This is a genomic window from Xanthomonas vasicola (assembly GCF_000772705.2).
Classification (GTDB): Bacteria; Pseudomonadota; Gammaproteobacteria; order Xanthomonadales; family Xanthomonadaceae; genus Xanthomonas; species Xanthomonas vasicola.
In genome coordinates this window covers 1-57,334 of the sequence record NZ_JSBW02000052.1, presented here as the reverse complement: position 1 = coordinate 57,334, position 57,334 = coordinate 1, and the positions used below count along the sequence as shown (strand labels likewise).

At 64.1% G+C, this 57,334-nt stretch carries 51 protein-coding genes, 2 other RNA genes and 1 pseudogene (1 of these 54 cut by a window edge); 32 read left to right on the top strand and 22 right to left on the bottom strand.

What is annotated here, in order from left to right; translation table 11 throughout:
• Positions 1-218: the end of an alpha-L-fucosidase gene (locus NX05_RS15040; RefSeq protein ID WP_039435628.1), read on the top strand. The gene continues 1,714 nt to the left of window position 1, outside the view; only the last 218 of its 1,932 coding nucleotides appear in the window; its start codon lies off the left edge, out of view; the stop codon is at positions 216-218.
• A 165-nt stretch (positions 219-383) separates the two neighbouring features.
• Complete coding sequence (locus tag NX05_RS15035) at positions 384-737, top strand: hypothetical protein (protein WP_017113029.1); 354 nt, start codon at positions 384-386, stop codon at positions 735-737.
• Between the two features lie 245 nt (positions 738-982).
• Here NX05_RS15035 and galA read toward each other — a convergent pair whose 3' ends face one another.
• The 4 genes from galA to NX05_RS15015 all read right to left on the bottom strand — a co-directional run bounded on the left by galA (position 983) and on the right by NX05_RS15015 (position 9,382).
• A complete protein-coding gene (galA, locus tag NX05_RS15030; RefSeq protein ID WP_039435626.1) occupies positions 983-3,550 on the bottom strand; it encodes a beta-galactosidase GalA in 2,568 nt (855 codons plus the stop codon).
• On the bottom strand, positions 3,547-4,755 hold the full coding sequence (locus NX05_RS15025; protein ID WP_039435624.1) for a glycoside hydrolase family 53 protein: 1,209 nt from the start codon (positions 4,753-4,755) through the stop codon (positions 3,547-3,549). The genes galA and NX05_RS15025 overlap by 4 nt, the downstream gene beginning before the upstream one ends.
• Positions 4,756-4,945: 190 nt before the next feature.
• Positions 4,946-7,639: a TonB-dependent receptor gene (locus NX05_RS15020; RefSeq protein ID WP_039435623.1), complete on the bottom strand. Its 2,694-nt coding sequence runs from the start codon at positions 7,637-7,639 to the stop codon at positions 4,946-4,948.
• Between the two features lie 357 nt (positions 7,640-7,996).
• Complete coding sequence (locus NX05_RS15015; protein ID WP_039435621.1) at positions 7,997-9,382, bottom strand: helix-turn-helix domain-containing protein; 1,386 nt, start codon at positions 9,380-9,382, stop codon at positions 7,997-7,999.
• Positions 9,383-9,520: 138 nt separating this feature from the next.
• On the opposite strand from NX05_RS15015, the gene NX05_RS15010 reads away from it, so the two are divergent.
• From NX05_RS15010 to NX05_RS14980, 6 genes are all read left to right on the top strand, one after another.
• The gene (locus NX05_RS15010) at positions 9,521-11,026 is read left to right on the top strand and encodes a CoA-acylating methylmalonate-semialdehyde dehydrogenase (RefSeq protein WP_039435619.1); all 1,506 of its coding nucleotides are present in this window, start codon (positions 9,521-9,523) and stop codon (positions 11,024-11,026) included.
• Positions 11,027-11,036: 10 nt separating this feature from the next.
• A complete protein-coding gene (locus tag NX05_RS15005) occupies positions 11,037-12,218 on the top strand; it encodes an acyl-CoA dehydrogenase family protein (protein WP_017121671.1) in 1,182 nt (393 codons plus the stop codon).
• Positions 12,215-13,012: an enoyl-CoA hydratase gene (locus NX05_RS15000; protein ID WP_039435616.1), complete on the top strand. Its 798-nt coding sequence runs from the start codon at positions 12,215-12,217 to the stop codon at positions 13,010-13,012. The genes NX05_RS15005 and NX05_RS15000 overlap by 4 nt, the downstream gene beginning before the upstream one ends.
• Complete coding sequence (locus NX05_RS14995; protein WP_039435613.1) at positions 13,012-14,187, top strand: enoyl-CoA hydratase/isomerase family protein; 1,176 nt, start codon at positions 13,012-13,014, stop codon at positions 14,185-14,187. The genes NX05_RS15000 and NX05_RS14995 overlap by 1 nt, the downstream gene beginning before the upstream one ends.
• Positions 14,188-14,352: 165 nt before the next feature.
• Positions 14,353-15,255, top strand: a complete 903-nt coding sequence (gene mmsB, locus NX05_RS14990; protein WP_080762900.1) for a 3-hydroxyisobutyrate dehydrogenase — start codon at positions 14,353-14,355, stop codon at positions 15,253-15,255.
• A 493-nt stretch (positions 15,256-15,748) separates the two neighbouring features.
• A complete protein-coding gene (locus tag NX05_RS14980; protein WP_039435612.1) occupies positions 15,749-16,714 on the top strand; it encodes a cation diffusion facilitator family transporter in 966 nt (321 codons plus the stop codon).
• A gap of 217 nt (positions 16,715-16,931) precedes the next feature.
• On the opposite strand, the gene NX05_RS14975 is transcribed toward NX05_RS14980, so the two are convergent.
• Positions 16,932-19,013 carry a 3-hydroxyacyl-CoA dehydrogenase NAD-binding domain-containing protein gene (locus NX05_RS14975; RefSeq protein WP_039435610.1) on the bottom strand — a complete coding sequence of 694 codons (2,082 nt, stop codon included), beginning with the start codon at positions 19,011-19,013 and terminating at the stop codon, positions 16,932-16,934.
• Positions 19,014-19,248: 235 nt separating this feature from the next.
• Between NX05_RS14975 and rpoE the strand changes: the two genes are divergently transcribed.
• The 9 genes from rpoE to recO all read left to right on the top strand — a co-directional run bounded on the left by rpoE (position 19,249) and on the right by recO (position 28,277).
• Entirely contained in the window at positions 19,249-19,869 is a 621-nt protein-coding gene (gene rpoE, locus NX05_RS14970) for an RNA polymerase sigma factor RpoE (protein ID WP_007962205.1), read from the top strand.
• Positions 19,866-20,777 (top strand): sigma-E factor negative regulatory protein, encoded by a 912-nt coding sequence (locus NX05_RS14965; RefSeq protein WP_039435608.1) that lies wholly within the window; start codon positions 19,866-19,868, stop codon positions 20,775-20,777. Before rpoE ends, NX05_RS14965 begins: the two co-directional genes overlap by 4 nt.
• A 109-nt stretch (positions 20,778-20,886) precedes the next feature.
• Entirely contained in the window at positions 20,887-22,473 is a 1,587-nt protein-coding gene (locus NX05_RS14960) for a DegQ family serine endoprotease (RefSeq protein ID WP_039435605.1), read from the top strand.
• A gap of 187 nt (positions 22,474-22,660) precedes the next feature.
• A complete protein-coding gene (lepA, locus tag NX05_RS14955; RefSeq protein ID WP_039435602.1) occupies positions 22,661-24,451 on the top strand; it encodes a translation elongation factor 4 in 1,791 nt (596 codons plus the stop codon).
• Between the two features lie 105 nt (positions 24,452-24,556).
• Positions 24,557-25,357, top strand: a complete 801-nt coding sequence (gene lepB / locus NX05_RS14950) for a signal peptidase I (RefSeq protein WP_010365965.1) — start codon at positions 24,557-24,559, stop codon at positions 25,355-25,357.
• The gene (locus NX05_RS14945) at positions 25,358-25,765 is read left to right on the top strand and encodes a DUF4845 domain-containing protein (RefSeq protein WP_026112285.1); all 408 of its coding nucleotides are present in this window, start codon (positions 25,358-25,360) and stop codon (positions 25,763-25,765) included.
• Positions 25,755-26,435 (top strand): ribonuclease III, encoded by a 681-nt coding sequence (rnc, locus tag NX05_RS14940; protein ID WP_039435599.1) that lies wholly within the window; start codon positions 25,755-25,757, stop codon positions 26,433-26,435. Before NX05_RS14945 ends, rnc begins: the two co-directional genes overlap by 11 nt.
• On the top strand, positions 26,432-27,331 hold the full coding sequence (gene era / locus NX05_RS14935; RefSeq protein ID WP_039435595.1) for a GTPase Era: 900 nt from the start codon (positions 26,432-26,434) through the stop codon (positions 27,329-27,331). The genes rnc and era overlap by 4 nt, the downstream gene beginning before the upstream one ends.
• Before the next feature lie 223 nt (positions 27,332-27,554).
• Entirely contained in the window at positions 27,555-28,277 is a 723-nt protein-coding gene (gene recO, locus NX05_RS14930) for a DNA repair protein RecO (RefSeq protein ID WP_039435593.1), read from the top strand.
• 137 nt (positions 28,278-28,414) lie between these two features.
• Here recO and NX05_RS14925 read toward each other — a convergent pair whose 3' ends face one another.
• Positions 28,415-29,137, bottom strand: a complete 723-nt coding sequence (locus tag NX05_RS14925) for a response regulator (protein WP_039435590.1) — start codon at positions 29,135-29,137, stop codon at positions 28,415-28,417.
• 155 nt (positions 29,138-29,292) lie between these two features.
• Here NX05_RS14925 and rlmD point away from each other — a divergent pair, with 155 nt between their 5' ends.
• The 11 genes from rlmD to NX05_RS22795 all read left to right on the top strand — a co-directional run bounded on the left by rlmD (position 29,293) and on the right by NX05_RS22795 (position 39,321).
• A complete protein-coding gene (gene rlmD, locus NX05_RS14920; protein ID WP_039435587.1) occupies positions 29,293-30,627 on the top strand; it encodes a 23S rRNA (uracil(1939)-C(5))-methyltransferase RlmD in 1,335 nt (444 codons plus the stop codon).
• 181 nt (positions 30,628-30,808) lie between these two features.
• Positions 30,809-31,306 (top strand): CYTH domain-containing protein, encoded by a 498-nt coding sequence (locus NX05_RS14915; protein ID WP_039435585.1) that lies wholly within the window; start codon positions 30,809-30,811, stop codon positions 31,304-31,306.
• Positions 31,307-31,527: 221 nt separating this feature from the next.
• A complete protein-coding gene (locus NX05_RS14910) occupies positions 31,528-32,211 on the top strand; it encodes a DsbA family oxidoreductase (RefSeq protein WP_039435738.1) in 684 nt (227 codons plus the stop codon).
• Between the two features lie 16 nt (positions 32,212-32,227).
• Positions 32,228-33,262, top strand: a complete 1,035-nt coding sequence (locus tag NX05_RS14905) for an NAD(P)/FAD-dependent oxidoreductase (protein WP_039435582.1) — start codon at positions 32,228-32,230, stop codon at positions 33,260-33,262.
• Between the two features lie 178 nt (positions 33,263-33,440).
• Positions 33,441-35,018 (top strand): cryptochrome/photolyase family protein, encoded by a 1,578-nt coding sequence (locus NX05_RS14900; protein WP_039435736.1) that lies wholly within the window; start codon positions 33,441-33,443, stop codon positions 35,016-35,018.
• A 117-nt stretch (positions 35,019-35,135) separates the two neighbouring features.
• On the top strand, positions 35,136-36,140 hold the full coding sequence (gene nagZ / locus NX05_RS14895; protein WP_039435580.1) for a beta-N-acetylhexosaminidase: 1,005 nt from the start codon (positions 35,136-35,138) through the stop codon (positions 36,138-36,140).
• Complete coding sequence (locus NX05_RS14890; RefSeq protein WP_039435576.1) at positions 36,140-36,694, top strand: hypoxanthine-guanine phosphoribosyltransferase; 555 nt, start codon at positions 36,140-36,142, stop codon at positions 36,692-36,694. The genes nagZ and NX05_RS14890 overlap by 1 nt, the downstream gene beginning before the upstream one ends.
• A gap of 87 nt (positions 36,695-36,781) precedes the next feature.
• Positions 36,782-37,534 (top strand): S-methyl-5'-thioinosine phosphorylase, encoded by a 753-nt coding sequence (locus NX05_RS14885; RefSeq protein WP_039435573.1) that lies wholly within the window; start codon positions 36,782-36,784, stop codon positions 37,532-37,534.
• Positions 37,535-37,621: 87 nt separating this feature from the next.
• A complete protein-coding gene (gene cspE, locus NX05_RS14880) occupies positions 37,622-37,828 on the top strand; it encodes a transcription antiterminator/RNA stability regulator CspE (RefSeq protein WP_003488188.1) in 207 nt (68 codons plus the stop codon).
• A gap of 94 nt (positions 37,829-37,922) precedes the next feature.
• The gene (locus NX05_RS14875; protein ID WP_039435570.1) at positions 37,923-39,188 is read left to right on the top strand and encodes an FAD-dependent oxidoreductase; all 1,266 of its coding nucleotides are present in this window, start codon (positions 37,923-37,925) and stop codon (positions 39,186-39,188) included.
• A 59-nt stretch (positions 39,189-39,247) separates the two neighbouring features.
• Positions 39,248-39,321, top strand: a non-coding RNA gene (locus NX05_RS22795) — sX9 sRNA.
• 41 nt (positions 39,322-39,362) lie between these two features.
• On the opposite strand, the gene pdeM is transcribed toward NX05_RS22795, so the two are convergent.
• From pdeM to NX05_RS14830, 9 genes and pseudogenes are all read right to left on the bottom strand, one after another.
• The gene (gene pdeM / locus NX05_RS14870) at positions 39,363-40,007 is read right to left on the bottom strand and encodes a ligase-associated DNA damage response endonuclease PdeM (RefSeq protein WP_039435567.1); all 645 of its coding nucleotides are present in this window, start codon (positions 40,005-40,007) and stop codon (positions 39,363-39,365) included.
• Positions 39,997-42,498, bottom strand: a complete 2,502-nt coding sequence (locus NX05_RS14865; RefSeq protein ID WP_039435565.1) for a ligase-associated DNA damage response DEXH box helicase — start codon at positions 42,496-42,498, stop codon at positions 39,997-39,999. Before NX05_RS14865 ends, pdeM begins: the two co-directional genes overlap by 11 nt.
• Complete coding sequence (locus tag NX05_RS14860; RefSeq protein WP_039435562.1) at positions 42,495-44,099, bottom strand: ATP-dependent DNA ligase; 1,605 nt, start codon at positions 44,097-44,099, stop codon at positions 42,495-42,497. Before NX05_RS14860 ends, NX05_RS14865 begins: the two co-directional genes overlap by 4 nt.
• On the bottom strand, positions 44,096-44,317 hold the full coding sequence (locus NX05_RS14855; protein WP_039435559.1) for a hypothetical protein: 222 nt from the start codon (positions 44,315-44,317) through the stop codon (positions 44,096-44,098). The genes NX05_RS14860 and NX05_RS14855 overlap by 4 nt, the downstream gene beginning before the upstream one ends.
• Positions 44,314-45,336, bottom strand: a complete 1,023-nt coding sequence (locus NX05_RS14850; RefSeq protein ID WP_010366003.1) for a ligase-associated DNA damage response exonuclease — start codon at positions 45,334-45,336, stop codon at positions 44,314-44,316. Before NX05_RS14850 ends, NX05_RS14855 begins: the two co-directional genes overlap by 4 nt.
• A 95-nt stretch (positions 45,337-45,431) precedes the next feature.
• Positions 45,432-45,797 carry a hypothetical protein gene (locus NX05_RS14845; RefSeq protein ID WP_039435557.1) on the bottom strand — a complete coding sequence of 122 codons (366 nt, stop codon included), beginning with the start codon at positions 45,795-45,797 and terminating at the stop codon, positions 45,432-45,434.
• Positions 45,794-46,354 carry a bactofilin family protein gene (locus tag NX05_RS14840; protein WP_039435554.1) on the bottom strand — a complete coding sequence of 187 codons (561 nt, stop codon included), beginning with the start codon at positions 46,352-46,354 and terminating at the stop codon, positions 45,794-45,796. The genes NX05_RS14845 and NX05_RS14840 overlap by 4 nt, the downstream gene beginning before the upstream one ends.
• Before the next feature lie 187 nt (positions 46,355-46,541).
• Positions 46,542-47,059: pseudogene (locus NX05_RS14835) on the bottom strand (CHASE3 domain-containing protein); the annotation flags it as partial.
• 110 nt (positions 47,060-47,169) lie between these two features.
• Positions 47,170-47,496 (bottom strand): XAC1346 family secretion chaperone, encoded by a 327-nt coding sequence (locus NX05_RS14830; protein ID WP_010366009.1) that lies wholly within the window; start codon positions 47,494-47,496, stop codon positions 47,170-47,172.
• Between NX05_RS14830 and NX05_RS24475 the strand changes: the two genes are divergently transcribed.
• Entirely contained in the window at positions 47,480-47,656 is a 177-nt protein-coding gene (locus NX05_RS24475; protein WP_164722225.1) for a hypothetical protein, read from the top strand. The genes NX05_RS14830 and NX05_RS24475 overlap by 17 nt on opposite strands.
• A gap of 69 nt (positions 47,657-47,725) precedes the next feature.
• Here NX05_RS24475 and NX05_RS14825 read toward each other — a convergent pair whose 3' ends face one another.
• Positions 47,726-48,067, bottom strand: a complete 342-nt coding sequence (locus tag NX05_RS14825) for a hypothetical protein (RefSeq protein ID WP_010366013.1) — start codon at positions 48,065-48,067, stop codon at positions 47,726-47,728.
• A gap of 122 nt (positions 48,068-48,189) precedes the next feature.
• Positions 48,190-49,365 (bottom strand): thiolase family protein, encoded by a 1,176-nt coding sequence (locus NX05_RS14820; RefSeq protein ID WP_039435551.1) that lies wholly within the window; start codon positions 49,363-49,365, stop codon positions 48,190-48,192.
• Positions 49,366-49,520: 155 nt separating this feature from the next.
• Between NX05_RS14820 and NX05_RS14815 the strand changes: the two genes are divergently transcribed.
• Complete coding sequence (locus tag NX05_RS14815) at positions 49,521-52,358, top strand: S8 family serine peptidase (RefSeq protein WP_039435540.1); 2,838 nt, start codon at positions 49,521-49,523, stop codon at positions 52,356-52,358.
• A gap of 60 nt (positions 52,359-52,418) precedes the next feature.
• Here NX05_RS14815 and NX05_RS14810 read toward each other — a convergent pair whose 3' ends face one another.
• The 4 genes from NX05_RS14810 to NX05_RS22790 form a co-directional block, all read right to left on the bottom strand.
• On the bottom strand, positions 52,419-53,519 hold the full coding sequence (locus NX05_RS14810; protein ID WP_010380487.1) for a Glu/Leu/Phe/Val dehydrogenase dimerization domain-containing protein: 1,101 nt from the start codon (positions 53,517-53,519) through the stop codon (positions 52,419-52,421).
• 156 nt (positions 53,520-53,675) lie between these two features.
• A complete protein-coding gene (locus tag NX05_RS14805; RefSeq protein WP_039435538.1) occupies positions 53,676-54,932 on the bottom strand; it encodes a 2OG-Fe(II) oxygenase in 1,257 nt (418 codons plus the stop codon).
• A gap of 35 nt (positions 54,933-54,967) precedes the next feature.
• Positions 54,968-55,495, bottom strand: a complete 528-nt coding sequence (locus NX05_RS14800; RefSeq protein WP_039435733.1) for a M48 family metallopeptidase — start codon at positions 55,493-55,495, stop codon at positions 54,968-54,970.
• A 57-nt stretch (positions 55,496-55,552) separates the two neighbouring features.
• Positions 55,553-55,627, bottom strand: a non-coding RNA gene (locus tag NX05_RS22790) — sX9 sRNA.
• A gap of 411 nt (positions 55,628-56,038) precedes the next feature.
• On the opposite strand from NX05_RS22790, the gene NX05_RS22785 reads away from it, so the two are divergent.
• A complete protein-coding gene (locus NX05_RS22785) occupies positions 56,039-56,212 on the top strand; it encodes a DUF1328 domain-containing protein (protein WP_010366023.1) in 174 nt (57 codons plus the stop codon).
• A gap of 158 nt (positions 56,213-56,370) precedes the next feature.
• On the opposite strand, the gene NX05_RS14795 is transcribed toward NX05_RS22785, so the two are convergent.
• Positions 56,371-56,625, bottom strand: a complete 255-nt coding sequence (locus tag NX05_RS14795; RefSeq protein ID WP_039435536.1) for a DUF2789 domain-containing protein — start codon at positions 56,623-56,625, stop codon at positions 56,371-56,373.
• A gap of 174 nt (positions 56,626-56,799) precedes the next feature.
• Between NX05_RS14795 and NX05_RS14790 the strand changes: the two genes are divergently transcribed.
• Entirely contained in the window at positions 56,800-57,066 is a 267-nt protein-coding gene (locus NX05_RS14790; protein WP_010366027.1) for a DksA/TraR family C4-type zinc finger protein, read from the top strand.
• The last annotated feature ends 268 nt before the right edge of the window (positions 57,067-57,334 follow it).

The following is a 57,334-nucleotide window of genomic DNA, read 5'->3' as shown; positions in this document are numbered from 1 at the left end:
CGAAGGGCTATCGCGCCGAAACCAGCGCAGATGGCCAGCACTGGCAGCCGGCCGGTGCCGGCGAGCTGTCCAACATCGCCTATGCGCTCTCGACCCAGCGCGTGAATTTCCATGACGTCCGCCAGATCCGCTATCTGCGGCTGTCGTTTGCTGAAACAGCGGTGCCCGCCGAGCGGCTGGCAATCGCCGGTATCGGTGCGTTCTCGCGCTTGCGATGAGAGCTTGCCCTCCCGCGCGGCCATGCGCCGCGTGGGAGGGGATCGCTGGGTGGATGTAGTTGCGCGCGCTGAGGTGCGCCTAGCGAGGCGATGAGAGGGAGGTCGCCACGCTCGCATCAGGTGGTGAATCCGAATCTTCAACTCCCTTGCACGCCGCCGTTCCAGATGAGGCGTTATGGTGCGCGGCGCATTACGCAGGCGACTTGGTTCGATATGGAACAGAAACAACACGAGTGGATGCAGGCCGTGACCGAGGCGCTCAGCGATCTGCTGGCCGCGCGCGTGGCACAGGCCACGCTGCTGGAGGCGATGATGGTTTCGCATCCGGATCCGGTGATGCTCAGAAAGGCGTGGGATGAACTGTCATCCCAGCGCATCGCCTATGTGGCGCAGAAGAAGGCGTTGGCCGACGACCCGCGCCCGATGGATGCCCATACGTTGGAGCAATTCCGTGCATGGGAAGAAAAGCTCAACCGCTATTTTCCGCGTGATCCCGCTGCGGGAAATAACCAGACGTAAGGCTGCCCATCACGCCAGCGGCGGGAGTTGTTGGTCTGCATGAAGATATGTAGACCATGTCCTAGCTGCAGCTGAAGCGCTGCCGGCGATCGTCCAGTGGGAATGACCTGCTGGGCGATACGGGTTTTGCCAAACATGCCGACGGATGGCCTTCGACTGACGTTTGCCATCTCTGCGCTACCACGGCCAATAACGGCCCCGGCAGTGTCGTCGTGCATATCGCATCGCGCAGCGACCATTGCTTATCAAACCACCGCCGCACGCAATTTCGTGGCGCCTGCGTGCAAGCGCAGCGTGGCCGAGGTCAGTCCGGGCGCGGTCGCCTGCATCACGATATCGCCGCTGTTGCGCGTGGTCTGCAATAGCGCCGCACACAGGCCGTTGAATGCCTTGCGCTGCGGTGCCTTGTCATCTTCGTGGCTGCTGGGGTCGCCATTGCCGACGCCAATCAGCCGGGCAGGGCCGCGCAGCGCGAACTGCACATGATTGTCTGCGGTTGGCACCAGACGGCCTTGTGCGTCGACGATTTCCACCTTCACCACGGCCACATCTTCGGCGTCCGCGTGCAGATTGCTGCGATCGCAGTTCAGGCGGATCGCCGCTGGCTTGCCGACGGTTTCGCGGCGTTCGGTGAGCACCATCTTGCCGCCCCGATAGCCGCGCGCTTCGATCACGCCGGGCGCATAGACCACGCGCCATTCGACATGCCCGTAGGCCGGTACCTGCTGCAGGCCCTGGCTGACGCCGTTGACCAGCAGCTCCACCGCTTCGAGATTGCTGTGGCACCAGACTTCGATCCGGCCATGGTCGTCGGGCTGCAGCAGGCCGTCCCAGTTCCAGTGCGGAAACAGATGCAGCACCGGTTCGCTGGTCCATTGCGCGCGGTAGTACCAGTAGTTGTCCTTCGGGAAGCCGCAGCTATCGAGCACGCCGAATTGCGAGGCCACATTCGGCCAGCGGTTGTAGGGCGTGGGTTCGCCGCGGTAGTCGAAGCCGGTCCAGATGAAGCCGCCGGCGATATACGGGCGCTGCGCGACATAGCTCCACCAGGCTTCGGCGGTGCTGGCCCACCAGGGGTGGTCCAGATCATAGGCGCGGGTATAGCCGCGTTTGTCATCGCGTTGATAGTTGCCGCGCACCGACACGGTGCTGCCGGTTTCGCTGCCGTAGATCGGGATGTTGGGGTACTGCGCGTGGAAGCCGTCCATCTGGCTGGTGCGGTAGTTGAAGCCGACCACATCCACCACTTGGCCCACGCCCTCGCCGAAGCCCTTGTCCATCGCGAAGGTGGTGGGGCGGGTGGGGTCGAGTTGGCGCACGCGTTGCTGCATGCGGGCAACGATGCGCGCGCCGCGTTCGGTGACCTGCTGCGGCTCTTCGTTGCCGAGCGACCACAGGATGACGCTGGGATGATTGCGGCCGCGCCGCACCATGGTTTCCAGTTCGCCCATCGCTTCTGGGTCGGTGGACATGCGGCGGGTTTCTTCGATCACGAACATGCCGAGGCGGTCGCACAGCGCAAGCAATTCCGGCGTGGCCGGGTTGTGCGAGCTGCGGTAGGCGTTGCAGCTCATCGACTTGAGCTGGCGTAGTCGCCATTCGTGCAATGCATCTGGAATGGCGGTGCCGACCCCTGCATGATCCTGGTGATTGTTGGTCCCGTGTAGCTTGAGCGGTGTGCCATTCAACAAGAAACCGCGTTGCGCATCGAAGGCGATGCTGCGCACGCCGAACGGCGTGACCAGCGCATCGACCGCCGCGCCGTCGCTGTGCACGCTGGTGGTCAGGCTGTAGAGCTGCGGGGTGTCGATCGACCACAGCGCGGCCTGCCCGAGCGGCAGGGCCTGTTCGACTATCTGCACCTGGCCAGGCGCGACTGTGACGGCTGCGCTGGCCGCCTGCGCCACGGTGCGTCCATCCGGTGCGGTGATGCGCGCCTGCACCATGCACTGGCGTGGCGCGGTGCCGTCGTTGCGCACTTCGGTGGAAAGCTGTGCAGTGGCATTGCCATCCTGCACGCTGCTGCGCACGAATACGCCATCTTGCGGGAGATGCAGCGGGTTGGTCTTCTGCAGCCACAGATGCCGATAGATGCCGGCGCCTTCATAAAACCAGCCTTCGCCCAGCGTGGCATCCACGCGGATGGCGATGATGTTGGGCTTGCCGTAGTCGAGCACTTCGCTGAGGTCGACTTCGAAGCCGCAATAGCCGCTCGCGTTACGGCCGACGATGTGGCCGTTGCAGAACACAATGCACTCGCGGAACACGCCATCGAACACCAGGCTGATGCGCTTGCCCAGATCGCTTGCCGGAATCTGCAAGGTGCGCCGATACCAGCCCACGCTGTTCTCCGGGAAACTTGTGCCCAACGGCTTGTAACCGTGTGCAGCGGCCGGGTCTTCCTCGGCCATGGAGGCCGAGATTGGCTCCTGCCGAAACGGCAGGCTGACAGCCCAGTCGTGCGGCAAGTCCACCTGCTGCCAGGCACTGTCGTCGAACCCCGGTTGCGCGGCGGTTGCGGTGTCCTTGCCTGCCTTGGCGAAGGTACGCTGGAAGGTGCCGAATTCGAAATCGCGCGCTGCATCGCTGGCATGGCCCAGGTAGAAGCGCCACCCGAAATCGAACAGCAGTCGCTCACGCGGTGCCAGCGCTGCATCGCCTAATGCTGTGGTCGTTGCGCTGTTTTTCGCCGCAGAAGGTGCGGCAGCTGCGCCCGCCGAGACCAATGCGCCGGCTGCGCCCGCCGGTAATGCGGCGCTCACCCCACTGGCCAGCATGCCGCGCAGCAATTCGCGCCGATTGATGCCGCTCATGGCTGCGTCCTTTTGCCGGTCTCTGCCGAACTGTCTGGTGTGCTCGTGCCGCGCTTGCTTGCGTCAGGTTTGCTCGCAGGCACACCGGTATACGGGTGGCGCATGAAGTCGATTGCCGGCAACACCTCGTTGCCGTGCTTGAAGTCGAAGAAGCTGGCGTTTTCCCACGACGAGCCGGTGCCCCAGCGCGTCTTGCAACTGCTGCTGGTCCATGCCGGCTCCCAATACACCACCCCGGCACCGCCTGTATCGATCACCAGTTGAGTAAGGTCCACCATGTAGCGCGCCTGGCCTTGCGGCGTGGCCGGGTAGCCGGGAATCAGCGAGTCTTCGCCGAGCAGATTGTGCGAGGTATCGCCGGAGTCCAGCGTCCACGGATACGCGGTTTCCACCACCACCACATCGGCAGCGTAGCGGGCGCGCAGGCGTTTGATGGTCTTGCCCAGCTCGGCCATCGATTGCGTGGACCACTTGCGGTAGTAGCTGATGCCGATCAGATCGAAATCGGTGACGCCGGCCTTGGTGGCATCAGCAAACCACGGCTCCACATTTTCCGGCTGGGCGATATGCAACATCACCCGCGGCTTGATCGCCGAACGTGCGCTGATATCGCGCACCGCCTTGATGCCGGCGTTGAATAGCTTGGCGTTGCGCTGCCAGTTGATGGGGCGCTTTTTGTCCCAGGGCGTGCTGTCCATCAGGTCGGAATTACTTTCGTTCCCAACTTGCACCAGCTCGGGCATCAAGCCGGCGCGGTCGAGTGCGCTCAGCGTGTCGTACGTGAAGCCATACAGCGTGCGTGCCAACTCGTCGGTGTCGGTGATGCTGGCCCAGGTCTTGGGAATCAGTTGTTTTTCGCCATCGGCCCAATCGTCGGAGTAGTGCAGATCCAGCAGCACCTGCATGCCGTGCGCGCGTGCACGTGCAATGGTTTTTTTGACATCGGACAGGTCGCTGTACTTGGTCCAGCGCGCATCGTTCCACAAGCGCACGCGTACCAGATTGGCGCCGTGTGCGTGGAAGAGTTCGAACGGATCGGTGACCACTCCGTTCTCGCGGTATTGCACGCCGCATTCCTCCATCTCGTTGACGTAGGACAGGTCCGCGCCGAGATACAACGTAGCGGGGGCCGGGGCGGCGTGTGCGCAGGTGGAAATGGCCAACGCCAGTAGCGCGGGCGTCCAGAGACGGCGTGGTGAGCGCATGCAATTCCTCGACAGAGACTAACGTGGAGCGGGTGACAGCATGCCGCAGGCGGCCGTGCTGCTGCGCGGCCGCTGCGCAAAATCCAATCGTGGGTTGCAGATTGAATTGCACACAGCGGCTGCGGTGTTATGCAGGTATGCAAAGACCGGATCGGCTGCGCAGAAGCATGGGCAGCCGATCGAGCAATGCTCAGAATTTGTAAGTGGCTTCCAGCTGGTAACGACGACCGAACACCTGGTAGCCGCCATCGTCCTGATTGGCCAGACGGTTGGGCTTGTTGTCGGTGTAGGCGCGCAGCGGCTCGTTGGTGAGATTGCTGGCCTGGAAGCGGAAGCCGAGCTGCTTGCTGTACTGCCAGTTCAAGCTCAGATCCACCGTGCCTTCGCTCTGCAGGCGCGCCAACCGTGCAGCATTCCAGCCGTACACCACCGTGTAGGGGCTGTGGTACTTGTAGCCCACGCGCGCTTCGAAGGTGCCGGTGCTGTACCACAGGTCGAATGTGCCGGTCTTGCGTGCCAGCCCGCTCAACGGCAGCGGGTTGTCTTCCGGCGAGAATTCCTTGAGGTTGGAATCCACCAGCGAATAGTTCGAGTAGACGCCGAAGTTTTCCATGTGCGGGATGAAATAGAACGGTGTCTGGAAGGTGAGTTCAACGCCATTGATGTAACCGCCACCGCCATTGAACGGCGCGCTGACCAGGTAATCCAGGCCGTTGATCACTTCGCGGTCGGTGCGGTAGCCGATGCTCGAATCCACTTCCTTGCGATACACGGCCAGGGCGGCGAGCGCTTCGGTGTGGAAGTACCACTCGTAGGAGACATCGACCTGCGTGGCCTTGAACGGATCCAGCTGCGGGTTGCCACCGCTGCCGGTGAGCTGGCCAACGGTGACGCTGGGGTCGTCCAGACGGCGGCCAGTGCGTAGTTCGTCCAGGGGCGGACGCGCAATGACCTTGGCCACCGCAAAGCGCAAGATGCGTTGGTCGTCGATCAGGAAATTCAGCGTGGCGCTGGGCAGCGCATCGGTGTATTCCTTGCTACCGGTGCTGGGCTGGATGGTGCTGCCGACCGAATCAAACCCATCACTGGTGGTCTTGGTGTTGACCAGGCGCACGCCGACATTACCGGTGACATCGGTGCCGAACAGCTGCGAGCTGAAGACCGCTTCGGCGAAGGCTTCGCGCACGTCTTCCTTGACGTTCCAATGGTCAAGCAGTTGTTCGTCGAGCGTGCTCGGATCGAAACCGCCGAAGCCGATGCGCGCGATCTCGGCCATGTTGCCGCCGGTCAGCGTGGGCACGTTCAAGTCCGGCATGGTCACCGGGTAGATCAGGTCTTGGTACGCCGAGATCGGCTGATCGTAGCCGGACTGGTTGCTGAGGAAGCGACGGTTCTCTTTTTCGCGCCGTGCAACGCGCGCGCCAAATTCCAGCGACGTGAACGGGCCGGCATCCACTGCACGGCTGGCATTGAGGGCCAGTGCGGCGATCTTGTCGCGCAGTGCCTGCGGCTCGGTCTGCCCGGCAATGCCATATTCGGGCGTGTCCGAGCTGGTGCTGATGGTGGGGGTGACGCTGCGGCGGAAATCGAACGACACCGTGTCCGGGTTGCTGCCGAAACGCACCGCCTGCCAGGTGTTGTCGCGCTTGGCCTGCGAGAACGACAGGTCGCTGCCCAGGGTCCACACATCGCCGCTCCACTTGGCGTTCAAACCGCCGGCGGTGAGTGTCTTGACCTCGTTGTAGTGGCTGACCACATGGTCGACCTGCAGGTTCGAATTGCCCAGCGTGCCGGCCACCACATCGCCATCGACGATGGTGTAGGACGAGCCCGGCGTGGTGTATGGATTGGTGTTGCCGGAGAAGGTGCTGAACGCCAGCCCGTTGAACCAGTTCTGCAACTGGTCTTCGTCGATTTCGATGCGCGAATACAGGCCGTCGAACTTCAATTCGAAATTGCCCGAGCGCCATTGCACGGTGCCCATCGCGCCGCTGCGGGTCTGGTCGATCAGCTTGAGCTGGTCGGCCGCGCCCCACGGGGTCGGGTCCACGGTGCCGTCGCCATCCACATCGCGCGAGGTGGTGGCATCGGTATAGCCCCAGCTGCCGATCGAGGAGCTGGCGTTCTTCTGCTTCTGATAGGTGGCGCCCAGCGCGACCGCCAGGTTGTCGTTGATTTTGTGCACCCAACTGGCGCCGAAGCGGCTGCCCCACGGCGAGTAGCCGTCCACATCCTTGGCGTGGTCGTAGAACACCGGGCCGGCGGTGCCGACGAATCCCGGCCCGGTGTAGTCGAGCGGGCTGATGGTGGAGATGTCCACGGTGGCGGCAAGACCGCCGGCGACCAGATCGGCCGACTGCGTCTTATAGACCTTGACGGTGGAGACGATCTCGGTGGGAAACACTTCCCAGCGCACCGCACGATTGGGTTCGGAGGAGGCGATTTCCCGCCCGTTGACGGTGCCCATGGTCATGCGCGGGCCCAGGCCGCGCACGGTGGCCAGGCTCTCGTTGCCGCGGTCGCGGGTGCCGTTGACGCCGGGCAGGCGCACGAGTGCCTCGGCCACGGTGACATTGGGCATCTGACCCATGTTGTCTGCAGAGATCACTTCCATGACGTGATCGGACATCTGCTTAGCTTGCACGGCCTGATTCAGGCTGGCGCGCTGGCCGATCACGGTGATGTTGTCGAGCATCACCGGCGCCTGCCCATTGCTGGCGGCGGTGTTGGTGTCGCTGGCCGGCGGCGTGGCGGGCGCGGTTTCCTGCGCGTGCGCGCTGAACGCGGTAGCCAGCACGCAGGCAATGGTGGTGCAGAGGATGTCGCGGACAGGCGTGCGGCGCAGGCGCCGGCTGGCCGGACGGCCGGTATGGTGAACAGGCATCGGTTGATCCCTCCCAGGACAAAGTGACCCAATAAGGTGGTGGCTGCTGGTGCGGCCAGCCGCATGGGGCGGGTCTGGCGCGTCCACGCGGGCGTAGCGAGTGGTGCAGTGCTGCGTGATGGGCGTTGTGCGGTCGTTTGCGTGGCGCGGCAAGCGCGATGCGTCGCGCTGGCGTCCCCCTGTCTTGCATGTGTCCGCTTCAGGGTAGAAGCGCAAGTCATTCCATTCCAATGAAGCATTTTGCGGCAGCTATCTCGGCTTGGAATGCTGCGCTGCGGTAATGGTGTTCGCTTGCTCGAAGGAAGTCGGTGTAGCAATTGCGATTCCAACTCTCCATTCCCAATGTCCAGCACGACGCTAACGCGCCCTTGCCGGCAAACGCGGCAGCGCAGGAAACGCGCGCTGCACGCAGTCGCTGCGCTCGCAGGTCAGGCAGCCCGGGCCAATCGGTACCGCATCGTCTACTGCGTTTAAATCCCAGCCGCGTGCATAGACGAGTTGATCGGCGTGGCGCAGGTCGCAGCCCATCGCCAGGGCAAACGTCTTGCGCGGCCGGCCATAGCCGGGTGGGCCGCTGCTGACCTGGCGGGCCAGCCAGAAATAGCGCCGGCCATCGGGCATGCGCGCGATCTGGGTGAGGATGCGGTCGGGCTGGTTGAAGGCTTCGTACACGATCCATAGCGGGCAGGCGCCACCGACATGCGAGAAGTGGAAGTCAGTGGCCGAGTGACGCTTGGAGACGTTACCGGCGCGGTCTACCCGCATGAAAAAGATCGGCAAACCGGCTGCCCCACGCCGCTGCAAGGTGCTGAGCCGGTGGCACACTGCTTCGAAGCCTACGTCGAAGCGGTGGGCCAACCATTCGATGTCGTAGCGCGAGGTTTGTGCGCTGTGCAGGAACGCCCTGTACGGCATCACCAGCGCGCCGGCGAAATAGTTCGACAGGCCAATCCGCGAGAGCGCGATGCGTTCGGCGTCTTCGAAACCGGCATCGGCAATGCGCGCGTCCAGCAGGGGCGCGCATTCCAGCAATGCCAGTTGCGCGGCCATCTGGAACGCCTGCTGGCCCGGCCGTAGGTGGCCCGGTAGCCACAGCACGCGTGCCTGCGCATCCATGCTGCGTTTGTCGCTGCGCAGGTCGGCGGCGTCCTGCACCAGCAGGCCATGACGATCGGCGAGCCGTTGGCGCAGCCGCAGCGGCAGATTTTCCGGGGTCAATCTAAGTTCGGCGTAGAGCGCTTCGGCGCGCTCGTCCAGTTCGGGCAGATAGTTGTGCGCGCGGTTGAAGTAGTCGCGCACCTGCTCGCCAGGCGACAGCGATGGCATCGCCGCGTGCTCGACGCCGATCTGCAATTCCAGCGCGGCGTTGCGTTCGAGCAGATGCTGATGCGCGCGATGCAGGTCCAGCAGCGCCTGCGCTACTTGCGGCAGGTTGCCGGTGAGCGTGCGTAGTTCGGCGGGTAGCAGGGGGTGGCCCAGGCTGCGCAACGATTCGTCCAGCGGCTCGACCAATGCGGCCGGGTCGTCCAGGTCCAGTAGGCCGTCCAGGTCGCCCAGCGTGGCTTTGAGTCGCTGCTGGATCGCCAGCGTGAGCGGGCGCTGGTTACGTTCGATCTGGTTGAGATAGCTCGGCGACAGGCCAAGCCGGCGCGCCAACTCGGCCTGGGTTAAACCATGGCGTTGGCGTAGCCGCTGCAGGCGCAGGCCGAGCTGGTGGCGGAGTTGGGAGTGGGCGTGAGGCATTCGCAAGATTCGCAAAATTGTGTCGCGAGCTTAACGCGATTAAGCAGTCGCAAGCTGGGAATGCCAGGTAGCGATGCGAACAATGCGAATCGATGGCCGGCAACGGCCCGGAGTCCTTCTTAACTAGCGAGCCCTGCAATGAGCGAATCCGTCCCGCGCGTGTCCTTGTTGATCGATGGCGAGTTGGTGGTGTCCGCCAGTACGCACTGGCAGGACGTGGTCAACCCGGCCGATCAATCGGTGCTTGCCCAGGTCCCCTTCGCCACCACCGCCGAAGTGGACGCCGCAGTGGTCGCTGCCAGCCGCGCCTTCGTCAGCTGGCAAAAGACGCCGATTGGCACGCGCGCACGTATCTTCCTCAAGTACCAGCAGCTCATCCGCGAACACATGCCTGAACTGGCTGCGCTGCTCAGCGCCGAGCAGGGCAAGACCCTGGCCGATGCCGAAGGCGATGTGTTCCGTGGTCTGGAAGTGGTGGAGCACGCTGCGGCAATCGGCAATCTGCAGCTGGGCGAACTGGCCAACAACGTCGCCAACGGCGTGGACACCTACAGCTTGCTACAGCCGCTGGGCGTGTGCGCTGGCATTACCCCGTTCAACTTCCCGGCGATGATTCCGCTGTGGATGTTCCCGATGGCGATCGCCACCGGCAACACCTTCGTGCTAAAGCCCTCCGAGCAAGATCCGATGGTGACCATGCGCTTGGTGGAGCTTGCGTTGGAAGCCGGCATTCCCAAGGGCGTGCTCAACGTCGTGCACGGCGGCGAAGAGGTGGTCAATGCGCTATGCGATCACCGCGACATCAAGGCGCTGTCGTTCGTCGGCTCCACCAAGGTGGGCACGCACGTGTATCAACGCGCCTCGCTGGCCGGCAAGCGCGTGCAATGCATGATGGGTGCCAAGAACCACGCCGTGGTGCTGCCGGATGCCAACCGCGAGCAGACTCTCAATGCGATGGTTGGCGCTGCATTCGGTGCCGCCGGGCAGCGCTGCATGGCCGCCTCCACGCTGGTGCTGGTGGGTGAAGCACGCACGTGGATTCCGGAGTTGGTAGCCAAGGCCAAGAGCCTGAAAATCGGCGCCGGCAATGCGCCGGGCACCGAAGTTGGCCCGCTGATTTCCCGCGCCGCACGCGAGCGTGTGGAAGGCTTGATCGCCTCCGGCGTGGAGCAGGGCGCCACCCTGGAACTGGATGGCCGCGCGCCGCAGGTGCCGGGGTTCGAGCAAGGCAACTTTGTTGGGCCGACCATCTTTTCCGGCGTCAAACCCGGCATGCGCATCTACGACGAAGAAATCTTTGGGCCGGTGCTGGTGATTCTGGAAGCCGCCACGCTGGACGAGGCCATTGCCTTGGTCAACGCCAATCCCAATGGCAACGGCACGGCGTTGTTCACCCAATCCGGCGCGGCTGCGCGGCGTTTCCAGGAGGACATCGATGTGGGTCAGGTGGGCATCAACGTGCCGATTCCGGTGCCGGTGCCGCTGTTTTCCTTCACCGGTTCGCGTGCCTCCAAGCTCGGCGACCTGGGCCCGTACGGCAAGCAGGTGGTGATGTTCTACACCCAGACCAAGACCGTGACCGCGCGCTGGTTCGACGACGAGACGCTGTGCCATGGCGTCAACACCACCATCTCTCTCAAGTGACCCGATTGCCATGAACGCAGCCATCCAGCTATATCCCAACGCGGCCGATTTGAACGACGAGCAGGAAGCCTTCCGCGCCGTCGCCCGCGATTTCGCCGACAAGGAGCTTGCCCCGCACGCAGCACAGTGGGACGCAGAAGGTCACTTCCCGCGCGAAGCCATTGCCAAGGCGGCCGAACTCGGTTTTTGCGGGCTGTACACCGATGAAGGCGTGGGCGGCCTGGGCATGCGCCGGCTCGATGCGGCGGTGGTGTTCGAAGAACTTGCCACAGTGGACCCGTCCACCTCGGCCTTCATCAGCATCCACAACATGGCCACCTGGTTTATCGCCAGCTACGGCACCGATGCGGTGCGTGCGCAGTGGGGCGAGGCGATGACCAGCGGCGCCAAACTGGGCTCGTACTGTCTGACCGAACCGGGCAGCGGCTCGGATGCGGCATCGCTGAAATCCCGTGCGCAGCGCGATGGCGACAGCTATGTACTCAATGGCAGCAAAGCCTTCATCTCCGGCGCTGGCGCGACCGATGTGCTGGTGGTGATGGCACGCACCGGCGAAGACGGCGCACGTGGCATCAGCGCCTTTGTGGTGCCGGCCGATGCGCCTGGCATCACTTATGGCCGCAAGGAAGAAAAGATGGGCTGGAACAGCCAGCCCACGCGCGGTGTCACCTTCGAAAACGTGCGTATTCCGGCCGAGAATCTGCTTGGCAAGGAAGGCGAAGGCTTCAAGATGGCGATGAAGGCGCTGGATGGCGGCCGCATCAACATTGCCGCATGTTCCTTGGGCGCCGCGCAAGGCGCACTGGATGCCGCGCGTCGCTACATGGGCGAGCGCCGCCAGTTCGGCAAGAAACTGGCCGATTTCCAGGCGTTGCAATTCAAGTTGGCCGACATGGCCACGCAGTTGGTGGCCGCGCGGCAGATGGTGCACACCGCTGCACGCAAGCTCGATGCCGGCAGCCACGATGCCACCGTGTGGTGTGCGATGGCCAAGCGCTTCGCCACCGATGCCGGCTTTGCGATCTGCGACGATGCCTTGCAGATCCACGGCGGCTACGGCTACATCCGCGAGTATCCGATCGAGCGTTTGCTGCGCGACAGCCGCGTGCACCGCATTCTGGAGGGCACCAACGAGGTAATGCGCATGATCGTGGCGCGTCATCTGCTCAATGGCGAGGAGGAACTGCGATGAGCGATTGGGAACAGGGCGTCCATCCCGGTCTTCAGGTCGAGCGCGATGGTCACCTGGCCATCGTGACCTTGAGCAACCCACCGGCCAACACCTGGACCGTGCACAGCCTGGCGGCCTTGCGCGATCTGGTGCGCGCACTGGATGCAGACCGCAGCATCTACGCGCTGGTGATCACTGGCGAAGGCGAGAAGTTCTTCAGCGCCGGCGCCGATCTCAAACAGTTTGCCGATGGTGACAAGGCCAATGCACGCGAGGCGGCGCGCCGGTTTGGCGAAGCATTCGAAGCCTTGACTGCGTTCCGTGGCGTGGCGATCGCTGCGATCAACGGCTATGCGATGGGCGGCGGGCTGGAGTGCGCACTGGCCTGCGATCTGCGCATCGCCGAGCAGCAAGCACATCTCGCCTTGCCCGAAGCCAGCGTTGGTCTGCTGCCATGCGCAGGCGGTACCCAGAACCTGCCGCGCTTGGTCGGCGAAGGCTGGGCCAAGCGCATGATCCTGCTCGGTGAGCGTGTTGACGCTGCCACGGCGCAGCGCATCGGTTTGGTGGAAGAGGTGGTTGGGAAGGGCGAGTCACGCGCGTTGGCGATTGCCTGGGCGCAACGTGCCGGCAAGCAGAGCCCGGTCAGTGTGGCGGCGTGCAAGCAGTTGGTGCAGTCCACGCGCCATGGCACGCACGCGGCCGCGCTGATTGCCGAGCGCGAGGCGTTCGTCGATCTGTTCGAACACGCAGATCAGGCCGAAGGCGTGGCCGCATTTCTGGACAAGCGCGCACCGCAGTGGAGTAACCACTGATGGCGGAGGTCAGCGCAACCGACGACGCACCTGTGCTGTTTGAGCAGCGCACCTGTGCCGATGGACATCGCATCGGTATCGCTACCTTGAATGCCCCCAAGACGCTCAATGGTTTGTCATTACAGATGACGCGGCTGCTGGATACGCAGTTGCGCGCCTGGGCCGACGATGCGCAGATCGCATGTGTGGTGTTGCGTGGCGCCGGTGAAAAAGCGTTCTGTGCCGGCGGCGATCTGCATGGCCTGTACCAGAGCATGCGTGCGCATCGCGATGCAGTGCCCGACAGTGCAGCGCGACGCGCAGCGCCGCAGGCCAACGCGCATGCCGCCGCGTTCTTCGAAGAGGAATACCGGCTCGACCACCGCATCCACACCTACCCGAAGCCGCTGCTGTGCTGGGGCCACGGCATCGTGATGGGCGGTGGCATTGGCCTGATGGCCGGTGCCAGCCATCGCGTGGTCACCGAACGCTCGCGCCTGGCCATGCCGGAAATCAGCGTCGGCTTGTTTCCCGATGTGGGCGGTAGCCGGTTGCTGCGCCGTGTTCCGCAGGGCGCCGGCCTGTTTCTCGCACTCACCGGCGCTTCGCTGGATGCCAGCGATGCGATTTATGCAGGGCTCGCCGACGTGCGCCTGGAGCATGCGCAATACGCAGCGGTGCTGGATGCGCTGAGTGCGCACGCCTGGACGGGCAATGCCGACGACGACCGCACGCAACTCAGTGCATTCCTGCATGGCATCGCGCAACCGACCGAGCCGGGCCCGCTTCAGCTCCATGCACAGCTGATCGAACAGTTGGTGGCCGGCGAATCGCTTGAACACGTCGTGGCTGCAATCCTGGCGCTGCAGAGCGGAGACAGCTGGCTGCAGGCTGCACGCGCCACGTTGGCGGCAGGCGCTCCGGGTTCGGCGCGCCTGGCCTGGGAGCTGCATCGTCATCCGGGTACCACGACGCTGGCCGACACCTTCCGTACCGAATACATGGTCGCATTGCACGTGGCGGCACATGGCGATTTTGCCGAAGGCATCCGCGCGCTGTTGATCGACAAGGATCGTCAACCGCACTGGCAGCCAGCATCGCTGGAAGCAGCCGATGCGCAGTGGGCTGCCGACTTCTTCGTTGCGCCCTGGTCGGCTGCACAGCATCCGCTTGCCGAATTGGGAGCGGCGACCTAGGTCTGCACCGAGTGGCTGGCAACTCGCGAAGCGTGTTTGCTTACGCCGGATTGCATCGCGATTGCCGCCTCTCATCGTGTGTCATCGCAGCTGAAAACTGGTAGTTGCTCCGTGCTTATCAGTCATCCGCGATGACATCGGCAATGTAGTGAAGACCGTCCTAATTTGGAAACCGACACCATGAGCAAGATCGCTTTTATTGGCCTGGGCAATATGGGCGGGCCAATGGCCGCCAATCTGATCAAGGCCGGGCATCAGCTGCGGGTGTTCGATCTCGCACCGGCTGCCCTGGACGCTGCAGCAGCGTCCGGCGCGCATGCAGCCAGCTCTGCACAGGACACGCTGGCCGATGCCGAGATCGTGATCTCGATGCTGCCTGCGAGCCGCCACGTCGAAGGCCTGTATCTGGGCGACTCCGGCATCCTGGCGCAGATTCCGCCCGGCGCGCTGGTCATCGACTGCAGCACCATCGCACCAGTCTCAGCACGCAAGGTGGCTGATGCGGCCAAGGCGCGTGGCCTGACAATGTTGGACGCCCCGGTCTCCGGTGGCACCGCCGGTGCCGCAGCCGGCACGCTGACCTTCATCGTCGGCGGCGCTGTCGAGGTGCTGGAGCGCGCACGCCCGGTGCTGCAAGCCATGGGCAAGAACATTTTCCATGTCGGCGATAATGGGGCAGGGCAGGTCGCCAAGCTCTGCAACAACATGGCCTTGGGCGTGATCATGGCGGCCACCGGCGAAGCGTTGGCGCTCGGCGTGGCGCAGGGCCTGGATCCGGCAGTGTTGTCGCAGATGATGGCAGTCAGCACCGGGCGCAGCTGGGCCACCGAAGTGTGCAATCCCTGGCCCGGCGTGCTGCCCAATGCCCCTGCATCGCGCGGCTACAGCGGTGGCTTCGGCAACGACCTGATGCTCAAGGATCTGGGTCTAGTCGCCGAATCGGCCGTGCAGGCCGGCGTCTCGATTCCGCTCGGTGAGCTGGCGCGCAACCTGTATGCAATGAACAGCCAGGCTGGTAATGGGGCGCTGGATTTCTCCAGTGTGGTCAAGCTGGTCGCCAAGGTCTGAAGAGTCCGGCCCGTGCTGCTCATTGATGGGGCGGTGCGGAGCGTGGAGGGGCGCCTGGACCAGGTGTCAATTCGCCTTCAGCGGCAGTGGAGACGACTGCTGTCACAGGTCATCAATGTGTTGTCGGCAAGCGGCGCACGCGACCACCTCGGACTGCATGCGCGAGCGTGCGCCCTGTTCAAAAGGCTCGTCAGCATCTGGGACTTCGAGCGCGTGCGCCGCGTGGTCCTGGGGCACGTCGCCGGTGTTCGAGAGCACGCTGCGACTGCGGACACACACAAAGGTGACACCAAAGCATTCCTGCGTGATCGCCAGTGCTGGTGCCTTCCATCCAGGTCGTGACTGCACCCATCACGCTCTGCATTAGCGCAACCACTGCGCTTTGCCGGCCATCCGCATGGCTCGCGTGATGTGATGTCATCACATGTAGGTGTAATAGTCTCCGTCATCGCGTGCGCCTAAGGTGCGCGCATCGCACGAGACCACGACCTCCATGGGACACGACCACAACCACGCACCCAGCGAAATTCGCCACGAAACACCCTTGTGGTGGGCGCTGGGCCTGACCGCTACCTTCCTGGTGGCAGAGATCATTGGCGCGTTCGTGACCAACAGCCTGGCGCTGTTGTCCGACGCCGCCCATATGGCCACCGACACCGTCGGCCTGATGATCGCGCTGGTCGCAGTGCGCTTGAGCCGTCGCCCGGCCGATGCCCGGCGCACCTATGGCTATGTGCGGCTCGAAGCGCTCGGCGCATTGGCCAATGGCGCGCTGCTGTTCGCAGTGGGCGGCTACATCCTGTGGGAAGCCGGGCAACGCTTTCGCGCCCCGCAGGACATCGCCTACAGCGGCATGCTGCTGATCGCCGGCTTCGGCCTGGTGATCAATCTGATCGCGATGAAGCTGCTGCATGCCGGCAGCGGCGAAAGCCTCAACGTCAAGGGCGCCTACCTGGAGGTCTGGAGCGACATGCTCGGCTCGGTGGCGGTGATCATCGGCGCCTTGCTGATCCACTGGACCGGCTGGCAGTGGATCGACCCGGTACTGGCCGTGCTGATCGGCCTGTGGGTGCTCCCGCGCACCTGGGTGCTGCTGCGCGAGGCGATCAACGTGTTGCTCGAAGGCGTTCCCAAGGGCATCGACCTGGCCCAGGTGCAGCAGGCACTCGCCAGCCATCCCGATGTCGAAGACGTGCACGACCTGCATGTGTGGGCGCTGGCCTCCAGCACGCCTGCGCTTACCGTGCACATCGTCGTCAACGAGGCAACCGACCGCGACGGTCTGCGCGACGCGCTCGGCACCTTGCTGCGCGACCGCTTCGACATCGCCCACGTCACCCTGCAGGTGGAAAGCGGCGACTGCGGCACCGAACCGTGCGGCACGCCAAAGCCCGCTGCAGACGCTGGCCATGACGTGCATCATGGGCACAGTCATGCGCATGGGCACTCCCATCATTAAGGTCTTGTAACAGCAGGTCGGCAGGTCATCGAATTAGCGCGTTTTGATCTGCACAATCAACAGGAAGGGTTCGGCTCTAGCGCAACATATCTACATAGATGTCGACTGCGAAGGAATAGGTGCCAACCTCTGCAAGCTGCTGTCCTGACGCACGAAAAGAAGGCCGCCAACGGCAGCCTTCTCGCAAATCAAATGCTCTCGATAGATAGCGGCTGGCTTACACCACCGCCTCCCGCAACAACGGCGAGTCCCAACCCGGGCGCGGTGCGAAACGTTCGCCATAACGTGCGTGCAGCGCCTGCAGACGCTCCAGCAGCGCGTCTGCGCCGACGCTGCGGATGTGTTGGATCGGGCCGCCGCGGAAGGGTGCGAAGCCGGTGCCGAAGATGACGCCGGCATCGAGCAGGTCTGCGTCGGCCACCACGCCGTCGTGCAGGCATGCCACTGCTTCGTTGAGTAGCGGCAGGATCAAACGATCTTCCAGATCCGCAGGCGCGCTATAGCCGCTAGCAACTTCGGGTTTGACCGCGCGCCCGTTCTCCCACTTGTGCAGGCCCTGGCCGTCCTTCTTGCCGCGCTTGCCGGCTTCCACCGTGGCCAGCGCTGCCGGAATCGGCAAGTGTAGGAATGGCGCCAACTCCGCACCCACGCCGGCGGCCACGTCCAGGCCAACGGTGTCGATCAATTCGATCGGCCCCATCGGCATGCCGAACTTCACCGCGGTCTTGTCCAGTACCGGGCCGGGAATGCCTTCCGCATATGCTGTGGCCGCTTCGAGTAGGTAGGGGAACAACACCCGATTGACCAGGAAGCCCGGCGTGCCGGCCACCGGCACCGGGAACTTGTCCAATGCCTTGCAGAACGCAGCCAAGCGCGCCACGTTGGCCGGATCCAGGCCATCGTGCTGCACGATTTCCACCAGCGGCATCATCGCCACCGGGTTGAAGTAATGCAGGCCGGCGAACTGCGCCGGGCGCTGGATGTGGCCACGCAACTCGGTCAGCGGAATCGAAGACGTATTGGTGGTCAGCAATGCATCCGGCTTGAGCTGCGGCTCGATCGATTGATACAGCTCGCGCTTGGCCTGCGGGTTTTCGATGATCGCCTCGATCACCAGATCCGCCTGCGTCACGCCCGCACCGGCCAGGTCACCGCGCAGACGCGCCACCACGGCCGGCCGCTTGGCGTCGTCCTTGACGCGCTTGGCGAATAGTTCGCCACCGCGCGTCAGCGCCGTATCGATAAAACGCTGCTCGCGGTCCTGCAACGTGACTTCGAAGCCCTTGTAGGCCGCCCACGCCGCGATATCGCCGCCCATCACACCAGCGCCGATCACATGCACGTGGCGAATCGGCGCCGCTGCCGCACCGGCTGCATCCTTGCCACCCAGCGCTTTCAAGCGCTCGGTCAGGAAGAAGATGCGGATCAGGTTACGTGCGGTCGGTGTGCTGGCGAGTTTGACCACCGCCTTGCGCTCGGCCGCCAGCCGCACCTGGATGCCGCTACCGCCAACTCGCTCCCACACATTGATCAACGCATACGGCGCCGGGTAATGCTCTTTGCGTGCCTTGCGCGCAACTTGTTTGCGCATCTGCGGTGCCAGTATTTTGCGCGCCAGCAAAGTATTGGTGACCCATGCAGTGGCGCGCTGCTTGAACGGACGCGTCGTACCTGCGAGCGCCAGTGCAACAGCCACATCGACCAACACGGCGGGGGCAGCGACTTTGTCGACCAGGCCCATCGCGCGCGCTGCCTTGGCCGACACCGTGCGCCCAGTGAGCATCAGGTCCATCGCCGCCGGCGCACCGATCAGCCGCGGCAAGCGGGCGCTGCCGCCCCAGCCAGGGAAGATGCCGAGCTTGGTTTCCGGCAACCCGACGCGGGTACTGCCATCGTCGGAGGCCACGCGGTAGCGGCATGCCAGCGCGATTTCGGTGCCGCCTCCCATGCAGAAGCCGTGGATCGCCGCGACCGTGGGGCAGGGCAGTTCGGCCAGCTTCTGGAACACCTGCTGACCGCGATGGATCGCATCGTTGACGGTGCCCTTGCGGTCGAATTGCTGGAATTCCTTCAGATCTGCGCCGGCGATGAAGCCATTGGCCTTGCCCGAGCGCAGCACCACGCCCTTGGGCGGATCCAGTGCCAGGCGTTCAACCAAGGCGCCCAACTCCAGCAGCACCTCCTGCGAAAATGCGTTGACCGGTGCGCCCTGGCGATCGAGGCTGAGCACGACCACGCCGTCCTCGCGCAGGTCGGTCTGCCAATGGCTGAATCGGAGCCCGTCGAAACCTGGAAGCATGCGTCTGGCCGTCCGGCAATAGAATGAAAGGTCGTTATCATCCAGAGGTTGTTTCCTTCACGTCAAATACCCATACCTGTCGACAGGGCAGATGCGCGCTCCGGCGCGGCGTCGCCAGCGGTGCATCGGGACCGCTACCCTGATGCGTGACGGTCGTACGGTTCGGTATGAACTTTTCTTTTCAATGGCGGTCTCATTGCCCGACTTCGGTGGGCTGACAGGAGTGCGGCCCGACATGGCCGAAGTCGATACACCTCAGGAGCTGGACCTGGAACTGGTCCGGCGTGTGCAGCGCGGCGAAAGTGCGGCGTTCGATGTGCTGGTGCGCAAATACCAGCATCGGATCGTTGCGTTGATCGGGCGCTACATCGCCGACTGGAGCGAATGCCAGGACGTTGCCCAGGACACGTTTGTGCGCGCGTACCGCGCAATCAACAGTTTTCGTGGCGACGCCCAGTTCTATACGTGGCTGCACCGCATTGCCGTCAACACTGCCAAGAACCATCTGGTTGCGCACAACCGCCGCCCGCCCACCGACGACATCGAGATCAGCGATGCCGAGCAATTCGATGGTGCGACCCGATTGCGCGACACCGACACCCCGGAGCGCGAATTGATGCGACAGGAGCTGGAACAAACAGTGATGCGCGCGGTCCAAGCTCTGCCGGAAGAACTTCGGTCGGCCATCACCCTGCGCGAGGTGGAAGGGCTGAGCTATGAGGACATCGCGCGAAAGATGGATTGCCCGATCGGAACGGTGCGCTCACGCATCTTCCGGGCGCGCGAGGCCATCGACATCGAGCTGCGGCCTCTGCTGGAGACCGAAAGCGCTACCCGTGAGCGACACCGTGTATGAGCCATAACCCCGCCATGTCCACCCCCGACAAGTTCGAGCTTCACTATCGCCAGCAGCTGTCTGCGCTGGTCGACGGCGAATTGAGTGCCGACGAGTCGCGCTTTCTGCTGCGCCGTTTGGCCCACGACGAAGAATTGGCAGGTTGCCACGAGCGTTGGCAGCTTTGCGGCGATGTGCTGCGCGGTGCGGCCAGTGCGCCGGCGCCGCTGGATTTCGCAGCGCGAGTGCGCAGCGCCATTGCCGAGGAGCCAGCCCCGCAAGCGCAGCCTGCCGCTCGCCCAGGCGCGCGTTGGCGCTGGGGTGGCGGCGCCGCGATTGCGGCATCGGTGGCGGCGATTGCGTTGTTCATGGCGCGCGAGCGCCTGCCCGAAGCGGCAGCGCCCGGTGCCGAAACACGTGTGTACGCCACCGCAGCGCAGCTTCCGCCTGCATCGCAAACGCCGCAGGTCCCCGTGGCACCCAAGGCGCCGGCTGCACCGCTTCCGGAAACGCCGGATCAGGTGGCTGCGCTCGCTGCGGCCGTGCCTGCCGCTGCGCTGGCATCCACGGGCCGCGGTGCGGCAACGCGCAATCAACAAGTCGCACGCAGTGCAGCTGCGCGTCAGCAGCAGGCGCCGACCCGCATGGTGGCTGCGGCAGCACCGGCACCGGCATCATCTGCCGCTTCATCTGCCGCTTCATCTGCCGTTGCGGCTGCGCCGTCCAACCCGTTCACGCATCCGGACACTACGCTGCAGGCACGCCCGTGGCCGCGCGCGGCCTTGTCCGGGCCGAGCGAAAGTCCGCTCAACGCCAGTTTCCGCCAGAGCCGTCCAGGCACCACGTTCTATCCGTTTGAGCCAGCGCCACAGACGGTCGCCAGCCCGGCGCCGAACCGGCCATTGCCGGTGCAGCTCCCGCAGAACTGACCCTGTCGTCTGTCTTTATCCGTTCGGCATTCTCCTTCCCGTTATCGTGCCGGGCCCGTGTTGTTGCGCGGGTTCCGCCCCCTGTCGCCCTGCCATCGGAGGCAACCTGATGAACCATCGCATCCGCACCCAGATGTTCGGCCTGATCGCCATGACCCTGCCGCTGGCCGCCTGCGCGCAGCAGCCCGCACCCGCTGCCAAGGACGTCGCCCCGATTGCCGCCAACCGCAGTGCCACGCCAGCGCCACAGCTGGTGGCGGGGCTGCCGGACTTCACCAATTTGGTCGAGCAGGTCGGACCGGGCGTGGTCAATATCGAAACCACCATCACCCGCAAGGACGCCATGGCGCGCCAGCAGCGCAGTGGTCCGGGTGGTCGCGGTGGCGGTGCGATGCCTGATGACGAGCAGATGCCGGAATTCTTCCGCCGTTTCTTCGGACCGGATTTTCAGATGCCCGGTGGACCACGCCAGGGGCCGGGTGGTCCGGGGCAGGGCGATGACGACGGCGGCATCGCCGGCAAGTCGATGGGCTCGGGCTTCATCATTTCGGCCGACGGCTATGTGCTGACCAATCACCACGTGGTCGATGGTGCCAGCGAAGTCACCGTCAAGCTCACCGACCGCCGCGAGTTCAAGGCCAAGGTGGTGGGGAGTGATGAGCAATACGACGTGGCGCTGCTGAAGATCGAGGCCAAGGGCCTGCCGACCGTGCGCCTGGGCGATTCGAACATGCTCAAGCCGGGCCAGTGGGTGGTGGCGATCGGCTCGCCGTTCGGCCTGGATCACTCGGTCACCGCTGGCATCGTCAGCGCCACCGGCCGCAGCAATCCGTACGCCGACCAGCGCTACGTGCCCTTCATCCAGACCGACGTGGCGATCAACCAGGGTAATTCCGGCGGCCCGCTGCTCAATACGCGTGGCGAGGTGGTCGGCATCAATTCGCAGATATTCTCCGCGTCGGGCGGCTACATGGGCATCAGTTTCGCGATCCCGATCGACCTGGCCTTCAGCGCGGCCGAGCAGATCAAGGCCACCGGCCACGTGAGTCGCGGCATGCTGGGCGTGGCGGTCGGCCCGATCGACTCGCTCAAGGCCCAGGGCCTGGGCTTGCCGGACAGCCGTGGTGCCTTGGTCAACGACATCCCGGCCGGCAGCCCGGCAGCCAAGGCCGGCATCGAGGTGGGCGACGTGATCCGTGCGGTGAACGGCAAGTCGATCGATGTCGCCAGCGATCTGCCGCCGATGATCGGGCTGATGCCGCCGGGCGCCAAGGTGACCCTGGATGTACTGCGCGAGGGCAAGCCGCGCAAGGTGACGGTCACCCTCGCACCACTGCAGGACGGCGGCGAGAACGTCGCGCCGCGCACTGCGGCTGATGAGGCCAAGCCCAGCGCCCCGGCCAGCGTGGAATTGCTCGGCCTGCAAGTCGCTGACCTGACCGCTGCCGAACGCAGTCGCCTGGGCCTGGAAGCGGGCGAGGGCGTGCGCATCGCCTCGGTCACCGGCGCGGCGGCACGCAGCACCCAGCCGCCGCTCTCGCCGGGCCTGATCATCGCCCGCGTCGGCCGCACCAAGGTGGGTAGCGTCGCCGAGCTCAACCGTGCCCTGTCCAGCTATAAAAAGGGCGACGTGGTCATGCTGCTGGTCACCGACGGCAAGGCGACCAGCTATGTGGCCTTGAAGGCCGGCGGCTGAGAGGCCGGGATTGGGGATTGGTGATTCGGGATTGGCAGGAGCAAGTGCACGTTTGCGGGCATTTGTTCCTGCTCTGCTTTTCGAATCCCCAACCCAGACTGCCTAATCCCTGCTTCAAAGCGTGCGATAATGCTGCGTTACCATGACGACGGCAACGCCGGCGCCCACCTCAATGTCCTCTGATTCAATGCGGAACATCCGCAATTTCTCCATCATTGCCCACGTCGACCACGGGAAATCCACCCTGGCCGACCGGATCATCCAGCTGTGCGGCGGCCTGCAGGCGCGCGAGATGGAGGCTCAGGTCCTCGACTCCAACCCGATCGAGCGCGAACGCGGCATCACCATCAAGGCACAGTCGGTGTCCTTGCCGTACACGGCAAAGGACGGGCAGGTCTACCACCTGAACTTCATCGACACCCCCGGGCATGTCGACTTCTCCTATGAAGTCAGCCGCTCGCTGGCCGCGTGCGAAGGCGCGCTGCTGGTGGTGGATGCGGCGCAGGGCGTGGAAGCGCAGTCGGTGGCCAATTGCTATACCGCGGTGGAGCAGGGCCTGGAAGTGGTGCCGGTGCTCAACAAGATCGACCTGCCCACCGCCGATGTCGACCGTGCCAAGGCCGAAATCGAAGCGGTGATCGGCATCGATGCCGAAGATGCGGTGGCGGTGAGTGCCAAGACCGGCTTGAACATCGATCTGGTGCTGGAGGCGATCGTGCATCGCATCCCGCCGCCGAAGCCGCGCGACACCGACAAGCTGCAGGCGCTGATCATCGATTCCTGGTTCGACAATTACCTGGGCGTGGTCTCGCTGGTGCGCGTGATGCAGGGCGAGATCAAGCCGGGCAGCAAGATCCTGGTGATGTCCACCGGCCGCACGCATCTGGTCGACAAGGTCGGCGTGTTTACGCCCAAGCGCAAGGAATTGTCTGCGCTGGGCGCCGGCGAAGTGGGCTGGATCAACGCCTCGATCAAGGACGTGCATGGCGCGCCGGTCGGCGACACGCTGACCCTGGCCGCCGACCCGGCGCCGCACGCATTGCCCGGTTTCCAGGAAATGCAGCCGCGCGTGTTCGCTGGCCTGTTTCCGGTCGATGCCGAGGATTACCCGGACCTGCGCGAAGCGCTTGACAAGCTGCGCCTGAACGATGCCGCGCTGCGCTTCGAGCCGGAAAGCTCCGAAGCGATGGGCTTCGGCTTCCGCTGCGGCTTCCTCGGCATGCTGCATATGGAAATCGTGCAGGAACGCCTGGAGCGCGAGTACAACCTCAACCTGATTTCGACCGCACCCACCGTGGTCTACGAGGTGCTCAAGACCGACGGCAGCGTGATCCCGATGGACAACCCGTCCAAGCTGCCGCCGCTCAACAACGTGGAAGAGATCCGCGAACCGATCATTCGCGCCAACATCCTCACGCCGCCCGATTACGTCGGCAACATCATTACCTTGTGCGAAGAGAAGCGCGGTAGCCAGATCGGCATCAATTACCTGGGCAGCCAGGTGCAGATCAGCTACGAGTTGCCGATGGCCGAAGTGGTGCTGGACTTCTTCGACAAGCTCAAGTCGGTCTCGCGCGGTTATGCCTCGCTGGACTACCACTTCCTGCGTTTCGATCCCGGCCCGTTCGTGCGTGTGGACACGCTGATCAACGGCGACAAGGTCGATGCGCTGAGCATCATCGTGCACCGTAGCTACGCGGATCGGCGTGGCCGCGAGTTGTGCGAAAAGATGAAAGAGTTGATCCCGCGGCAGATGTTCGATGTGGCGATCCAGGCTGCGGTGGGCTCGCAAATCATCTCGCGCTCCACAGTCAAGGCGATGCGCAAGAACGTGTTGGCCAAGTGCTATGGTGGCGACGTTTCGCGCAAGAAAAAGCTGCTGGAAAAGCAGAAAGAAGGCAAGAAGCGCATGAAGCAGGTCGGTCGCGTGGAGATTCCGCAGGAAGCCTTCCTGGCTGTTTTGCAGATGGACAAGTAGCAGGGATTCGGGATTCGTCATTCGGGATTGGCAACGGCTTGCCAATCCTCTTGCTCTTACTAATCCCGAATCTCAAATCTCGAATCCCGTTCCGAAGGAACATCAATGAAATGGTTTGAAATCATCCTGGTTGTCCTGACGCTGGGCAGCGGCTTCATCTGGCTGCTGGACAAGCTGTTTTTGGCCAAGCGCCGTGCCGCGCGTGCAGGGTTGCTGGACAGCGAGCCGGCGATCATCGATTACTCGCGCGCCTTTTTTCCGGTGCTGGCAGTGGTGCTGATCCTGCGCAGCTTCGTGGCCGAGCCGTACAAGATTCCGTCCAGTTCGATGATGCCCAATCTATTGATCGGTGATTTCATCCTGGTCAACAAGTTCGCGTACGGTTTCCGTCTGCCGATCACCAATACCAAGTTCATTCCGACCGGCGAGCCCAAGCGTGGCGACGTGGTGGTGTTCAAGCCGCCGCATGCGCCGGACCAGAATTGGATCAAGCGCGTGGTGGGCCTGCCGGGTGACCGGATCGGCTTCCATGGCGATACGCTGTACATCAATGACAAGCCGATGCATTACACGGTCAAGGGCGAGTACATCGGCAAGGGCAAGGGCGCTGAAATGACCGGCACCACGCTGCTGGTCGAGGACCTGCCGGGCCGCACCCATACCGAGCTGGAGTGGCTGGACCGCAACATGCCGGCCGGGCAGGGTGACTGGACCGTGCCGGCGGACAGCTATTTCGTGATGGGGGATAATCGCGACAACAGCGAAGACAGCCGGTTCTGGACCCAAACGCACTTTCTGCCGGAAGCCAATCTGCGCGGCAAGGCGTTCCTGATCTGGCTCAATTGCGAAGGGTGGTTCTGCAAGGGGAGTTTCGATCCATCGCGTATCGGGACTGGAATCCAGTAAATGCACGCACGGCGTGCCAGGGGAAGCACAATGAAGCGCAAGCAAAGCGGTATGACGTTGACGTCGTTCGTGGTGGTGCTGGCGGTGGTGGGGTTCGGTCTGTACATCGGGATGAAGCTGTTTCCGATGTATCAGGAATACTACGCAGTGCGTACGTCGATGAAGGGCTTGGCCAATGAAGTTGGCAGCGCCGACATGGATCCGTCCAAGTTGCAGGAGATGTTCTTCAAGCGGCTTGACATCAATGCGTCCGAAAGCGTGAAGCGTGAGAACGTCAAGTTCGAGCGGATCGAAGGCGGCTGGCGCATGAAGGTCAACTACGAAGTCCGGCGCGAGCTGGTTGGCAATTTGGATGTGGTTGGCAAGTTCGATACGGCACAGGATCTGACGAAGCGCGGTGTCGAATAGAACCTTCCAGCGCGGTGATCCGATCGGGCATGCATTTGCCGATCCGGCTCTGCTCGCCCAGGCGCTGCGGCATCGCAGCGCCGGGACGCCGCATAACGAGCGACTGGAATTTCTCGGCGACGGCATCGTCAATCTGTTGATCGCCGAAGCGCTGTATCAACGTTGGCCCAAGGCCGATGAAGGCGCATTGACCCGCGCGCGTGCCGAACTCGTCCGCGAAGGTGCGCTGGCAGTGATCGGACGCACGTTGAACCTCGGCGAGCGTCTGACGCTGGGTCCAGGCGAGCTGAAGTCCGGTGGCCATCGGCGCGATTCGATCCTGGCCGATGCGGTCGAAGCGATTGTCGCGGCCATTTACCTAGACTGCGGTTTCGAGCGTTGTCGTGCGGTGGTGCTGCCGTGGTTCGAAGCCTCACTGGCGGCGCTGCCGGTGGGCAAGGCCGAAAAAGATCCCAAGACCCGGTTGCAGGAATGGCTGCAGGCGCGCCAACTGCCGCTGCCTAATTACGCTCTGATCAGCGAGAGCGGCGACGAACATGCCAAGCAGTTCCACGTCGCCTGCATTCTGGAGCAGCCCACTGCCCGTGCCGAGGGCCAGGGCACCTCGCGTCGTCTTGCCGAGCAACAGGCAGCGACTCTTGTCATCGCACAACTGGATTCAAAAACGTGAGCGAAACCTCTTCCCCCCACCGTAGCGGTAGCGTTGCCGTGATTGGCCGGCCCAACGTCGGCAAGTCCACCCTGACCAACGCCCTGGTCGGCGCGAAGGTCAGCATCGTCTCCAACCGGCCGCAGACCACGCGTCATCGGCTGTTGGGCATCGCCACGTTCCCGGAAGGACAGCTGGTGCTGGTCGATACCCCCGGGCTGCACCGCGAGCAGAAGCGCGCGATGAACCGGGTGATGAATCGCGCGGCGCGCGGCTCGCTCGAAGGCGTGGACGCGGCGGTGCTAGTGATCGAAGCCGGCCGCTGGGACGAGGAAGACACCCTGGCATTCCGCGTGCTCAGCGATGCCCAGGTGCCAGTGGTGCTGGTGGTTAACAAGGTCGACCGCCTCAAGGACAAGACTGCGCTGTTCCCGTTCCTCGCCCAGGTCAGCGAGGGCCGCACCTTCGCCGCCGTGCATCCGGTATCGGCGCTCAAGCGCAAGGGCCTGGAGGCGCTGGTCGCCGACCTGCTCAAGCTGGTGCCCGAAGCCGATGCGATGTTCGGCGAAGACGAGATCACCGACCGCAGCCAGCGCTTCCTGGCCGGCGAATTGGTGCGCGAGCAGCTGATGCGTCAGCTCGGCGAAGAACTGCCGTACGCCACCACCGTGGAAATCGAGCGCTTTGCCGAGGATGGCGCGCTGCTGCGGATCGGTGCGGTGATCTGGGTCGAGCGCGAAGGCCAGAAGGCGATCGTGATCGGCAAGGGCGGCACGCGTCTGAAGGAAATCGGCGGCAAGGCGCGCCTGCAGATGGAGCGGCTGTTCGGTGCCAAGGTCTTCCTGGAAACCTGGGTGCGCGTGCGCGAAGGCTGGTCGGACGACGAAGCTGCGCTGAAGGCGTTCGGCTACGAATGACGTCAGGACCGGGGCTCGGGGACCCGGAAATCGGGCAAAGCCAGGTCAAGCAGCTGGCCGGCAGATCGTCGGAGCGATGTTGTTCTGTATTCGCTAGGGCTGCGCGCCGCCCTGGCAGTATCGGCTTGGCTAAACATCGCTGCGTCGCGTCGCCATTAGACGACCGATCCTGTGGCTTCACCGAATCTCCGGCTCGCGATTCTCAGCCTCGGCTCTACCGCGCATGCTGATCGAGCACGAACGCGGTTTCGTGCTGCACGTGCGTGCCTGGCGCGAGACCAGCCTGCTGGTGGAAGTGCTGACCGAGCAGCATGGGCGTGTGGGGCTATTGGCGCGCGGCGTGCACGGGCCGCGCAAGCAGGCCTTGCGCGCTGCCTTGCAGCCATTGCAGCTGATCCAGTTCAGCGCCGTGCAGCGCGGCGAGCTGGCCCAGTTGCGCCAGGCCGAAGCGCTGGATACTGCGCCTCGACTGGTCGGCGAGACCATGCTGGCCGGTTTCTATATCAGCGAACTGTTGCTGCGGCTGGCCCCACGCAATGATCCGGTACCCGAACTCTATGCCTGTTATGCGCAGGCGCGGACGCACCTGGCATCTAATCTGCCGTTGGCATGGGGGTTGCGCCGGTTCGAGCGCGACGTGCTGGAAGGGCTGGGATTCGCCTTCGATCTGCAGCACGACAGCGACGGGCAACCGATTGACCCGGCAGCGCGGTATCGGCTTGATCCGCAGGAAGGCGCCTTGCGCGTGTTGAGCGAACGGCTGGCGCAGGATCGCCGTGAAACCGTCACCGGTGCGGCGCTGCTGGCGTTGGGTGAAGACATCATGCCAGCCGCGGACGATATGCCCGGCCTGCGCCGCAGCATGCGCAGTGTGCTGCTGCATCATCTAGGTGGGCGCGGCCTGAAATCCTGGGAAATGCTTGAGGATCTGGCACGGCGGCGCTGATCGGGCCGGCCCTGTCCATGCACGCGATGCTGCTGTGTCAGTGCCGTCAGCGCAGCCATACGCGAACATCTCAATCTGCAAACCTGCAATGCTTCGAACGCTGCGCCGAGCTGGAAAGCAGATCGACGCCGAGCCTCTCAATGCAGCAACGCCGCCACCGCCGCATGGAATTGAGTCCGCGCAGTCCGCGATTGCGGGTCGCCGCGCAGCAGGCGCACTGCACCAGCAAGCCGCGCCGCGCCGACAAAACCGCAGCTGGCCTGCAACCGATGCAGGTGGTTGCGTAATGCTTGTTCGTCGCTGATCTGCAGGGCCGAATCTACCGCATCCCGGGTGCCCGGAAGTTCGGCCAGGAACAGCTCGCGCAGGGCATTGAGGTGGTGTTGCTGGCCGTTGAGTGCGCTGAGTGCGGCCGCCTCGTCCCAGTCGCTGGCAGCGATGTCCAGCACGCCCACCGGGGCAACGCTGTAGCGGCCGCGGGCAAGGCCGCGCCGTACCGCCTGTAAGAGGCGCTCGGAGGTCAGCGGTTTGACCAGCGTTTCCAGAAACCCGTCGGACTGCAGGCCGTGCTGCATCGCCATGCTGGTGTCGGCGGTGTGCGCCAGTGCCGGCACGTCCGGGTGCAGCAGGCGTAGCGCACGCAGTAGCCCGCTGCCGGTGCCATCGGGAAGGTTGACGTCGATCAGCCAGAGATCGTGGCGACGTTCGCGCGCGCGGTCGAGTGCAGAAGAGAGGGAATCGGCACAGTCCACCGTGGCCGGAAGACCGTCCAACACGGCCTGCAAGAATCCGCGGCTGATCGGGTCGTCTTCCACCAGTAATAGGCGTGGGTAGGGTTCCTGGCGTGTGGCCATGTTCATGCTGCCTCCTTGTCAGCGATGCCGCGTCCTGATTCGCGCACAGCGGCAGTTTGCCTGGGTTTGCGGGGCGCGACAATTGTTGCGCTGCCCAGCGCGGCCTCCGTCGATCGCATCTGCGACAATACGCACCCTTTTTGCCCGCAGCTTGTCGCCACGTGGCCAGAACCAGAAACCGTTTCGACCGTACCCTCTTCCAGACCGCGATCACCGACCTGAGCCATGACGGCCGCGGGGTGGCGCGCCGCGACGGCGAGGGCGGCAAGGTCACCTTCATCAGCGGCGCCTTGCCAGGTGAGTTGGTGCGTGCCGAACCCACCGCCCGCAGCCGTCATTTCGATGAGGCCAAGACGGTGGAAGTGCTGGAGGCGTCCCCGCAGCGCGTGGCCCCGCGCTGTCCGCACTTTGGTGTTTGCGCCGGTTGCGTATTGCAGCACCTGGAGGAATCGCAGCAGATCGTCGCCAAGCAGCGCGTGCTGATGGACAACCTTGAACGTATCGGTCACGTCACCCCGCAGGCCGTGCTGCCTGCGCTGACCGGCGATAACTGGGGCTATCGGCGCAAGGGCCGCTTCTCCGTGCGCCGTGTGGAGAAGAAGGACAAGACGTTGATCGGCTTTCGCGAGCTCGACCCGCGGTTCGTGGCCGATTTGTCCGTCTGCTACACGGTGATCCCGCAGATCGGCGAGAAGATCCCGTTGCTGGCCGCGCTGGTCGAAGGCATGGACGGTAAGCGCGACATCCCGCAGATCGAATTCATTGCCGGCGACGATGCGGTGGCATTGACCATTCGCCATATGCAGCCGCTCAGCGAGCGCGACCAACAAGCCTGGATCGCATTTGCGCAAGAGCACGGATTTGCGATCTTCCTGCAGCCTGGTGGCGTGGACAGCGTGCATCCGCTGTGGCCGCAAGAAGTGCCATTGTCGTTCCGCCTGCCGCAGTGGGATGTGGAACTGGCATTCCGGCCGCTGGACTTTATCCAGGTCAACGCTTCGCTCAATCAAAAGATGATCGCGCACGCGCTGGCACTGCTCGACGCTAAGCCCGACGACCGCGTGCTGGACCTGTTCTGCGGCCTGGGTAATTTCACCCTGCCGCTGGCGCGCGTGGTGCGCGAGGTGGTGGGTGTGGAAGGCGACGCCGGGCTGGTGGCGCGGGCCAAAGACAACGCCCAGCGCAATGGTCTGGAGAACGCGCAGTTTTACGCCGCCGACTTGACCCAGGATCAGCGCAACACGCCCTGGATGCGCCAGGGCTTCGACAAGCTGCTGCTGGATCCGCCACGCTCCGGCGCGTTGGAGGTGCTGCAGCAACTGCCGCTGAGAAAATTCGAGCGCATCGTCTATGTGAGCTGCCATCCGGGCTCGCTGGCGCGTGACGCTGGCTACCTGGTCAACGAGCAGGGCTTTACGCTGGTATCGGCGGGCGCGATGGACATGTTCCCTCACACTGCGCACGTGGAAAGCATTGCGGTGTTTGAGCGGCGTTGATTGGGGATTCGGCATTCGGGATTCGCAGAAGCGAATCCTTTCGCCCCTCCATCGCCGGTGTTGTCTCGCGCATTGCTGGCTCTTGATTCCGGATTCAAGTGCAATCCGCGGATTGATATGTGTTGACGTGATCGGCACTAGCTCCTGCTTTAACCAATCCCACTCGCGAATCCCCACTCTCATGCCCGTAGAAATCGAACGCAAATTCCTGGTCACCGGCGACGGTTGGCGCAACGCCGCGCATGCGGTGATTCCGATGGCGCAGGGCTACATCAACGATCAGGCGGCGCTGCGTAGCGGCACGCAGAATGCGTCGGTGCGGGTGCGGATTCAGGGCGAAAGTGCGTTTCTCAATCTAAAATCGCGCGAAGTGGGGCACACGCGGCAGGAGTTCGAATACCCGATTCCGCCTGCCGATGCCCGCGCGTTGCTGGCGCTGTGCGTGGGTGGTTTGGTCGACAAACGCCGGCATCTGGTCGCCTACCAGGGCCATGTGTGGGAGGTCGATGAATTCCTCGGTGACAACGCCGGGCTGGTGGTGGCAGAGATCGAACTCGAACACGCCGATGAAGCGTTTGCCACGCCTGATTGGATCGGGACCGAAGTCACCGACGACGTGCGCTATTACAACCTGGCGCTGGCCTCGCATCCGTTTAAGCAGTGGGGCGCGAAGTTGTGATTCGGGATTTGGGATTCGCAAAGGCGGATATGCGGCTCCGTGCGCTGGGGAACTGATTTGGGATTTGGGATTGGTAAAAGCAGATGGCGCTCGGCGCAAGGCCACTGTTTGGCGAATCCCTAATCCCGAATCCCCAATCCCTGCGTGCGCAAACGCTTCGCGACTGCCCAATCCCGCTTATGCTCCACAAATCCCCAACCCCCACCAACGAATTCCCGCTCATGCGCATCGACATCTGGTCCGACGTAGTGTGCCCCTGGTGCTGGATCGGCAAGCGCCGTTTCCAGGCTGCCATCGCTGCGCTTGGCGCGCAGGCGCCAGCCTTGGACATTCACTACCACACATTTCAACTCGATCCCGATGCCGGCTTGGAGCCGACGCCGTTGCGCGAAGCGCTGGCGCTGAAGTTCGGCGGTGCTGCGCGGGTCGAGCAGATCCTGGCGCAGACCCAGGCCACCGCGCAGGCGGAAGGATTGCCGCTGGATTTCGGCCGTGGGCAGGTCCAGGTCAGCACGCTTCGCGCGCATCGGTTGATCTGGCTGGCTAGCCACGAGGGCGATGTGGATGCGGTGATGGAAGCGCTGTTTCATGCGCATTTTGCCGAAGGCCAAAATGTGGGCGGGACCGAAACGCTGGTGCGTGCCGGTGAGGCTGGCGGTCTTGCTGCGGCCCGCGTGCAGGCGATGCTGGAGTCCGACGAAGGTATCGTCGAAGTGCAGGCGCAGCTGGCGCAGGCTGCTGCATTAGGCATTCGCGCGGTGCCCAGTTTCGTGATCGACGGTCGTGCCTTGATCCAGGGCGCGCAGCCGCCGGAGAGTTTTGCGCAGGCCTTGCTGCAGTTGGGGGCCGAATCGACACCAGTCGGCGGGCCGGATGCCTGCGGGCCGGACGGCTGCGCGGTGTGACCCACATGCTTGCTGCATGTACCGGCACGCGCGCGACCGCATGAGGTTACCTGCCCGCGTGCAAAAGGTGGCTGTGATTGGCGCCGGGTTGGCCGGTCTGGTCTGTGCGCAGCAGCTGCAGGCGGCGGGCTATGCCGTGACGGTGTTCGATCAGGTCGATGCGCCGGGTGGCCGCATGCGTCACTGCACAGGCGATCATTGGCAATGCGATCACGGCGCGCAATATTTCACTGCGCGCGATCCTGCGTTTGCCGCGGTTGTGGATGCCTGGATCGACGCTGGCATCGCCGCACCCTGGCAGGCACGCATCGCAAGCTGGGACGGCGCGCAGTTAAGCCACTCACACAGCGCGCTGACGCGGTATGTGGGCGTTCCCGATATGGCTGCGCCGGCCAGGGCACTTGCAGTGCATTTAGATATTCGTCTGTCTACCGAGGTGCATGCGCTGCAGCGCAGCGGGCAAGGGTGGAGCGTGTCGTGCGCGCAAGACACAGCAGCGCACATGTTCGATGCGGTGCTATTGGCTGTTCCCACACCGAATGCGGCTAAATTATTCCCACCGATCGCGCCTGCGTTTTCGTCGATTGCCCAACACGCGCAGATGCAGCCTGCGTGGGCGGTGATCGCGCATTTCGATGGGCCAGTCGATCCGGGCTACGACGCACTGTTCGTCAATAACGGCCCGTTGCGCTGGGTAGCACGCAACTCAAGTAAGCCTGCGCGTGCAGGCATCGAGACCTGGCTGTTGCACGCTACTGCCGAGTGGAGCCAGGTGCATTGCGACGCGACGCCCACGGACGTCATTGCCAGCATCGTGCCGGAGCTTGCAGCGCTCGGTTTGCCGACGCCGCAGTACTGTGATGCTTTTTTTTGGACAGTCGCCAGCAGCAACCCCGCGTTGCAGATCGGCTGCGTGTGGGACGCGCAGCTTGGCCTGGGCATGTGCGGCGACTGGCTGGCAGGGGGCAAGGTCGAGGGCGCATGGCAGAGCGGGGTAGCGTTGGCGCAGCGCGTGTGTGCTGGCGATGTATTGCGAAGCGTTTGCGACTGACGCTGTGGCGGGCATCGCAGAAAAGATCGTGGTGCGTGCAAGGCAATGCTTATCTCATGGCAGTCGTGCGCGCATGTGGCCACGGTGACCAGAGTGTGTCTGCCGGATCGAACGCTTTCCCACCCAATGCGTCAGCAGGTACGCGCCGTTGCACCCCGCATGTTTGGGCGCCGTACTGATGCCTGATTCCAGCGCGTCCACAGCAGACGCCACCGCGCAAACGCCGGTCCACACGCTGCGTCTTATTCTGGGTGATCAGCTCAATCGGCAGCACAGCTGGTTCGCAACGCGTGATGCCGGCGTGGTCTACGTGCTGATGGAAGTGCGCGAGGAAACCGACTACGTGCTGCATCACGCGCAGAAGATCCTGGCAATCTTCGCGGCAATGCGCGCGTTCGCCGCAGGCTTGCGGCGGGCGGGGCATCGGGTGCGCTATGTAACGATCGACAACGCCAGCAACCGGCAGTCGATCCCGCACAACCTCGATGCCTTGATGGCGCATTACCGCGCCGGACACCTGGAGTACCAGGCCCCGGACGAGTGGCGGCTGGACGAAGCACTGCAGCAGTGGAGTGCCGGGCAGCTATTTGCCACGCGCATGGTCGACAGCGAACATTTTCTAACCGCGCGCAACGAAGTCGCCGCCTGTTTTCGCGCCGGCAGCGCGTGGCGCATGGAAGCGTTTTATCGGCGCATGCGGCGCCAGCATCGGATCTTGCTCGACGCGGTAGGCGAACCGGAAGGCGGGCGCTGGAACTTCGATCACGACAATCGTGCGCCGTGGCCGGGCGACCCGCCTGCGCCGAAGGATTGGCGCGCAACGCACGATCACAGTGCGCTGTGGCGCACGATCGAAGCCGCCGGCGTGCGCAGTTTCGGTGCGCCGAATGCGCAAGCCCTGCCATGGCCACTTGATCGCGAAGAAGCCTTGCAGCATCTGGATGCATTCATCGCACACGCCTTATCGGACTTCGGCCGCTACGAAGATGCGATGAGCACACGCAGCCCACGGCTGTTCCATTCGCTGTTGTCGTTTGCGCTCAACGTCAAGATGCTGCATCCACGTGAAGTGATCGCGCGTGCCGAAGCTGCCTGGCGGCAAGGGCATGCACCGCTGGCGTCGGTGGAAGGCTTCATCCGGCAGATTCTGGGCTGGCGTGAATACGTGCGCGGTGTGTATTGGTCGCAGATGCCGGGCTACGCGCAGTTGAATCGCCTCGATCAGCATGCACCGCTGCCGCACTGGTTCTGGGATGGGCAGATCGGCATGCGCTGCCTGGCCGATGCGGTCGGTAATTCGCTGGCTAATGCGCATGCACATCACATCCAGCGGCTGATGGTGATCGGCAATTTCGCGCTGCTGGCGGGGCTGGACCCGCAGGCGCTGCATCGCTGGTACCTGGGTGTGTACATCGACGCCTTCGAGTGGGTGGAACTGCCCAATACGGTGGGCATGAGCCAGTTCGCCGATGGCGGCCTGCTCGGCAGCAAGCCATATATCAGCGGCGCGGCCTACATCGATCGCATGAGCGATTACTGCAGTGGCTGCCGGTACCAGCGCAAGCTGCGGGTTGGAGCGAATTCCTGTCCTTACAACGCGCTGTACTGGGATTTTCTGCAGCGCCAGCGCCCGCTGCTGGGCGCCAACGAACGCTTGGCGATGCCGTACCGCCAGCTCGACGGCATGGCGCCCGAGGTGCTTGCGCAGGTACAGGCCCAGGCTGCGCATTGGCGAGCCCATCTCGAGGTGCTGTAAGTCTGCCCGTAATGGCAGACGGGGGGCGCAGCTGAATGCGCGATCTGACGCTGCCACGCGCATCTGCGACAATGCCGCGCTGCGCCACCAAGGCGCCTAGCCCGGGAGTCCCCCAACATGCTTCTGATCGGCGTTGCCGGTACCACACTCAGCGCACAGGAACGCGACTGGCTACAGCACGATGCGGTTGCCGGCGTGGTGCTGTTCAAGCGCAACGTCGCCTCGCGCACCCAGGTGGCCGAGCTGTCGGCAGCGATTCGCGCCGCCGCGCCGCGCCCGGTGCTGATCTGCGTGGATCAGGAAGGCGGGCGCGTGCAGCGGTTTCGCGAAGGATTCAGCGCGCTGGCGCCGTTGCAAAGTTTCGGTGCGCAGTACATGCAGGACCCCGACGCCGCACTGGCTGCCGCACGCGCGCATGCGCAGCTGATGGCCAGCGAGGTCCGCGCCAGTGGCGTGGACCTGAGCTTTGCGCCGGTGGTGGATCTGGGTCGCGGTAATCGCGCCATCGGCGATCGCGCTTTCAGCGACGACCCGCAGATTGTGGCCACCTTCACCCGCGTCTATGTGCATGCACTGCACGGCGCCGGCATGGCCGCCACGCTCAAGCATTTCCCGGGCCACGGCACCGTGCTGGAAGATACCCATGTGGATCACGCCAGCGACCCACGGCCGCTGGAGGTCTTGCAGGCCGAAGATCTGGTGCCGTTCGTGGCTGGCATCGAGGCCGGCGCGGACGCAGTGATGATGGCGCACGTGGTCTACCCGCAAGTCGCCCCAGAACCGGCCGGTTATTCGCAGCGCTGGATCGAACAGATCCTGCGCGGCCAGATGGGCTTCCGTGGCGTGGTCTTTTCCGATGATATCGGCATGGCCGCCTCGTTCAGTGCCGGCGGCGTGGCAGGCCGGGTGCACGCGCATCTGGATGCCGGCTGCGACGTGGTGCTGGTCTGCCACCCGGAACTGGTCGCCGAATCGTTGCAGGCCGTGCAGGGCCGTAACCTCAATACCGCCGCACTGATCGGCCTGATCGGCCGCGGCGCACTGGGCTGGGATGGCCTGCTCGCCGGCACCGACGCCTCATTCACCACTCCTCCTTCTGCCCATTTCGGAACAACTGCCTGATGTCCACGCTCACCATTTCCCAGGCCCTGGCCCAAGCCGATCTGTTGGTCGACCGTCCGGCCATCGATGCCGCCGTCGCCACCATCGCCGGCGCGATCGCACGCGACTATGCCGGCGAAGTGCCGGTGTATCTCACCATCATGCACGGCGCGCTGCCGTTCTCCGGCCAGTTGGCGCTGGAACTGGGCGCACGTGGCCAGGACCTGCAGTTCGATTACCTGCATGCCACGCGCTATCGCGGCGAAACCACCGGTGGCGAATTGGTGTGGAAGCACCGCCCAGCCACTGCGCTGTTCGGCCGCCGGGTGATCCTGGTCGACGATATTCTCGATGAGGGTTACACGCTGCAGGGCGTGCGCCAGTGGTGCCTGGAGCAGGGCGCCACCGACGTGCGCGTGGCGGTGTTGACCGTCAAGCGTCACGACCGCTGCGTACCCGGCGTGACGGCCGATTACGTGGGCGTGGAAGTGGCAGACCGCTACGTGTTCGGCTTCGGCATGGACGTGAGCGAGCAGCTGCGTGGCATTCCTGCCATCTATGCGATGAAGCAGTAACCCGCAGTTTTTCACGCTCGCAGAAATGCGAGCTGCCGAGCGCGTCTTGCTGCGCGCACCGTTGTTGATTTGTTGCAGAGGTCGGTTGTGTTCGCAAATTCCATCGCATTGGCCGTCATTGGCGGCACTGGTGTCTACCAGCTCGCGCAGCTGGACGATGTTCAGTCGCACGACGTCGAAACGCCCTACGGCGCGCCGTCCGGACCAATCCGCGTCGGCATGCTGCTTGGCCACCGCGTCGCCTTCCTGGCACGCCATGGCGAAGGCCATTCGCTGCCGCCGCACAAGGTCAATTACCGCGCGAACATCGCTGCACTGCAGCAAATCGGTGCCTCGCGGGTGCTGGCGCTCAACACCGTGGGCGGTATCACCGAACAGTTCGGACCGCGCGTGCTTGCCTGCCCGAACCAGCTGATCGATTACACCTGGGGCCGCGTGTCCACCTTCTGCGAAGAGCCTGGCAGCGAGGTGCAGCACGTGGATTTCGGCCATCCGTATTCGCCAATGTTTCGCAGCAAGGTGATTGCGGCAGCCAAAGTGACCGGCGTCACGATGGTGGCCGGCGGTTGCTACGGTGCGACGCAAGGACCACGGCTGGAAACGATTGCAGAGATCACACGCATGCGTCGCGATGGCTGCGATCTGGTGGGCATGACCGGTATGCCCGAAGCGGGCCTGGCGCGCGAAAAAGGCCTGGAATATGCGTGTTTGGCGATTGTGGCCAATTGGGCGGCCGGTTGCGGCGATGCGCAGGAAATCACCATGGCCGAGGTGTTGGCCAACGTCGACGCCGCCTCGTCCGGCTTGCCCGAGCTGATTGGCGAACTTGCACGCGGGTGATTGTCATCGGGGCATAAGCTTTGCATACTCGGCGCGTACGCACCGCCGTACACCACCCATTAATTATTGCAAAGGTCTCGCATCACCATGCCGAACGGTACCGTCAAGTGGTTCAACGACGCCAAGGGATTTGGCTTCATCTCACCGGAGGACGGCAGCGCCGATGTCTTCGCGCACTTCTCCGCGATCAATTCCAAGGGCTTCCGCAGCCTGCAGGAAGGCCAGCGCGTCAGTTATGACGTGACCCAGGGGCCCAAGGGTGCTCAGGCTTCGAACATCACGCCGGTCGAGTAATCTGACTCGATTGTGCGGTTGAAGAACCCCGCCACGGCGGGGTTTTTTTTGCGCCGGTTGTGCGCGGAAGTATTGGCGAAACAGAGCAGGGACGATGCAACAAGCATTACGTATTGCAGTGGTGGGCTACGGAACGGCGGGGCAAGCACTGGCAGTGCTGCTGGGCGCCGATGGGCATCAGCTGGAGGTCTTTGAGCGCGCGCCTGCGCCCGGGCCGTTAGGCGCAGGCTTTCTGCTGCAGCCCAGCGGCCTGCAGGTGCTCTGGAATATGGGCTTGCTGCCACAGGCGCTTGCGCATGGCGCACCGGTGCGTCGCTTGTATGGCGACACGCCCTGCGGGCGGGCAGTGATGGATATGCAGTACCGCGATCTGGATGCGCGCCTGATGGGTGTGGGCATGCAGCGCGGCGCCTTGTTTACGCTGCTGCGCGAGGCTTGGCCGCAGCACGCGCAACTGCATGCGGATACGCAGATCACCGCGATCGATCACGAGGGCGTGCGCGTACAGGATCAGCGCGGGCACTGGCATGGCCCTTACGATCTGATCATCGCCGCCGACGGCTCGGCCTCCACGCTGCGTGCGCAGACGCAAGGAACGCAGCTGGATCGGGTGTATCCCTGGGGCGCACTGTGGTGTCTGTTGCCGCGCGAAGACTGGCCGTTCGTGGACGAATTGCGCCAGCGCTATATCGGCGCACGCAAGATGATTGGTTTGCTGCCAGTGGGCACGCGCCCGGGCGATGACACGCCGCGGCTGAGTTTTTTCTGGAGCCTGCCGTGCAGCGATTTCGTTGCGTGGGAACAGCGCGGCATCGCGGCCTGGCGCGATGAAGTGGCGCAGATGTGGCCCGAAGCGCACGCGCGCCTTGCCACCGTGCAGGTGCACGGCGCACTGGCACGCGCGAGTTATCGCGATGCGGTGGTGGCGCGCTGGCATCGCGGCCGCTTCGTGCTTGCCGGCGATGCCGCGCACGCGATGAGCCCGCAATTGGGGCAGGGCGTGAACATGGCTCTGCTGGATGCATTGGCGATGCGCGATGCCTTGCGATCAGGCGCCGATCTGGACGATGCCTTGCAGCGCTATCAACGCGAGCGGCAGGCGCATGTAGCGATCTATCACCGCTGGAGCCGCTGGCTGACGCCGTTGTTCCAGTCAGAACGTGATCTCTGGGCACAAGGCCGCGACCTGCTGCTACGCCCGATGGGACGCGTGCCAGGCGGACGCGGGCATATGCTGCGCGTGCTCAGCGGCACCCAGCATGGCTGGTTCGGCAAGCTGGCGTTGGCACCGGATTTCATTGACGCGTTAGCGCAACCGGTGGCGCGTGTGGCCGACGATAAAGCCGAAGTGGCTGCGTAGAGCGCCCGATAAACTCCTACGCGTCTTCCAGGTTGGCGCGGCCGGCACTCGGAATCGGCATGTACCACGAACACTCCGTGTCCTCTGCGCCGTCCGCACCCAACTGATGGCGACTCGCTACGTTTTGTTAGCCGCGCTTAGTCGCAGCGTTGGCCGGCGCCTTTGCGGTGCTGGTTAACACACCGGCAATGCGATCGCGTCGCCTTCCACGCAGGCAACCAGGCGTTCGCCTTGTGTCAGCGTCGGCACGATGCCTGCGGTGAACTGCGAGAACGCCGGCAGGATGGTGACGCGTTCGCGTAACCAGAACGCCGGCCAGCGCCGCGACAGTCCCGGCAGCTTGGCCAGTGGATGCAGATGCCCGCACAGCACGTAGCGATTAGGGTGCGGCAACGGGTCGTGACGCAGCACGAAGGGGCCGTCTTCGACCTGTTCACCAGCGGCTTCGATATGCAGGTCCGCACCGGCCAGTGCGCGATCGTGATTGCCGCGGATCGCGATCACACGCAACGCGTAGTGTTGCTCGCGCCATGCGCTCCAGCGACGATGCCAGGCGGCGCGTGGTGCTGGGCCATGTAGCAGGTCGCCCAGGATCCATAGCGCCTGCACATCGCGTTGTTCCAGCAACGCATCCAGCCGCTCCAGATCATGCGCGGTGCCGCCGGCCGGCAGGCCGATGCCGGCACGTCGAAACACATCGGCTTTTCCAAGGTGCAAATCGGCAATCAACAGCGCACGTTGCGCCGGGCGATACAACGCGCGTTCGCCGAGCAATTCCACGGTTTCGCCGGCCAGCTGCAGCTGCACGCTATCGCCCATGCTTGCGCTCCAGTTGTTCGGCAGCGCGCAAGACGCGCGCCCTCCAATCTTCGGTACTTAGTTGCCCACGCATGCGTTCTGCCCAGAGCGGGAACGACAACGGAGTGAGGCTGCGCGGTTTGCACAGACGAAGCTCGCGGCGCGCGCAATCTTCCAGCGCATGCGCAAGCCGCGCCAGTTCGAGCTGGCCTTCGAACACTTCGCGTTCGGCTTGCGCAAGCAGCAGATGATCGGGGTCGAAGCGCTGCAACACGTCATACAGCAAACCACTAGAAGCCTGCAGCTGCCGCAGGCTGCGCGGCGCACGCCCAGGCAACGAGGGCGACAACAGCCCGGCCACGCGCGCGATCTCGCGGAATTGCCGGCGGGCCAGCTCGCCCAGATTGAGGCTGTCGCGCAGATCGTCGAACAGGTCCACCGGCGACAACAGGGTCTGCAGCACATCGGGATCGATGTCGACATCCTGCGCCGGCGACAGCACAAAGCCATAGTCGTTGGCCGCGAAGCTAAACGTGTTGCGCTGGCGTCGACCCCAACGTGCCGCAAGCAACGCCGCCAGGCCTTCGTTGACCTGCCGGCCGGCGAACGGATACACGAACACGTGCCTGCCGTCGCGCGCCTTGATGCTTTCCACCAGCAGATGATCCGGCCCCGGCAACGAAGACAGCGACGCCTGCAGCTGCAACAACGGCGCCAACGCCTGCATTTCCGGTGCATCGCCGGGATCAGCGAACACCGCTTCCACCTCGCGCCCCAATGCCGACGACAGCGGCATGCGTCCGCCCATCCATTTCGGCACCACGCCACTGCCGCCCTTGGCCACGCGCACGTAGGCGGTCATGTCTTCCAGGCGCACCAGTTCCAGCAAGCGGCCGGCGAATTGAAAGCGGTCGCCGCGGCGCAGGCGGCCGATGAATTGTTCTTCCACCGCGCCCAGCCGCCCGCCGCGCAGGAACTGCACGCGTACGCTGCCATCGCTGGTGATCGTGCCGATGGACAGCCGATGCCGCAGCGCGACGCGCCGGTCGATCACGCGGTACATGCCGTCGTCGTCGCGAACCACCTTGTGGAAATCCGGGTAATGCGCCAACGCGCTGCCACCTTGCACGATGAAATCCAGCACCGCGTTCCAGGTGGTTGTTTCCAGCGCGGTGAAGGCATCGGTACCGCGTATTTCTTCGAATAACGCATCGGCGTGAAAGCCGCCGCCGAGGGCGAGGGTGACGCAGTGCTGCGCCAGCACGTCCAGCGATAGCCGCGGTGGCGGCCGCGCTTCGATCTGGCCATGCACCAGCGCGCGGCGTGCCGCCGCGTATTCGACTAACTCCAACGCATGCGAAGGCACGCACACCACGTGGCCGGATTCGCCGGGACGATGGCGCGCGCGGCCGGCGCGTTGCAGCAGGCGTGCAATGCCTTTCGGGCTGCCGATCTGCAGCACTTGATCCACGGCCGGGAAGTCGACGCCCAGATCCAGGCTGGAGGTGGCCACCACGCAGCGCAGGCTGCCGTCGGCCAACCCACGCTCTGCTGCTGCGCGTAGCGCTGGATCCAGCGAGCCGTGATGCAGCGCGAGCGTGGCTAGATCGTCGGGCCACACAGCACTCAAGGCTTGATGCCATAGCTCGGCTTGCGCACGTGTGTTGGTAAACACCAGGCTGGTGCGCTGTTGCATGATCTTCTGCAGCACGCGCGCCAGTTGCGCCAGGCCAAGATGGCCCGCCCACGGAAAGCGCTCGCCACTTTCCGGCAACAAGGTTTCCAGCGTCATCGTGCGCGGTTTCACGCCGGAGACCAGCGCTGCCTCTGGGCGATGCGGCAACAACACATCGCGCGCCTGCGACAAATTGCCCAGCGTGGCCGACAGCCCCCAAATGCGCAGTTGCGGCGTCCATCCGCGCAGGCGCGCAAGACACAGCTGCAACAGCACGCCGCGCTTGTTGCCGAGCAGCTCGTGCCACTCGTCCACGATCACGCAGCGCAGCGCCGACAGTTGTGGCGCGGTATCCGGATACGACAACAGCAAGGCCAGCGATTCGGGCGTGGTAACCAATACATCGAGCTTGCCGCTGCGTGCCAGGCGCTTGTCGCGCGCGCTGGCATCGCCGGTGCGCAAGCCCACCTGCCAATCCAGTCCCAATGCCTCCACCGGCTCGCGCAGCGCACGTGCGGTGTCGGCGGCCAGTGCGCGCAACGGCGTGATCCACAACACTTGCAGATTGCGTTGCTGCTGGCGGCGCGCAGGCGAAGCGGGTTTGCCTTGTTTAATCGGTGACGTGCGCCCGCGCGCTGCCAATGCGTCCAGTAACGGCCCGCCGAACGCCGCCAGCGTCTTGCCGCTGCCGGTGGGCGTGTGCAACAAGCCGGATTCGCCATCGAGATAGCGCTTCCATACCTCGCGCTGGAATGGCAGCGGCGCCCAGCCGCGCTGCGCGAACCAGGCACGCCATTGCTGCAATGGCGTGCCGTGTGTCTGCTGCGTGGCACTCACCGCGCCAGTGCCTGCAGGGTACTCAGATGGTCGGCTTCGGCCATCGGCTTGTCCTGGCGCCAACGCAGGATGCGCGGGAAGCGCACTGCGATGCCGGACTTGTGCCGCGCGCTACGGTTCACCGCTTCAAACCCCAGCTCGAAGACATGATGCGCCGTGACCGCGCGCACCGGGCCGAAACGCTCGGTGGTGTTGGCACGAATCCAGCGATCCAACTGCAAGATTTCTTTGTCGTCCAGGCCCGAATACGCCTTGGCGATTGGCACCAGTTGGCCTTCATGCCACAGCCCGAAGGTGTAGTCGGTGTAGAGCGTGCTGCGTCGGCCATGACCAGCTTGTGCGTACAGCAGCACGGCATCGATGGTGAGCGGGTCGATCTTCCATTTCCACCAATCACCGCGCCGGCGACCGGATTGATAGACCGAACTGGCGCGCTTTAGCATCAGCCCTTCCACACCGCGCTCGCGCGCTTCCACACGCACCTGCGCTGCGGCCTGCCAATCGCTGACCTGCACCAGCGGCGAGGCGACGATGCGCGGATCTGCCAGCGTGGCGAGCACGCCTTCCAGCAACGCGCGCCGCTCCCGTAGCGGGTGCCCGCGCAGGTCTTCGCCAGCCAGTTCCAGCAGGTCGTAGGCCACCACGCGCGCGGGTGCGGCGGTCAAGGTCTTGGGCCCAGGCTTGAGCCGCTGGATGCGCGTCTGCAATGCAGTAAATGGCATCGGCACGGGCTGTTCTGCTTGCCAGGCCAGCAGCTCGCCATCGATGACAGTGCCATCGGGCAACTGCATTGCGGCGTGTTCGATTTCCGGAAAGCGTCCATCCAGGCGTTCTTCGCCGCGCGACCACAGAGCCGCCTCACCCGCACGGCGAATCAGCTGCAGGCGAATGCCGTCCCATTTCCATTCCAGCAGCCAGTCATCGACCGCGCCCAGCGTTTCCACCTCGGCTTCCAGCGGCGACGCCAGAAAGAACGGGTAGGGCTGCTGGCGGTCGCCGGGGAGTTCTTCGTTGGTCAATAAATCCGCAAGATAGGTCGCATGCGGCCGCCAACTGCCGAGCATGCGCTGCGCGATGCGTGCGATATCCACGCCCGACAATTCGGCCAACGCCTGCTGCACAAGCCGCTGCGACACGCCCACGCGCAGCGCGCCGGTGAGCAGCTTGTTGAACACCAGGCGCTCGTCGAAGGCCAGGCTGCGCCACGCCTGCACAATGCAGGCCTTGCGCACCTCCACGTCTTGGTTGGCGATCGGCAGCAGGCGCTGCTCGATCCACTCGGCCAATGGCAGATCGGCTGCCTCGGTGACCGGATCGTCCAGCAGCAAGGCCAATGTTTCGGCCAGATCGCCTACGTGGTCGTAGCTGTCAGCCACCAGCCAATCGGCAATGCCGGCAGTATCGGTAATCCACTCACGCAATTCGCCGCTGCTGGCAATGCGCATGCGCGCGCTGGCCACCTTGCCACCAGCCAGCAGATACAGCGCCCACGCCGCGTCCAGCGCCGGCGCCTCGCGGAAATACGCCACCAGCGCGGCGCGCTTGTCGAGCGTGCCGGTGCTGCGATCCAGGGTGCGGTACAACGCTGCGAAACGCTTCACGGCACGGCCTGCGGCGTTGTGCGCCGCAGCTCCAGTGCGCGTCGGGTAAACGCAGCGAACACGCGTGCGCGCCGCTGCGGCTGCGGTGGGCCGATGCTGGCTGCGGGAGCGTTGCGATGCATGCAAAACGCCAACGCGTGCCGACGGAACACGAGCGCACCGCTCAAGCGAATGCGCGGACGTGCGCGAACATACCGACGTGCGGGCAGCGGGTTCATTCCTCGGCTCCGAAATCGGTGCGGAAGGCTTCCGCTGCGACGCCGCGTTCGAGCAGATGCTGGATCAGTGCATCGGTATTGCCATGCGTGGCGATCACGCGCCGTGCGCCGGTCTCTTCGATGGTGCGCAGCAGGTCCGGCCAGTCGGCGTGGTCGGACACGACAAACCCACGGTCGTAATTGCGCCGACGGCGATTGCCGCGGATGCGCATCCAGCCGGAAGCGAAGCCTTGTTGCGCGCTGCGGAACCGACGAATCCAGGCGCTGCCGGCCGCCGATGGTGGGGCGATGACCAATTGCCCGGCATAGTCGGCGCCGCGCGCATGCTCGCTAACGGGTTGGGTGTCCAACATCGGGACGCCGGCCTGGCGATACACCTCCACGCCCACCGCGACCGCGCCGTGCAGCAATGCCGGCTGCGTTTCCCAAGCACGCAATTCGGCCAGCACGCGCTGCGCCTTGCCCAGCGCATAGCAATAGAGAATGGCCGCTTCGCCGCGTTCGGCGCATTCGCGGCGCCAGGCAGAGATATCGGCCGCCACCTCCGAGGTATCTGGCCAGCGATACACCGGCAAGCCGAAGGTCGCCTCGGTGATGAAGGTGTCGCAAGGCACCACCTCGAACTGCTTGCAGGTGGGATCGGGCTGGCGCTTGTAATCGCCGGAGGCAACCCAGACTTCGCCATCCACTTCGATGCGCACCTGCGCCGACCCCAATACGTGCCCGGCCGGGTGCAGCGAGACGCGCGCACGCCCAAGCTGAAACGCTTCACCGTCGGCGTGCGTGTGATAGACCTGTTCGCCCAGCCGCCATTGCAGGATGGACAGGCTTTCGCGGGTGCAGTGGTATTCGCCCATGCCGCTGCGGGCGTGATCGCCGTGACCATGCGTGATTACCGCGCGTGGCACCGGCCGCCATGGGTCGATATGAAAATCGCCTTGCGGGCAATACAGGCCCTCGGGGCCGAGTACCACCAGATCGCGGCGTGTTTGAGAGGTCTCGTCGTTGCCGTTGCGCATGCGGCAACTCTGGCCAAGCCGGTGTGCAGATCCTGAGAATGGAAATGAGATGCGACATCGCATTCGTGCGACAAACGGCCGCAAACCGCGGGCAGCTAATGTCGCGTACGCCGCCCCGGCGAACGCACCGCGGTTGCTTCCACTGCCAGGGTAAAGCCGCGTTCTTCGCCGCCGTGCATCGCGCCGACATCGACCACGTGACGGCGAATTTCCTCGCCCTTACCGTTACGCACCACGACCACCACGGTGTATTCCCACGGATCGCCATCGGGCGGGTGGCGAATGGTGCCGTCGACCTTGAGCGGCACGATCGGCGCCGGCTGCGCGTGTTGCGCAGCCGCCGAATCGAAGCGCAGATGATGCTTGCAGGCAGGGCAGACACTGGCGCTTTCCAGGATTGTCGCCTTGCAATGCGGGCAGCTGCGCGTGGCGCCGGGCGTGCCCGGGCGGAGTGCACTCATGTGGCGTCGCTGTCTCCGCTGGCCACCGCCTTGCTGGCCGTGGCCGGCTTGCCGCCATCATCGCCCCAGCCGAAATCGGCCTGGCCGCGCATGCGCGCACCCGATGCCACGGTGAGACTGCCGGCCTTGACGTCGCCGACCAATACGCCGGAGGTCTGCAACTCGACTTGTGCGGCCGATTCGATGTTGCCTTCCAGTTCGCCGGCAATGATCACCTTATTGGCGCGCACGCCGCCGTTGAGCTTGGCACCGCGTTCGATGGTGAGATCTCCCTTGACGTTGACATCGCCCTTGAAGCGGCCGGCCAGACGCACATGGCCGGCGCCTTCGATCTTGCCTTCGATGCTGATATCCGCAGCGATCAGCGACTCTTTCGCCTCGCTGTGACGCTGCTGCGTAGCCGTAGCCGTCGGTGCAACGCTGGGCGTGGCGGCGGCGGGTACCGGCGGCGCCGGGCTGGCCTCGGCAGTGAACAGCCGCCCATCGGCAGCAGGAACCTCGGGGGTGACCGGAACGCCGTCTTTCTTGTTGGGACCTTGATCGCGCCACATCGACATCGGACTGCCTCGCTTTAGGGGTCGACACCGACTATCGCTGGGCAACTAGATCTTTTGTGTGACGAATTACGCAATCCGCGATGGACGGCGTGCGTACTCAGTCCACCGTGTCCATGACAGCGCCGTATCGCTCGACCCGATTGCGCCCGCGGTGCTTGGCGCGATACAGCGCTGCATCGGCTTTTTGGATCAGGCTCGCACCTTGTTCGCCATCGGCCGGGAAGCTGGCCACGCCAATCGAGGCAGTGACCAATGCCTGCTCGCGGATCGCGCTGACAGTACGGAAGGCGCTTTGCCGGATGTCGGCACGTGCCTGCTCCAGTCCACGTGCTGAATCTGCTGTAGGCGCGTTTCCACCAGGCGTTGCAGCTGCGTCAGGTGCTGTTCCTGTGCAGGGTTGTCGACGATCAGGCGGCGCGGGTTGTCGAGCAGGATCGGCAGACGTTGGACGCTGGTCTGGTAGTCCAGCAGATAGGCGTCGTTGCCGGTGAGCAGGAAGCCGCGCTGCGCCGATTCGGCATCGAGCACGCGGGCCTGGATCTCGTCGACGCGGCCGATCACCTCGTGGGTGTGCGACACCAGCGCGGCATCGGCCAGTGAACGACGTGCACCGATGAAGATGCCGATTCCGATGACGACAAAGATCAGCGCAGAGAAAATCAGCGCCAGCTGGTTGCGCCGACGCGATGTAAAAGAAGAGGGCATACGCGAATGCTGGGCTGCCGGGCTGGACAACACGAGTCGCCCCCTTTGCAGATGCAAGCGCGCCGGCACATGGCCGGCGCGTTGCGGGATGCTGCAGAAGGTGTCCGGACTCAGTGCTGCGCGTGATCGGCGTCGTGCTTGTCGGCGTTCTGTTCGGCTTTGTTGGCCATTTCGCGCGTCTTGTCGGCGGTGGCATCGGCCGCATTGGCGGTAGCGCGGCTGGCGTCTGCGGCCAATTCGCGTGCAGCCACGCGTGCATCGGCAGTTGCGGCCTTCGCCTCCACTGCAGCGCGGTCAGCGGCCTGCTCAGTCGCGGCGGCGGCGTGCTTGGCGGCAGACGCGGCATCGCGGCGTGCCTGCTCGGCATCCGGGCCCTGACAGGCAGCAAGGGTGAGGGCGGCGATGGCGCCCAACGACAGCATGCGGATCATCTTCATGGGTGGTCCTGTTCCTGTTCCGGTGGTGGAAGCGGGAGCTTATGCAGGGGCCGATGCAGCCTGCGTCAATGCGCGGCCGGCCATTCAGCCTCCGGGTGGAAAGACGCAGGCTTCTGTGTTGCTGGTGATTGTGTCGGTGGATGCGGCCTACATCACTTGAATCGCAGGCAAAGAAAAAGCCGCTGGAAACCAGCGGCTTTTCCCGAACCCGCTTGGAGTCAAGAAGTAATTACTTCTTGGCTTCTTCTGCGGTGTCCTTAGCAGCCTTGGCGGTGTCTTCAGCCGTCTTGGCAGCGTCGGCAGCCTGGTCAGCAGCAGCGTCGGTCGCGGCGCCGGAAGCAGCCTGAGCAGCGTCAGCAGCGGTGTCGGCCGAAGCAGCAGCGGTGTTGGCAGCAGCCTGAGCGGCGTCAGCCGACTGCGAGCCCGAGGCAGCGGCCTGGTCAGCAGCGGTCTGAGCGTCGGTAGCAGCTTCGTTAGCCGAAGCAGCAGCGTCCTGAGCCTGTTCCGGCTTCGAGCAAGCGGTCAGGGCCAGGCCCAGAGCCATTGCGATCAGCAGCTTGTTAATGGTCATTGTTTCAATCCTCGTCGTTAGATTAGGCAACGCGCTATTGCGCGCCCCCGACATGATGACGGCCACAAGACGAGTGTCAAGCGCACGCGCATTCAGTTTTGCAAAATCGCCGTTAAAGATAATCAAATCAATTCGATAGCAATGGCAGTCGCTTCGCCGCCGCCGATGCATAGCGTCGCGATTCCGCGCTTGCCACCGCGGCTGCGCAACGCGTTCACCAATGTCACCACTAAACGCGCGCCGGATGCGCCGATCGGATGACCCAATGCGCAGGCGCCGCCATGCACATTGACTTTATCGTGCGCGATGCCGAGTTGCTTGATCGGCGCCATTGCCACGACGGCAAACGCTTCGTTGATTTCGAACAGATCCACCTCGTCCAATTGCCAGCCGAGCTTGCCGACCAGCGATTGGATTGCAGCGACCGGCGCGGTGGTGAACCACTCCGGCTCCTGAGAGTGGGTGACATGGCCGACGATGCGCGCCAGCGGCGTCACGCCGCGGCGCTGCGCGTGGTCTGCGCTCATCAGCACAGTGATCGCTGCGCCATCGGAAATACTGGAGGAGCTGGCCGCAGTCACGCTGCCGTCTTTCTTGAAGGCGGGCTTCAAGGTCGGAATCTTGGTCACGTCGGATTTGCCCGGCTGCTCATCGCTGTCGACGACGACCTCGCCCTTGCGCGTAGCCACCGTCACCGGAACGATTTCGTCGGCAAACGCGCCACTGCGCTGCGCGGCCTGCGCGCGTTCCACCGAGGCAATGGCGAATGCGTCCTGGTCGGCGCGGCTGAAGCCGAATCTTTCGGCAGTGGCCTCGCCGAACACGCCCATGGCCTGGCCGTCGTACGGGTTGGTCAGACCATCCCAGGCCATGTGATCGACTGCCTGAAAGTTGCCGTAGCGATTGCCGGTGCGCGAGTTGGGCAGCAGATGCGGCGCATTGCTCATCGATTCCATGCCGCCGGCCACCACGATGCTGGCCGAACCGGCCTTGATCAAGTCGTGTCCGAACATGATCGCCTTCATGCCCGAGCCGCAGACCTTGTTGATGGTGGTAGCGCCGGTCGAGGTAGGAATGCCCGCAGCGATCGCGGCCTGACGCGCCGGTGCCTGGCCGAGATTGGCTGACAGCACGCAGCCAACGATGACTTCGGACACGTCGGCCGGCGCGATGCCGGACTGCGCGAGCGCGCCCTGGATTGCAGCGGCGGCGAGTGTCGGTGCCGGCACTCCGTTGAATTGGCCGAGGAACGAGCCGATGGCAGTACGTTTGGCAGCAACGATGACGATGTCGGACATGGGCAGATACCGTTTAAAGTGAAACGATTATCTGCCTCATGGTCGCGCCGCGCCAGCACGCGCACCTGCGCGCGCGCTTTCCGATTAAAGTAAGCAAAGCGTTATTCGGGCCCGATCGGGCCCCATCCATGGAATGGGTTCGGGGAGAACACCAAATGAAGAAGAAAGACGTCGCCAGGACTGTGCTGGCCTCGGCGCTTGCTGTTGCGTTGACCGCGTGCGGCGGCGGTGGTGGGGGCGGAGCCGGTATCCGTCCAAACACCCCGGCCGCACCGCCGCCGACCTCTCCACCACCGCCTCCGCCGCCGACATCACCGCCGCCGCCGGTGACACCCACGATTCCAGAACCGGCGATCGATGCGCACCTCGCATTGACCAATGCGCGCGCAGCGCAAGCGCTCGGCTTTACCGGTGCCGGGTATCGCATCGGCGTTATCGATACCGGCATCAATGCCAATCATCCGGCGTTGCAGGGACGCGTCAGCGACAGCTTCATCTATGTGGATCCGCGTACAAACAACACCGCTGTGGGCGATGTGGTCGGGCACGGTACCGTGGTGGCCGAGCTGGCGGCCGGGCGTGCGGTTGGTCAGTGGCCCGGCGGTATTGCCCCCGGCGCCGGTCTGGTGTCTGCGCGCATCATCAGCGACCGCGCACCGGTGGATGACGGTAGCGGCGATGGCAACGAGGTCGATGGCCCGCTTGGCTTGGGGCCGGTGCATGCCGATCTGATCAGTGCAGGCGTGCGCATCATGAACAATTCGTGGGGCGGCCTGTATTGGAACGACCCGACGGTGACCAATCAGATCGCGCAGGAATACCGCCCTTTCATTCTCAGTAATGATGGGCTGGTGGTGTTCGCGTCGGGCAATGAGTCGCGCTCGCAGCCTTCGGATACTGCGGCACTGCCGAGCCAGCCCGGCCCGAATGGAACGCTGCCGGCGGCCGATCTGGAGCGCGGCTGGCTGGTGGTTGGCGCGCTGGATACCGCCAACCCGACGCAGCTGGCGTCGTACTCCAATGCGTGCGGTGTGGCGATGCGCTATTGCCTGGTTGCGCCGGGGACCTCGCTGTTCATTGATCCCGACGCCACCGCCAGCAACATCCGTTATTTCTACGGCAGCGGCACCTCGTTCGCGGCGCCGCTGGTCTCGGGTGCGGCTGCGTTGGTGTGGCAGGCGTTTCCGTATTTCAACAATGATCTGGTGCGCCAGACCTTGCTGGGAACCGCCACCGATCTAGGTGCTGCGGGCGTGGACCCGGTGTTCGGTTATGGGTTGCTCGATGTCGGCAAGGCAGTGCTGGGGCCGGCACGCTTCGATTGGGGCACGGTGGATGTCAACGTCACCACCTTGCGTTCGACCTGGGCCAACGACATCAGTGGCACCGGCGGCCTGACCAAGCGCGGCACCGGCACGTTGGTATTGAGCAGCACGGCCAATAGCTTCACCGGCGATACCCAGGTACTCGCTGGCACCTTGCAGACTGCCAGTTTGCAGAGTACGCGCGTGAGTATCGCCAATAGTGCGAGCCTGGTCGGCGCCGGCAGGATCGGTGGGCAGGTTGAAAACGCCGGTACGTTGCAGGTCAATGGCGCGACTGCGTCCATTACCGGCAATTACACCCAGGCCAGCAACGGGCGCCTGGCAGTAAATGTGGGCGACCGTTTGAATGTCGCCGGCACGGCGACCATCGCAGGCGACCTACAGTTGCTCGGCCGGCGCGATTACGTCGTCAACAACACGACCTATCCAGTGCTGCAAGCCACCAATGGCCTGCAAGGCACGTTCGATACGCTGAGCAGCGGGCCGGCCGTGACCTTTCTGACTGCGACACCCAGCTACGACGCTAATACTGCGTATATCTCGCTGCAGCGCATGGATGTCACGGCGGTCGCCGCATCGCTTGGCGCAATCGGCACCGCATCGATGGACTCGGCCATTCGCGTCGAGCAGGCCTTTCAGAAGGTGGATGCGCAGCAGTTCCAGGGCAACGGTGCACTGAGCGGCGACTTCATTCGCGCCGCAGCTGCGTTGCAGCAATCGCCAACCGCCAAGGCCGCTGCAGACTCGCTGCGCAGTCTGTCTGGGCGTGCGCATGCGGAATCTGCCGCGATGACGTTCGACACTATCGATCTGGGCCGCCGCGCACTGGCATCGCATTTCGATGCCCTGTCGCAACAGCCGCGCCTGTTGGGCAACTGGCAGCGGGCACTTGGCGGGCCGGGTGAGGGCGGTGCGACCACCTCGGGCTTTGCTACTTCCGGCTGGATGATGGGCAGCGATCTACGTCTGGCGTCCGGTGCGGTCACCGGTTTTGCATTCGGCCAAACGCGCTCCAGCAGTCTGGGCGATCTGGATGGTGCTCGCGGGCGCGATCGTCAGGTGCAGGCGCAGCTGTATTGGGGCACGACGTTGGGCGCTGCGTACACGCTGGGCCAGATGGGCTTTGGCAACGTCAATCGGCAGATCGAGCGCACCCTGCAGCTGGGCGAAGACCGCAGCAGCGCCTTCAGCGATTACAGCGGCAGTTACCTCAGCAGCAATCTGGAAACCGGGTACCGCCTGGGTGGTGTGCATGCAAGCCTGACGCCGTATATGGGCCTGGATTACGTGCGTTTGCGCAGCGACGGCTTTCGCGAAAGCGGCGGCGATGGCTTCGGCTTGCGCGCCAACGCGAGTACGTCATCGCGCACGCAGGTGCTTGCCGGCGTGCGCTCGGCGTATCGCTGGCGCGGTATCCAGCTGGGCGGCTATTTGGAATGGCAGCAGGCGCTGAGCAGCGATGGCGTGACGCTGGATGCCAGTTTCGTCGGGGTGGATGCGTGGGCGCCGTTGCGTGGCATGCAGCCGGCACGCTCGGGTGGTCTGTTCGGGATTACCGCGGCAGCGCCGTTGGGTCAGCAAAGCCAGCTGCATTTCGGCTACGACCAGCGAGTGGGCGAGCGCGGCGACGATCGCGCGTTGAGTCTGCGTTACAGCGCCGATTTCTGATCGGCGCTTATCTGTCTGATGCATGTGTTCCCTGTCCAGGCAGCGCGCCTGGACAGGGCTTCACTCGCCGCGTAGCTTGTGCAGAAAGCGCGGTGCGGTGCGGCCCAGCGGTAATTTGAGTTTGCTGATGGCTTCGATGCGCGCTTCGGCAATCTGATCGGCCGCCTGCTGCGGCGAGATATCCAACTGTTTGGATACATCGAAGACCTTTTCCAGGTTGTGATAAATGCTGCGGATCAGCCGCATCGCACGTTCGCGGTTGTAGCCGTCGATCTCCAGCGACACATTCATCACCCCGCCGGCATTTACCACATAATCGGGCGCATACAGAATGCCGCGCCGATGCAGTTCTTCGCCGATGACGGCGCTGGCAAGTTGATTGTTGGCCGTGCCGCAAATGATCTTGGCCTTGAGTTGCGGCAGCGTCTCTTCGTTGATGGCGCCTTCCAAAGCGCAGGGGGCAAACACGTCGGCCGCCACCTGATGGATTTCATCCGGGCGCACCGCTTCTGCGCCGTATTCGGCCACCGCGCGGTCCACCAGCGCCTGATTCAGGTCGGCCACGTAGAGTTTTGCGCCGCGTTCCTTGAGCAGCTTCACCAGCTCCATGCCGATATGGCCCAGGCCCTGGATCGCGATGCTGGCCTTGCCGACTTCTTCGTGACCGAGCTTGCGGTTGAGTGAGGCCATTAGCGCCTGCAGCGCGCCATATGCAGTGAACGGGGCCGGGTCGCCTGAGCCGCGATGCACCTGGTGTACGCCGGTGACGTATTCGCTTTCCAGGTAGATCTGTTCCATGTCGTTGACGTCGGTGCCGACGTCCTCAGAGGTGATGTAGCGCCCGCCCAGGGTGTCGACAAACCGGCCGAAGGCGCGGAACAGCGCTTCGGTCTTGTCGGTTCTGGGGTCGCCGATGATCACCGCCTTGCCGCCGCCAACGTTCAGGCCGGCGAGGGCGTTCTTGTAAGTCATGGTGCGGCTCAGCCGCAGCGCGTCGTTGAGCGCCGCCTCGCTATTGGGGTAGGGGCGCATGCGCACGCCACCCAACGCTGGCCCAAGGCGCGTGCTGTGCAAGGCGATGATCGCCTTGAGTCCGGCGTCGCGGTTGTGACAGAAAATCACCTGCTCGTGGCCGGTGGTATCGAGGGTTTCGAAAAGCATCGAAGGCTCCGCGGGGCTGCGTGATGTGCCTTCCCTGAAGCCGGGTATGCACCCGTGCAGTGGGAAACAAAAAACGCGACGTTTGCAGATCCTGTCCGGTCACGTCGCGCTGCAACATTTTAAACCACGTCGGCACGGGGGTGTGTATGAATCTGTTCACCAATCCCGGTAGCACTGCTGCCGGAACCACAGCGTTCCCAACCATTTGCTACCTGCTGTGACCGGTAGGCCAGCGTGCAGCGAATCGGCGTTGGGGCGGCCATCGGCATGCAGGTTGTCGAAGCACACCAGCGCACCGGGGCGCGGCTGCACGCGAACGCCTGCCAGCGGAAATTCTGTTTCGCCGCCGGCATCGACAACATTGAGATAGACGCAGACGGTGCGCTGGCGGTTGCCGGCGTTGGGACGGTCGGCAGCAATCGTTCCAGGCGGCAGATAGTCGCGGTGCGCGCGGTACTGCTCGCCCGGCGCGTAGCACAGCACCGAGAGCGGCTCTGCGTGGGTCAGTGTCAGCTGTGCGCAGGCCGCCAGCCGCGCCTGTGCAACACGCGCGGCGAAGTCTTCGATGATCGGGTCCAGGGTCGCGCCTCGGCTGGTGCGGACCGGTGCGCGCTGCGTGCTGGCATCGTTGGGGTCGATCACCTGCGAGCCACGCAAATGCGGTCGCGCCAGCAGCATTAGCAAGCGGCATTCGTCGGCCGACAGTACCCCCGCATATTCTTCGATGAGCGGAGCTGCGTGGCGCTGCACAGGGCCAGTGCGGGGTGCGAAATCGATGCGGTGATCGGCAGTGTCATGCGCGGGATCGGGTGGTGCGATAAACACATCGGGCAATGCAGTCATGCCAAGGGCTTGCAGTTGCCGCCACAGCTGCGCAGCGGCATCGGGCTGGGGCGGCACGCCTTCCCCGCGCAGCAGGCGCTCGGCCAGCAGGCCAGCGGAGACGGCATCGCCCGCTGCCGCGGCGCGTTCGAGCAGGGCGACGCACTGACGTTGCCGATCCGGATGCGCCACGCGTCCGTACTGGATGGCGAGGGCGCGTAGCGCAGGCGGGTAGCCGGCAGCCGCTGCCGCCTGCAGCCGGTCGAACGCCGAGCCGTCCAGCGCCAGCGGCTGCTCTCCTACAGCCAGGGTAGCCAGCAAATACCGTGCTGCCGCAGCGCCCTGCCGCTCAGCCAGCTCCCACTGCGCACGCGCCTGGTCGACGTCCACTTCGCAGCCGACGCCGTAGGCGCGCATGCGGCCAACTTCAATCTGGGCCAGTGCATCGCCTGCGGCCGCACTGCGCGAATACCAGACAAAGGCTTCTTCCGGCTGGCCGGCACGCACCAGCGCCTGGGCCAGCGCATTAATCGCGCCGGGTTGCTGGCGTTGCGCGGCACGGGTGAGGTCTGCAAGCGGGGAGGGCTGCATGCACTTATCCTAAGCCTTGCACGTGTACCGCGCGATCAGCTATGGGCAGACAGGGCCAACTGTGTCAGATACAGGCGCAGGTCGAACTCCAGTTGGTGGTAGTCCGGGGTCATGTGGTTGCAGAGCTGGTAGAAGGCCTTGTTGTGATCGGCTTCCTTCAGATGCGCCAGTTCGTGCGCCACGATCATCTGCAGAAAAGGCTCTGGCGCGTCACGAAACACGGAGGCAATGCGGATTTCGCGGCTGGCCTTCAGGCGGCCGCCGTGCACGCGCGAAATCGCAGTATGCGTGCCCAGCGCATGCTTCACCACCTGCAGATGGTTGTCGTACATCGCCTTGTGCAAGGTAGGCGATGAACGCATGTAGCGCTCCTTCATCGCCTTGACGTACTCATAGAGATGGCGATCGGTGCGGATCGCGTGCCGGTCCGGATAACGCCGCGCCATTACGGTGGCGAGCTTGTCCTGTGCAATCAACTCGCGTACTTGATCCAGGACGGCAGGCGGATAGCCGATGAGGTAGCGAAGAGTGTCCATGGCGATCGATCGCTGCGAAGCGCGCATGATCGCCGATGCGGCAGCTGCTGGCGAATCCACACGTGCAAGTGAGTGATCGAGAGCGGCTGACAAAACGTAGCAAGCAGCTGTCAGGTGGGCGCGGACGGCGTGCTCAGAACTGCGGTGTACGAATGGTATGCCGATTCCGAGCACCGCCGCGCCGGCCTGGCGGGCGCGCAGTCATTTTGTCGGCTGCTCTAAGGACGGGCAGAGCATGCTCGCTGAGCATCGATGGACGGCCGGTGTGGGCGTCTGCTGCGATCGGATGTTGCGATGAATTGGACTGCACACTGCCGTGCGAAAAGCGGTGGCCGCTTCAGTGAGTGATGGGCGGCGCGCTGACGAGCCGTGATGACCTTTTCACGACGCATCCGCAGTTCTATCTCAATGGCGATCGCCCTTTGAACGTAACGCACATATTGCAGCGTGTGTCAGGCGCATTCACGAATGCGGCACATTCGAATCGGTAGCGTGCGGTGCATGTTTTGCGGCGTTAAGTCGCAAGCAGACGATCAAACAACGGCACGGTGCCGATGAGGAGACAACATCATCATTAAGTGGGCCATTATTTTCGCAATTATCGGCTTGATCGCCGGTGCGCTTGGCTTCGGCGGCATGGCCGGCGCTGCGATGGGCATCGCCAAGTTCCTGTTCTGGGCCGGCATCATCCTTGCCATCGTGCTGTTCGTGCTGGGCATGACGATTGCCAAGAAAGTAACCTGACGCAGGCACGCCGCCTGGCACGCGCTTCGCTGCCTAGCTGCATTACCGGTTATCGAAGGAGCGACCAGCGGTCGCTCCTTTTTTGTTCTGCGAATCAGCCGGCAAGCATGCCAGCCGCAGGCGGTCTCAAGCGTAACTTGCGCCTGCAGGTGCGGTGCTCAAACGCCCGTGTTGTCTGCCGTCGTATGGAGGGCGATATTGAGCTGATCAATGGTCAAGATCCAGTCGGCATCGTCGAGGCGTTCTTCGCGCAACAGCTGGGATTGCGCAGGCGTCCAGAACGGCGCCTCTTCCAGGCGCATATCGCCCGGCAGCGGAGAGTGCTCGGCGATGAAGCTGCGAATGCTGGCTTCGTCGGAGGGCAGGCCCAGCTGGGCGAATAGTTCGGAAAACGGGTGGACGGGCTGTTCCATTGCGGTTCCTTGAGAGTGCGGATGACTGAGTGCCTGGCCACTTGCCGCGCGTGCCGGCAGGTGGCGGTGATTTGAATGCTAGAGCACTCAGCTTGAGGGTACTGTGCACGCGCGGCTTGGATTTGCCTGCACGAATGACCATATCTGTATCCAGACCAGTGAGGTGTAGCGATCATGGCGACCGGATGGGCGGGTGATGGAGCGGTACAGGACCAGATCGATGCCACAGTCGACGATGCGATCAAGCGTGCGCGCAGCCAGCTGCATCAGGGCCCGAGTTTGACGCACTGCGAAGACTGCGAGGCACCGATTCCCGAGGCACGCCGCAAGGCAGTGCCTGGCGTGCGCTTATGCGTGAACTGCCAGGAAGCGCACGACCTGGAGCAGGCGGCGCAAGGCGGCTACAACCGTCGCGGCAGCAAGGATAGTCAGCTGCGTTGAGTGAGTGATGTTTATTCCCAACGCTGCAGGCGGTGCGGCGACTACCCCCTCCGTGAGCGCGGCATCGCCATAACAAGCGGGCGCTGCAATGGCGCCTCTTGTATTCGCAGGTGCTACCACTTGCCTGCGTCGTCGTAATTGGTTGTCCCTGAAAAATCCCCTTCAAGCGCCCCGTGCCGTCTGTGACAGCGGCACGTGGCTAAAGGATGGCCATTCCATCGCCCGCATCCAGGCACGCAAAAACGCGATCCAGCGCAGCAGCCAGCGC

Bases quoted from the DNA above. Each gene is read 5' to 3' on its own strand.
- NX05_RS14795 (WP_039435536.1), bottom strand. From the start codon at position 56,625: ATGGAACAGCCCGTCCACCCGTTTTCCGAACTATTCGCCCAGCTGGGC.
- NX05_RS14915 (WP_039435585.1), top strand. From the start codon at position 30,809: ATGCCCGTAGAAATCGAACGCAAATTCCTGGTCACCGGCGACGGTTGG.
- NX05_RS14875 (WP_039435570.1), top strand. From the start codon at position 37,923: ATGCAACAAGCATTACGTATTGCAGTGGTGGGCTACGGAACGGCGGGG.
- rpoE (WP_007962205.1), top strand. From the start codon at position 19,249: ATGGCCGAAGTCGATACACCTCAGGAGCTGGACCTGGAACTGGTCCGG.
- NX05_RS14790 (WP_010366027.1), top strand. From the start codon at position 56,800: ATGGCGACCGGATGGGCGGGTGATGGAGCGGTACAGGACCAGATCGAT.
- NX05_RS14850 (WP_010366003.1), bottom strand. From the start codon at position 45,336: ATGCGCAACGGCAACGACGAGACCTCTCAAACACGCCGCGATCTGGTG.
- NX05_RS14965 (WP_039435608.1), top strand. From the start codon at position 19,866: ATGAGCCATAACCCCGCCATGTCCACCCCCGACAAGTTCGAGCTTCAC.
- NX05_RS14980 (WP_039435612.1), top strand. From the start codon at position 15,749: ATGGGACACGACCACAACCACGCACCCAGCGAAATTCGCCACGAAACA.
- galA (WP_039435626.1), bottom strand. From the start codon at position 3,550: ATGAGCGGCATCAATCGGCGCGAATTGCTGCGCGGCATGCTGGCCAGT.
- NX05_RS14910 (WP_039435738.1), top strand. From the start codon at position 31,528: ATGCGCATCGACATCTGGTCCGACGTAGTGTGCCCCTGGTGCTGGATC.
- NX05_RS14840 (WP_039435554.1), bottom strand. From the start codon at position 46,354: ATGTCGATGTGGCGCGATCAAGGTCCCAACAAGAAAGACGGCGTTCCG.
- NX05_RS14905 (WP_039435582.1), top strand. From the start codon at position 32,228: ATGTACCGGCACGCGCGCGACCGCATGAGGTTACCTGCCCGCGTGCAA.
- NX05_RS14845 (WP_039435557.1), bottom strand. From the start codon at position 45,797: ATGAGTGCACTCCGCCCGGGCACGCCCGGCGCCACGCGCAGCTGCCCG.
- lepB (WP_010365965.1), top strand. From the start codon at position 24,557: ATGAAATGGTTTGAAATCATCCTGGTTGTCCTGACGCTGGGCAGCGGC.
- NX05_RS14975 (WP_039435610.1), bottom strand. From the start codon at position 19,013: ATGCTTCCAGGTTTCGACGGGCTCCGATTCAGCCATTGGCAGACCGAC.
- NX05_RS14945 (WP_026112285.1), top strand. From the start codon at position 25,358: ATGCACGCACGGCGTGCCAGGGGAAGCACAATGAAGCGCAAGCAAAGC.
- pdeM (WP_039435567.1), bottom strand. From the start codon at position 40,007: ATGGGCGATAGCGTGCAGCTGCAGCTGGCCGGCGAAACCGTGGAATTG.
- cspE (WP_003488188.1), top strand. From the start codon at position 37,622: ATGCCGAACGGTACCGTCAAGTGGTTCAACGACGCCAAGGGATTTGGC.
- NX05_RS15020 (WP_039435623.1), bottom strand. From the start codon at position 7,639: ATGCCTGTTCACCATACCGGCCGTCCGGCCAGCCGGCGCCTGCGCCGC.
- NX05_RS15015 (WP_039435621.1), bottom strand. From the start codon at position 9,382: ATGCCTCACGCCCACTCCCAACTCCGCCACCAGCTCGGCCTGCGCCTG.
- NX05_RS14805 (WP_039435538.1), bottom strand. From the start codon at position 54,932: ATGCAGCCCTCCCCGCTTGCAGACCTCACCCGTGCCGCGCAACGCCAG.
- NX05_RS15035 (WP_017113029.1), top strand. From the start codon at position 384: ATGAGGCGTTATGGTGCGCGGCGCATTACGCAGGCGACTTGGTTCGAT.
- NX05_RS24475 (WP_164722225.1), top strand. From the start codon at position 47,480: ATGCGGATCATCTTCATGGGTGGTCCTGTTCCTGTTCCGGTGGTGGAA.
- lepA (WP_039435602.1), top strand. From the start codon at position 22,661: ATGCGGAACATCCGCAATTTCTCCATCATTGCCCACGTCGACCACGGG.
- NX05_RS14925 (WP_039435590.1), bottom strand. From the start codon at position 29,137: ATGAACATGGCCACACGCCAGGAACCCTACCCACGCCTATTACTGGTG.
- NX05_RS14890 (WP_039435576.1), top strand. From the start codon at position 36,140: ATGTCCACGCTCACCATTTCCCAGGCCCTGGCCCAAGCCGATCTGTTG.
- NX05_RS14820 (WP_039435551.1), bottom strand. From the start codon at position 49,365: ATGTCCGACATCGTCATCGTTGCTGCCAAACGTACTGCCATCGGCTCG.
- NX05_RS14825 (WP_010366013.1), bottom strand. From the start codon at position 48,067: ATGACCATTAACAAGCTGCTGATCGCAATGGCTCTGGGCCTGGCCCTG.
- NX05_RS15000 (WP_039435616.1), top strand. From the start codon at position 12,215: ATGAGCGATTGGGAACAGGGCGTCCATCCCGGTCTTCAGGTCGAGCGC.
- NX05_RS14800 (WP_039435733.1), bottom strand. From the start codon at position 55,495: ATGCGCGCTTCGCAGCGATCGATCGCCATGGACACTCTTCGCTACCTC.
- recO (WP_039435593.1), top strand. From the start codon at position 27,555: ATGCTGATCGAGCACGAACGCGGTTTCGTGCTGCACGTGCGTGCCTGG.
- NX05_RS14855 (WP_039435559.1), bottom strand. From the start codon at position 44,317: ATGAACCCGCTGCCCGCACGTCGGTATGTTCGCGCACGTCCGCGCATT.
- NX05_RS15025 (WP_039435624.1), bottom strand. From the start codon at position 4,755: ATGCGCTCACCACGCCGTCTCTGGACGCCCGCGCTACTGGCGTTGGCC.
- NX05_RS14995 (WP_039435613.1), top strand. From the start codon at position 13,012: ATGGCGGAGGTCAGCGCAACCGACGACGCACCTGTGCTGTTTGAGCAG.
- NX05_RS14960 (WP_039435605.1), top strand. From the start codon at position 20,887: ATGAACCATCGCATCCGCACCCAGATGTTCGGCCTGATCGCCATGACC.
- NX05_RS14900 (WP_039435736.1), top strand. From the start codon at position 33,441: ATGCCTGATTCCAGCGCGTCCACAGCAGACGCCACCGCGCAAACGCCG.
- NX05_RS14815 (WP_039435540.1), top strand. From the start codon at position 49,521: ATGAAGAAGAAAGACGTCGCCAGGACTGTGCTGGCCTCGGCGCTTGCT.
- nagZ (WP_039435580.1), top strand. From the start codon at position 35,136: ATGCTTCTGATCGGCGTTGCCGGTACCACACTCAGCGCACAGGAACGC.
- NX05_RS15005 (WP_017121671.1), top strand. From the start codon at position 11,037: ATGAACGCAGCCATCCAGCTATATCCCAACGCGGCCGATTTGAACGAC.
- NX05_RS14830 (WP_010366009.1), bottom strand. From the start codon at position 47,496: ATGAAGATGATCCGCATGCTGTCGTTGGGCGCCATCGCCGCCCTCACC.
- NX05_RS15010 (WP_039435619.1), top strand. From the start codon at position 9,521: ATGAGCGAATCCGTCCCGCGCGTGTCCTTGTTGATCGATGGCGAGTTG.
- NX05_RS14810 (WP_010380487.1), bottom strand. From the start codon at position 53,519: ATGCTTTTCGAAACCCTCGATACCACCGGCCACGAGCAGGTGATTTTC.